The organism is Pseudomonas hormoni, from assembly GCF_018502625.1.
GTDB lineage: Bacteria > Pseudomonadota > Gammaproteobacteria > Pseudomonadales > Pseudomonadaceae > Aquipseudomonas > Aquipseudomonas hormoni.
This window is the reverse complement of the sequence record NZ_CP075566.1, coordinates 5,053,523-5,111,193: the sequence shown is the minus strand read 5'-3', so window position 1 is coordinate 5,111,193 and position 57,671 is coordinate 5,053,523. Positions and strand designations below refer to the sequence as shown.

Genomic DNA, 57,671 nt, shown 5'->3' with positions numbered 1-57,671 from the left:
GGGTTTCACTGCGCTGCCTGGTCTGCACCAGGGAGTTTGATCTCTACGTACGCTTCGTCACGGATCTGACGCAGCCAGGTTTGCAGCTCTTCGTCGTATTTGCGGTTACGCAGTACGGTCATGGCTTGCTGCTCACGGGCCTGGGTCGTGCTGTCAGTGGCGCGACGGCCAAGGACTTCCAGAACGTGCCAGCCATATTGAGTCTGGAACGGCTTGGACAGCTGACCTTGTGGGGTCTTGGCCATCACTTCGCGGAATTCAGGCACCAATGCATTCGGATCGATCCAGTTCAGGTCGCCACCGTTGAGGGCGGAACCCGGATCTTCCGAGAAACTTTTCGCCAGTTCGCCGAAATCTTCGCCCGCTTCGATACGGGTATAGAGCGATTCAGCCAAAGCCTTGGTTTTAGCTTCGTCACGAATCGGACTCGGTTTGACCAGGATATGACGTACGTGCACTTCGTCACGTGTCTGGGTCTCGCCGCCACGCTTGTCGAGGATCTTCAGGATGATGAAGCCGCCCGGCGTGCGCATTGGCTGGGTAACGTCGCCAACCGTCATGGTGCTCAGCATGCGATCGAACGGAGGTGGCAATTGAGCGGCTTTACGCCAGCCCATGTCGCCGCCTTCCAGTGCGGTTTCGCTGGCGGATTTGGCGATTGCCAACTGACCGAAGTCAGCGCCTTGCTTGAGCTGCTGGTAAACCGCGTCTGCCTGTTTGGCTGCATTCTGAATCGCGTCGGAGTTAGCGCTTTCCGGCGTAGGAATCAGGATGTTGGCCAGACGGAATTCTTCGGACAACTGCATTTTGCCAAGGTCAGAGGCGAGGAAGTTCTTCACTTCCTGTTCGGACACCTGGATGCGTTCGGCGACACGGCGTTGACGCACACGGCTGATGACCATTTCGCGGCGAATCTGTTCACGGGCGTCGTCGTAAGACAGACCATCGCGAGTCAGTGCGGCGCGGAATTGTTCAATCGACATGTTATTGCGCTGGGCAATGGTGCCGACAGCCTGGTTCAGCTCTTCATCGGTAATGCGGATGCCGGAGCGTTCGCCGATCTGCAGTTGCAGGTTCTCGACGATCAGACGCTCAAGCACCTGCTGATCCAGCACGCTGGCCGGCGGCGCGGAAGCGCCGCGTTTGGCGATGGTTTGCTGAACTTCATGAACGCGCTGGTCCAGTTGGCTCTGCATGACCACGTCGTTATCGACAATGGCCACCACTTTATCGATGGACTGTACCGCGGCATTCGCCGCAGTACCCAGGAACAGCGCGCCCAGCACTAGCGGGCGCAGACAATCAGAAAGCTTGGTCTTCACGTTCACGATAACCTTGGATGCCTTTGTCGAGGAAGCTCTCTACTTTGGCGCCGGTGAGGCCGCCGAGACCTTTCAGAACGATCTGTAGGAAGATGCCATGGTCGCCTTTCTCGTTTTCAGGGGCGTTCTGACTGAACTCGTCATACGACACCCAGTAACGGTTGATCAGGCGCAGTTTCCAGCAGCAGTTGTCGTACTCGAAACCACCGAAGGCTTCCAGGGTACGGTTTTGGTTGTAGTCATACTGCCAGCGACTGATGGCGTTCCACTGCGGCACGATCGGCCAGATCACCGAGAAGTCGTGCTGCTGGATCTTGTAGTAGTCCTTCACGTAGCCCGGGGTGCCCGGAGTGCCGTAGTCACCGCCGCCCACCGACCATTGACCGGTGTTCTGGTCGTAACGGACCTGGTCATTACGATAGCGATAGCCGGCGTTGATGACCTTGTTCGGGTTGTCCTCAGGCTGGTAGTGGAACATCGCGCTGCCCGAGCGAGGGCTGTGGCTGTCCGGGTCCCAGTTGTAATCGGCGGTCGTGCGCCAATCGCGGTTCCAGCGGTATTCGTATTCCAGCGCGTACGGAGAAACATTGGCCTGGGCATCGTCGCGGGTTTTCGCATCGATACCCGGCAACTGGACTTCGCGATCCTTGAAGTACAAGGCCTGGCCGACGCTGATGCGTTGACGCTCGAAACCGTCTTCTTCGATCCAGCGGTTGGTCACGCCCAGCGACAGTTTGTTCTCGTCGCCGACACGGTCGGAGCCCGAGAAACGGTTGTCGCGGAACAGAGACGCATAGTTGAAGGTGTATTCACCAGTGTCGAAGACCGGGATGTCCTTCTGGTCTTCTTCAGGCACATACAGGTAGAACAGGCGTGGTTCCAGGGTTTGGCGATAGTTTTTGCCGAACCAGGTGGTGTTGCGGTCGAAATACAGGCCGCTGTCGATGCTTGCGATCGGGACGCCACGGTTTTGCGAACTGCTGAACGACTCGCCAAGGGCCGAAGCTCTATTGCGATTCGTCAGGAGATCATTCTTGCCGGTGCTATCAAGATCAAGGTCGTACTGAGTGTATTGATACTTGAGCGATGGCTTCACGAAACCATACGTCCAATCCAAAGGCAGGCTCACGCCTGGCTTGAGGTTCAGACGATTACCGTTGGCACGAGCCAAGCCCGTCACGTTGGTGTCCAGGCGAGGCGACAGGATGCCGTTTTCATCGGAAAACTGACCTGTTTCCAGATCCCGCTCAAACCGTACGATTTCTGTTTCGTAGTCGAAATTCAAGCCATTCGGATGCACAGGCAGCTGACCGTTGAAGGTGAGCTGCGGCAGGCGATCATACGGCGTGATGTTTGAAACGGTTGCGAGCTGATACGCCTGGGCGTTCAAACGAGCGGTGTAGCTGTCGCCACGATAGGTGACGGAACCTTGCTGATTGACGTAATCGTCGGCTTTCACGCCAATCTGATCGGTCTGCAGGTCCTGGAAGTAATACGGATCGCTGATCTTGGTGTAATCGACTTGAGTGAAAACCCGAGAGTCAAGACCACCCTTGTGCTGCCAGTTGTACATGTAGCGGGTTTTTTCGTAGTCGGTCTGCTGACTGCGTTCTGTATCGTCATCATTGAGGTACGCGGCGCCGAACTGACCTTCGCTGGACTTGGTCAGGTAACGGAATTCGCCTTCCATCAACAGGCCGCGCTTGCTCATGTAGCGCGGGTACAACGTGGCATCGTAGTTCGGCGCCAGGTTGAAGTAGTACGGCGTGACGAGCAGGAAGCCGGTATCGCTGCCGGTGCCGATGGTCGGCGGCAGGAAGCCGGACTGACGACGATCGTCGATCGGGAAATAGATGTACGGCGTGTACAGGACCGGAATGTCCTTGACCCGCAGCGTCACGTTGGTCGCGGTACCGAAACCGGTGGCCGGGTTCAAGGTGATGTTGTTGCCCTTGAGCTGCCAGGCGTTGCTGTTCGGTTCGCACGTGGTGTACGTACCATCCTTGAGGCGGATGATCGCGTTCTCGGCACGTTTCGCGTACAGCGCGTTACCGCGGATACGGGATTTGTGCATCACGTATTCGGCGTTGTCGACCTTGGCTTCCCCGGTGTCGAGCTGCACTTCGGCGTGGTCGCCGACGATCAGCGCGCCGTTGTCGCGAATGCGCACGTTGCCGTCCAGTTCGCCACGGCTCTCGGCCTGATAGAGGTTCGCCTCGTCGGCTTCAGCCTGCATGCTGCCCTGACGCAAGACCACGTCGCCCGCGAGGGTAGCGATCTGCTCGTCCTGCTTATAGCGGGAGGCCTTGGCGCCGACAAAGGTCGGAGCGTCACTTTTATTCGTCTTGTCATTCATGCCAGGACGAATCGGTTCGATATAGGAACCAGAGCAGTAAGGACCGGTTTCGGCCAATTGCGCTGCAGTGAGCTTCTCGCGCGGAACCCAGTCGAGGTGACTGTAGTCTTCGCTACGTGACTTGAGACCGCGGCCTTTGGATTCGGTGACCAGCGCAGTCTTGGCGCCGGTGTCTTCGCCGGTGGCGCTCTCGGCCGGGGCTTCACCGGTCGCGGAGACTGCGCTGCCGTCATGGACGGGACGCGGTGGCAATGCAGCCGCCGGCGTCTTTGGCGCACAGTTCCAGGCACCCGAAGCAGAGACTGAGCAGTCATACTGTTCCGCGGCGACCACGAACGAAGTGGCTAGAGGTTGCAGGGCCAGCAGACTGCCGGTGACCAACAACGGAAATTTTTTACGAAACGCGGGGGATTTCAATGCCATCTTATTAGTCCGGGCTTCCTGCGTGCCATCTGCCCGCGGTGTGGGCCGCACGCCTCTCGATGGTCTGAAAAAGATGCTGGATAATAAAGCATGACCCGCTTGACGGCTAGCGCCGTCGGAGACCCTTGCAATGCCTGACCAAGATGTACGTTTGCAACACCTGAAAGTTTGGCTCGATGAGCAGTTGGCGACCCTCTTTGCAGAGCAAGGTTGGGGCGCCGTACCCCCGGCCACGTTGACCGCGGCCAGTAGTGATGCGAGTTTTCGGCGCTATTTCCGCTGGGAAGGCGCAGGCAGAAGTTTCGTCGTAATGGACGCGCCGCCGCCCCAGGAAAACTGCAAACCCTTCGTGGACATCGCTTTTTTGCTGGCGAAATCCGGAATAAATGTGCCGAAAATTTATGCCGAAGACCTAGAACGCGGTTTTCTTTTGCTCAATGACCTGGGCAACAAGACGTATCTGGACGTTATCGACAGCGAAAATGCCGACGATTTGTTCAAGGATGCCCTGCAGGCACTGCTGGCTTTTCAGCAATTGCCGATGGTTGCGCCGCTGCCGAGTTACGACGTGGCGCTGTTGCGTCGCGAGCTGGAATTGTTCCCTGAGTGGTACGTGAAGCGTGAGTTGGGCATCGAGTTCGACGCTGCGCAGCAAATGCTCTGGCAGAACGTGACCGAGCTGTTGATCGACAGTGCGCTGGCGCAGCCCAAAGTGCTGGTGCATCGCGACTACATGCCGCGCAACCTGATGCTCAGCGAGCCGAATCCCGGCGTGCTGGATTTCCAGGATGCAGTCTACGGCCCGGTGACCTACGACGTGACCTGCCTGTTCAAGGACGCGTTCCTGAGCTGGCCCGAGGAGCGTGTGCGCGGCTGGCTTGAAAATTACTGGCAGCAAGCGGGCGCCCTGGACATACCGGTTCAGCCGGACTTCGAAGACTTCCTGCGCGCCAGCGACCTGATGGGCGTGCAGCGTCACCTGAAAGTCATCGGCATCTTCGCGCGCATCTGTCACCGCGACGGCAAGCCGCGTTACCTGGCTGACGTGCCGCGCTTCTTTGCTTATATAGACGCTGTGATCGCCCGCCGCCCTGAACTGGCCGAGCTGGATGTGTTGCTCCTCAGTCTGCGTGCCGGAGCGACTGCATGAAGGCAATGATTCTGGCTGCGGGCAAGGGCGAACGTTTGCGCCCGCTGACCCTGACGACGCCCAAACCGCTGGTTCGTGCCGGCGGCGTGCCGTTGATCGAGTACCACTTGCGTGCGCTGGCCGCCGCCGGGTTTACCGAGATCGTGATCAACCATGCGTGGCTGGGTCAGCAGATCGAAGACTATCTGGGGGATGGCTCGCCGTATGGCGTGAGCATTCAGTATTCGCCGGAAGGTGAGCCACTGGAAACCGGTGGCGGGATTTTCCGCGCGTTGCCGTTGTTGGGTGATGAGGCGTTTGTGGTGGTCAACGGTGATATCTGGACCGACTACGACTTCAGCGTATTGCATCAACCCATCTACGGTCTGGCTCATCTGGTGCTGGCGGATAACCCGAACCACCATCCGGCGGGCGATTTCACCCTGGTCGACGGGCAGGTGCACGATGGCCATCCTGATGCGGCGACCCTGACTTACAGTGGCATCGCGGTGTTGCATCCACAGTTGTTCGACGGCTGCTCGGCCGGCGCTTTCAAGCTTGCACCGCTGTTGCGCAAAGCCATGGCTGACGGGCAGGTGACGGGTGAGCGGCTGCACGGTCGCTGGGTGGATGTCGGCACTCACGAGCGTCTGGCTGAAGTCGAAACGCTGATAGAAGCGAGTCGCTGAGATGCTGTGGCCAGGGACTCTGATTGGAGCCGGAGCAGGCTATGCCATTGCCAGCATTCCGGGGGCCATGCTCGGCGCGTTGTTGGGGCAGGCGCTGGATCGGCGCTTGAAACTGCAGAGCTGGGGGCATTTGCGTGAAGCGCTCGGTGGTCGTCCGGTGCTGCGCAATGATGAGCTGCTGTTCGTGTTGCTGGGGCGGCTGGCCAAGTGTGACGGGCGGGTGGTGGATGGCCACATCCAGCAGGCGCGTCAGGAAATGCAGGCGCTGGAAATGACCGAGTCGGCAAAGCGCCGGGCGATAGCGGCGTTCAACCGCGGCAAGTCGGGACATGACCGGTTGCGCGGCTATCTGCGACGCTTGAGTGCTCAACCCCATGCGGCGGAAGGCGTGTTGCGCGCCTGCTGGCGAATGGTCTGGGCCGATGGCCGCGCCGGTCATGCCGAGCGCGAGCTGATTGCCCAGTGGGGCAAATGGCTCGGCTGGACGTCGTACCAGGTTCAGGCGTTGGCGGCGGACTACGAGCCGTCCAGGCCATCGGTCGTCAGCAGTGCGGTCACTTATCAGGAAGCGATGATGCTGTTGGGCGTGTCCGCCACCACCGAACCGGCGCAGATCAAGCGCGCTTATCGACGTTTGCTGAGTCGCCATCATCCGGACAAGATTGCCGGCAGTGGGGCGACGGCGTTGCAGGTGCGTGAAGCGACTGACAAGACGCGCGAATTGCATAACGCCTATACGTTGATTCGTCAGCGACGGGATTTTCGCTAGCCGGTGAGTTATGTAATCGACAGCGCTGACGCCTTCGCGGGCAAGCCACGCTCCCACAGGTTTTATGTCGTACGCAATTTTTGTGATCGACATAAAACCTGTGGGAGCGTGGCTTGCCCGCGAAGGGAACAACTCGGTCTATTAGTTCGCCTCTGGCTTGGGATTCAACCAACCCCGCACCCGGCGCACCAACTGCTCCTGCTCAGCCTTGCTATCCCCCGGCAATGCCTTGAGCGATACCTGACTGAACGCTGAAGCCTTCAGACGCTTGCTGGCCTGCAAGCGCTCCAGTGCCGCGTTGCGGTCCAGCGGCTTGTCCATGTAGAAGATGTCGGCCGTCGGCAATTTAAGGGTCGGCGTCAATTCAGCCAGTTCCGGCTTCGCCGCAACAGGCGTCTGGGCGGCGACCATCGCGAATTTCTCGACTTGCGAGGGCTGCTTCTCACTCAGGTAACGGGCGGCCCAGTACGCGCCGGTGCCATGGCCGAGCACCACAATGCGGCGAGCGCTCTGTTGTTCGGCGTAGGCAATGGCCGCATCAATGCGTGCGAAGATTCGCTCGGCATCGGCTTTGGCCTGCTCGTCACTGGTTTCGGCGATGGCCTTGTCGGCGACTTCCGCCTCACCGCCAGCCGCTTGCTCGATGGGGGCGGCGGTGGTCGAGTCCTTGCTGCCGACGTCAGGGGCCTTGGGCGTTGGCGCTACTTCGACGGTACGTGGCGCAATGGCATCGCTTTGCAGGTCGGGCAAGGTGATACTCAGGCTGCTCCACTCGGCGTCGGGCAGTTTGCGTCGCAGGGGACTGATTGCTTGCGGCCAGTCAACGGTTTCACCGGCGCCCGGGATGATAATCACCGTGCCTTTGGGATCCGCCGTATTGGCCGGTTTCCACAAGGCCAGAAAGGTATCGCTGCCCGCTTGCAGTTGTTGCTGTTCCTGAGCAGGGATTTTTCGCTCAAGTGCTGTCGCTTCTTCCTGACTACGCTCAAGCAGCGGCTGACGTTCGACCGGTTTTTCGTCTGCGGATTTTTCCGCGGCAGCGGGTGCGGGATCAGCGGCCTGGACGGAAAAGGCGCAAGGCAGGATCAGCGACAGGCACAATGCTGGCAGTGCCAGGCGGTAGACAGGGGGCATCGGATATTCCAGGCCAGAAGTTATTCCGGCAGCCTAATGGGTTGGTCAGTATTTGTCAGTGTGTGAGACTTTGATGAAGCGTTTTCGCTGCCTGTGGGTTATCGGCTGTTTGTGGTTTCCCTTGATGGGCTGGGCGGCGCCTGCGCCACCAGCGCACGTCGCACAATTGTCCGCACGTCAGCAGGAATGGCTGGCGCAGCACGATGAATTGCGCGTCGGGCTGGTGTTGCAAGTGCCCTATGCGCAATACGATCGCCGCTTGCAGCGGTTGTCCGGGGTTAACGTCGAGTTGATGAAGTGGCTGGCCAGGTCGCTCAAGGTCGAGCTGAGCTGGCGCAACTTTCCCGACCTCGCGCAGCTGGAGGCCGCCGCCCGCGAAGGTGAAATCGACATCGCGCCGGGGCTGGTGCAAACCCCCGGTGGCCTGCGCCTGTGGCAGTTTTCCGACCCGTACATGCGGGTGCCGCAACTGGTGGTCAGCGACCAGAAGGCTGCCGGTGGGGTGGAGCTGGAAAAACTCGACAGCCAGACCCGCGTTGCCGTACGCATGCCCAGCGCCACCGCCGATTACCTGCGCGGTAATTATCCGCACCTGAACCTCCAGGGTGTCCCGGTCGAGCGCCAGGCTTTGCAACTGTTGCTGAGTCAGCAGGCCAGTTACGCCGTGGTCGACGAAGCACAATTGGGGCGTCTGTCTGTCGAGCCGGAGTTTGCCGGGTTGGTGGTGGTCGGCGACATCGGTCTGCCACAGCTGCTGCGCGTGGCCACGCGGCGGGACTGGCCGGAACTCGCCGGCATTGTCGAAAGCGCGTTGCGAGCGATCCCGGCCAAGGATCTGGAGCAACTGCACAATCAATGGCTGCAACCCAAATACCCGCGACTGACGGAGTCCCCGGGTTTCTGGCAGAACCTCAGTCTGCTGTTGGCGGTGTTGATGCTGAGCTGCATGGCGATCGTGTTCTGGCAGCGTCGGCAGCAACACAGCCTGGAGCATCGTCTGTTAGCGGCTCGGGAAGACATTGCCTTGCGAGCCGCCAGTGAAGAAGCGTTGCGCCTCACGCAGTTTTCCATCGATCAGAGCACCGTCGGCATTCTCTGGGTCAACTGGGACAGCCATGTGCGCTACGCCAACCGGGCCGCCGAAACGATGCTCGGCTATCCGGCGGGCGGCATCATCGACCGGCCGCTGATCGACTTCGAGCCCGGTCTGCACATGGACCGCTGGCTGAACCTGTGGAAACGCGCCCGCGCCAGCGAAGAAGGCCCGCAAAGTTTCGAAACCAATTGCCTGCGGGCTGATGGCAGCCTTTTGCCGACGGATGTTTCGTTGAGCTTCTTGCGTTTCCGTGATGGCGAATACCTGGTGGTCTACCTCAATGACGTCACCGAGCGCCGTCGCGCCCTGGCCGCGTTGCAGGAAAGCGAGGCGCGCCTGCAAGGGATCGCCGCCAACGTGCCGGGATTGGTCTTTCGCCTGGAACGGGCACCGGTGACGGGACAGATCGACTTTGCCTACATCAGCGAAGGCAGCGAGAGTCTGGTGGGTTACGCGCCGGCGACCCTGGCCCATCGCGACAAAGGTCTGCGCAGCCTGGTGCACCCGGACGACAAGGCCAGCTACCACCGGACGCAGGATCACGCGCTGGACACCGACAGCGACTGGTCGTGGCAGGGGCGGATTCTCACGCGTCAGGGCGAGCAGCGCTGGGCCGAGATCAAAGCCATCACTCGACGCCTCGAAGATGGCGCCTACGTCTGGGACGGCATTGTCTGGGACATCAGCGAGAGCAAACGCATCGAGCTGGAACTGGCCAGCTCCCGTGAGCAGTTGCGTGAGTTGTCGGCGCACCTGGAGAGCGTGCGGGAAGAGGAAAAGGCCCGTATCGCCCGGGAAGTTCACGACGAGCTGGGTCAGATGTTGACTGTGTTGAAGCTGGAAACGTCGATGTGCGAATTGGCCTACGCCCAGCTCGACCCGGGTCTGAACGAACGTTTGAACAGCATGAAGCGCTTGATCGCTCAGTTGTTCCAGCTGGTGCGCGATGTTGCTACGGCGCTGCGCCCACCGATTCTCGATGCCGGCATCGCCTCGGCCATCGAATGGCAGGCCCGGCGTTTCGAGGCGCGCACGCAGATTCCATGTCTGGTGCAGGTGCCGGACAACTTGCCGGTGCTCAGTGATGCCAAGGCTATTGGCTTGTTCCGGATTCTTCAGGAGGCGCTGACCAATGTCATGCGGCATGCCCAGGCGCATACTGTCGAACTGACGTTGTCGCTTGAAGGTGATGAGTTGTGTCTGACGGTCAGCGATGATGGCGTAGGATTCGTCGCCGCTACCGGTAGGTCGACATCCTTTGGGGTTGTCGGCATGCGCGAGCGGGTGTTGATCATGGGCGGGCAGTTGTCGCTTGAAAGTGAGCCGGGGGAGGGCACGACCCTGAGTGTGCGTGTGCCGTTGGATGGGGCCTGAAGAATTTGTGTTGGTTTTACTGACGCCTTCGCGAGCAGGCTCGCTCCCACAAGTACAGTGAGCACCCTGTGGGAGCGAGCCTGCTCGCGATAGATCTTGAATCTGGAGAAGAACGTGATCCGTGTACTGGTAGCCGAAGACCACACCATCGTTCGCGAAGGTATCAAGCAACTGATCGGCCTGGCCAAGGACTTGCTGGTGGTGGGCGAGGCGAGCAATGGCGAGCAGTTGCTCGAGACCTTGCGTCATGTTCCCTGCGAAGTGGTGTTGCTGGATATCTCCATGCCTGGGGTCAATGGCCTGGAAGCGATTCCGCGGATCCGTGCGTTGAACAATCCGCCTGCCATTCTGGTGTTGTCGATGCACGACGAAGCGCAAATGGCTGCACGGGCATTGAAGGTCGGTGCTGCAGGCTACGCGACCAAGGACAGCGACCCGGCGCTGCTGCTGACGGCGATCCGCAAAGTCGCGGCGGGCGGGCGTTACATCGATCCGGAGCTGGCCGACCGTATGGTCTTCGAAGTCGGCCTGACCGATTCGCGGCCGCTGCATTCACTGTTGTCGGAGCGTGAGTTCTCGGTGTTCGAACGTTTGGCCCAGGGCGCCAACGTCAACGACATCGCCCAGCAACTGGCCCTGAGCAGCAAGACTATCAGCACCCACAAGGCGCGGCTGATGCAGAAACTCAACATCACCTCGCTGGCGGAACTGGTGAAGTACGCGATGGAACACAAACTCCTCTAAACCGCACGCAATCCCTGTAGGAGCGAGGCTTGCCCGCGAAGCCTTTAGCGCCAATGAAGACGCCTTCGCGGGCAAGCCTCGCTCCTACAGGGATAACGCGTCGTCATGTCCATTTGCGACATGCCTACAGCACCGCTTTTGCCCATTCCTGCGGCGTGCAGGTTAAAACCGCGGCTGTCCCTATCCATCCCCGCCATCCTTGTAGGGCAATCCCTACCCCCAACCTTCCATCCGGCTGAGGCGATTCTCTCCTGCGCCCCGATTTGCGTGGTCACCAGCGTCCACTAGGCTTAGTCCACAGCAGTCATCAATAACAAAGGTGTGGGTATGAGCCAGGTCGATTCAAACGCAGGGGCCAGCGACATTCTGGTCAGCTTTCGTGGAGTGCAGAAGAGCTACGACGGCGAGAACCTGATCGTCAAAGACCTCAACCTGGACATTCGCAAAGGCGAATTCCTCACCTTGCTCGGGCCGTCCGGCTCGGGCAAGACCACCAGCCTGATGATGCTCGCCGGTTTCGAAACGCCAACCGCCGGCGAAATCCTCCTGGCCGGGCGTGCCATCAACAACGTGCCGCCGCACAAGCGCGACATCGGCATGGTGTTCCAGAACTACGCACTGTTCCCGCACATGACCGTCGCCGAGAACCTCGCGTTTCCGCTGACCGTGCGCGGCTTGAACAAGAGCGATGTCAGCGACAAGGTCAAGAAAGTCCTGAGCATGGTCCAACTCGATGCCTTTGCTCAGCGTTATCCGGCACAACTGTCCGGTGGTCAGCAGCAGCGTGTGGCTTTGGCCCGTGCGTTGGTGTTCGAACCGCAACTGGTATTGATGGACGAGCCCCTCGGCGCACTCGACAAACAACTGCGCGAACACATGCAGATGGAAATCAAACACCTGCACCAGCGCCTCGGCGTGACTGTGGTCTACGTGACCCACGATCAGGGCGAAGCCTTGACCATGTCCGACCGCGTGGCCGTGTTCCATCAGGGCGAAATCCAGCAGATCGCCCCGCCGCGCAGCCTGTATGAAGAACCGAAGAACACCTTCGTCGCCAACTTCATCGGCGAGAACAACCGCCTCAACGGCCGTTTGCACAGCCACACCGGCGACCGTTGCATCGTCGAACTCGGTCGCGGTGAAAAGGTTGAAGCCCTGGCGGTCAACGTCGGCAAGACCGGCGAACCCGTCACGCTGTCGATTCGTCCGGAGCGCGTGAGCCTCAACGGTTCGAGCGAGTCCTGCGTCAACCGCTTCTCAGGGAGGGTGGCGGAATTCATCTATCTGGGCGACCACGTCCGGGTTCGCCTGGAAGTCTGCGGCAAGACCGACTTCTTCGTGAAACAACCGATTGCCGAGCTCGATCCTGCGCTCGCGGTCGGCGACGTGGTACCGCTTGGCTGGCAGGTCGAACACGTTCGCGCGCTCGACCCACTTCTAGAGGCGAACTGATCGCCCCCTGCTTCAACCAACCCTGCACGTGGAGAGAACAATAAATGTTGAGATCCCTGAAATTCACCGCCCTGGTCATGGGCATGATCGGTGCGGCACACGCGATGGCGGCGGGCCCGGACTTGACCGTGGTGTCCTTTGGCGGGGCGAACAAGGCCGCGCAGGTCAAAGCCTTCTACGCACCGTGGGAAGCGGCGGGTAACGGCAAGATCGTCGCCGGCGAATACAACGGCGAGATGGCCAAGGTTAAAGCCATGGTCGACACCAAGAGCGTGTCCTGGGACCTGGTGGAAGTTGAATCGCCAGAATTGTCCCGTGGTTGCGACGAAGACATGTTCGAGCAACTCGACCCGGCGCTGTTCGGCAAGTCCGAAGACTACGTCAAAGGCGCCATCCAGCCTTGCGGCGTGGGTTTCTTCGTGTGGTCGACCGTGCTGGCCTACAACGCCGACAAGCTGAAAACCGCACCGACCAGCTGGGTGGATTTCTGGGACACCAAGAAATTCCCGGGCAAGCGCGGCCTGCGCAAAGGCGCCAAGTACACCCTGGAATTCGCACTGATGGCCGACGGCGTTGCGCCGAAAGACGTCTATAAAGTGCTGGCCGGCAAAGACGGTCAGGACCGCGCATTCAAGAAACTTGATGAGCTGAAACCAAGCATTCAATGGTGGGAAGCCGGCGCGCAACCGCCGCAATACCTCGCTTCCGGTGACGTGGTCATGAGCTCGGCCTACAACGGCCGGATTGCAGCGGTACAGAAAGAAAGCAATCTGAAAGTCGTGTGGAACGGCGGTATCTACGACTTCGACGCTTGGGCGATTCCAAAAGGCCTCGACAAGGCGCGTGCTGAAGCGGCGAAGAAATTCATCGCGTTCTCGGTGGCACCGCAGCAGCAGAAGACCTACTCGGAAAACATCGCCTACGGCCCGGCCAACACCCAAGCCGTACCGTTGCTGGCCAAGGACGTCCTGAAAGACATGCCGACCACCCCGGAAAACATCGCCAATCAGGTGCAGATCGACGTCAGCTTCTGGGCTGACAACGGCGAGCAACTGGAACAGCGCTTCAATTCCTGGGCTGCGAAGTAACCAGAGGGCTCGCCCTCCTGTGAGGGCGGGCTTTTGTGGCGAGGGAGCTTGCTCCCGCTTGAGTGCGCAGCACTCACAAAATTGGATGTTGTTAACAGAATTTTGGGGCTGCTCCGCAGCCCAGCGCGAGCAAGCTCGCTCGCCACAGGTTCGCTCCCACTTCAACGATTGATCAAAGATTTCCGGAGTACGCCATGGCCACCGCCATTCCCCTGAACGCGGGCACTGACCCCACCTTGAAGCAGCGGCTCAAGCACGCCGAGCGGATCAACCGCTGGAAAGCACAAGCCTTGATCGCGCCCCTGGTGCTGTTTCTGTTGCTGGTGTTCCTGGTACCGATCGTGGCGCTGCTCTACAAAAGCGTGGGCAACCCGGAAGTGGTCGGCGGCATGCCGCGCACCGTGGCGGCCATCGCCGGTTGGGACGGCCGCGGCCTGCCCGCTGAACCGGTGTACAAAGCGGCTAGCGAAGACCTCGCTGAAGCGCGCAAGAATCAGACCTTGGGCGACCTGTCCAAGCGCTTGAACATGGAGTTGGCCGGCTACCGCAGCCTGCTGACCAAGACCGCCCGCGCCTTGCCGTTCGCCACTGAACCTGCCTCTTATAAAGAAGCGCTGGAAGGGCTCGACGAACGCTGGGGTGATCCGGCCTATTGGCAAGCAGTACGCCGCAACGTCAGCAGCATCACGCCTTACTACTTGCTGGCGGCGGTCGATCATCGCATCGACGACCTCGGCGAAATCGCCCCGGCCACGCCCGATCAGGCGATTTACCTCGACATCTTCGCCCGCACCTTCTGGATGGGCCTGATCATCACCGCCATTTGCCTGGTGCTCGCCTATCCGTTGGCCTACCTGTTGGCGAACCTGCCGTCGCGGCAAAGCAACCTGTTGATGATCCTGGTGCTGCTGCCGTTCTGGACCTCGATTCTGGTGCGCGTCGCGGCGTGGATCGTCTTGCTGCAATCGGGCGGGCTGATCAACAGCGGCCTGATGGCCATGGGCATCATCGATAAGCCGCTGGAGCTGGTGTTCAACCGCACCGGGGTTTACATCTCGATGGTGCACATCCTGCTGCCGTTCATGATTCTGCCGATCTACAGCGTCATGAAAGGTATCTCGCCGACCTACATGCGCGCCGCGATTTCCCTGGGTTGCCACCCGTTCGCCAGCTTCTGGCGGGTGTACTTCCCGCAGACCTACGCCGGTGTCGGCGCCGGTTGCCTGTTGGTGTTCATCCTCGCCATCGGCTACTACATCACCCCGGCGTTGCTGGGCAGCCCGAACGATCAGATGGTCAGCTATTTCGTCGCCTTCTACACCAACACCAGCATCAACTGGGGCATGGCGACTGCGCTCGGTGGGCTGCTGCTGTTGGCGACCGTGGTGCTTTATCTGATTTACAGCTGGCTGGTGGGCGCCAGTCGCCTGCGCCTGAGCTAAGGGGAGAATGAAATGCTGAGTCCTTATATGTCGCCCGTCGAGCGGGTGTGGTTCTACAGTTTGCGGATTCTCTGCGGCTTGATTCTGCTGTTCCTGATTCTGCCGGTGCTGGTGATCATTCCGCTGTCGTTCAACTCGGGCAGTTTCCTGGTCTATCCGCTGCAAGGTTTTTCGCTTCACTGGTATCAGGACTTCTTCGCGTCGGCGGAATGGATGCGTTCGTTGAAGAACAGCATCATCGTTGCTCCGGCGGCAACCGTGCTGGCGATGATCTTCGGCACGCTGGCGGCGATTGGTCTGACCCGTGGCGACTTCCCGGGCAAGCCGCTGGTGATGGCGCTGGTGATTTCGCCGATGGTGGTGCCGGTGGTGATCATTGGTGTGGCCAGCTATCTGTTCTTCGCCCCGTTGGGCCTGGGCAACAGCTTCTTCTCGCTGATCGTGGTGCATGCGGTGTTGGGTGTGCCGTTCGTGATCATCACGGTGTCGGCGACGTTGCAGGGGTTTAACCAGAACCTGGTGCGTGCGGCTGCCAGCCTCGGGGCTTCGCCGCTGACCGCGTTTCGTCGCGTGACCTTGCCGCTGATTGCGCCCGGCGTGATCTCCGGTGCGCTGTTTGCCTTCGCGACGTCGTTCGATGAAGTGGTGGTGACGCTGTTCCTCGCCGGTCCCGAGCAAGCGACCTTGCCACGGCAGATGTTCAGCGGTATCCGCGAAAACCTCAGCCCGACCATTGCCGCCGCGGCAACGCTGCTGATCGCCTTCTCGGTGATCCTGCTGCTGACCCTGGAATGGCTGCGTGGGCGCAGCGAAAAATTGCGTACAGCCCAAGTCTGATGAGCTTTTGATTTTGTAGGAGCGAAGCTTGCTCGCGAAGAGGCCATAACATTCAGCATCGATGTTGACTGACATGGCCCCTTCGCGAGCAAGCTTCGCTCCTACATTAGATTTATGTTGTTTCCTATGTTTGATCATTCACACCCTGAATAGCAGACAAACCCCAATCCCCAGCTACTATTGTGCCCAGCTCCCCTATCTATAAGAGGCTGCGCACGATGAGTCTTTCCTCTTTCAAAATCGCTCACAAACTGATCACCGGCGCAGGGGCCATCGAGCAACTGGCCGCCGAACTCACGCGCCTGGACATCGACAACCCGCTGATCGTCACCGACGCCGCGCTGGTCAAGTCCGGCACGGTCGAGCTGGCACTCGCGCAGCTGGGGGACCGAAGCTACGAGATTTTCGACCGTGTACTGCCAGACCCGGAAATCGCCATCGTCGAAGACTGCATGCGTGTTTACCGCGAAGGCGGGCATGACGGTCTGATCGGTCTGGGCGGTGGCAGCGCGATCGACATTGCCAAAAGCGTCGCGGCCTACGCCGGTTACCACGGCGACCTGGAAGATCTGTTCGGCATCGACCAGGTGCCGCGCAAAGGCCCACCGCTGATCGCCATCCCGACCACCGCCGGCACCGGTTCGGAAGTGACCAACGTCGCGATCCTTTCCGACAAGGTCGCGCAGCTGAAAAAGGGCATCGTCAGCGACTATCTGTTGCCGGACGTGGCGCTGGTCAGCCCGCAAATGACCCTGACGTGCCCGCGCAGCGTTACCGCCGCCAGTGGCGTCGACGCGCTGGTGCATGCCATCGAGTCTTATTTGTCCCTCAATGCTTCAGCGATTACCGACGCGCTGGCCATCGGCGCGATCAAGTTGATCACCAACGCGCTACCCAAGGCCTACGCCAATCCCTCCAATTTGCAGGCGCGCGAAGACATGGCCACCGCCAGCCTGATGGCGGGCATGGCATTCGGCAATGCCGGCGTCGGCGCGGTGCATGCGTTGGCGTACCCGCTGGGCGGTCGTTTCAACATCGCACACGGCGTCAGTAACGCCTTGTTGCTGCCGTATGTCATGACCTGGAACAAGATGGCCTGCGTCGAGCGCATGCAGGATATTGCCGAAGCCATGGGGGTGAAGACCGCTCATCTGAGCGCCAATGACGCCGCGGACAAAGCCGTCGAAGCGATGACCGCGTTGTGCGCAGCCGTGGAAATCCCTTCGGGCCTGCGCAGTTTCGGCGTTCCCGAGGATGCTATCCCGGCCCTGGCCGTGGAAGCCGCAGGCATTGAGCGCCTGATGCGCAACAATCCGCGCAAATTGAGCGCGATTGATATCGAGAAGATCTATCGAGCTGCTTACTGATCATCGCTGTCACGGTGCGCGCGCCAAAGCATGAGGTATACAATGCGCGCCATCGTGATTTTGCTCAGAAAAGGTGCGTCATGCAGCCCTTCGTAATTGCTCCGTCGATTCTCTCCGCCGACTTCGCCCGCCTGGGTGAAGAAGTGGATAACGTTCTGGCCGCCGGCGCCGACTTCGTGCACTTCGATGTCATGGACAACCACTACGTGCCGAACCTGACCATCGGCCCGATGGTCTGCGCCGCGCTGCGCAAGTACGGCGTGACCGCGCCGATCGACGCGCACCTGATGGTCAGCCCGGTGGACCGCATCGTTGGCGACTTCATCGAGGCCGGTGCGACTTACATCACTTTCCACCCGGAAGCCACGCAGCACGTCGACCGTTCCCTGCAACTGATCCGCGAAGGCGGCTGCAAGTCGGGCCTGGTGTTCAACCCGGCGACCCCGCTGGACGTGCTCAAGTACGTGATGGACAAGGTCGACATGATCCTGCTGATGAGCGTCAACCCGGGCTTCGGCGGGCAGAAATTCATCCCTGGCACCCTCGACAAGCTGCGTGAAGCTCGCGCATTGATCGATGCCTCGGGTCGTGACATTCGCCTGGAAATCGACGGCGGCGTCAACGTGAACAACATCCGTGAAATCGCGGCGGCTGGCGCTGACACCTTCGTGGCCGGCTCGGCGATCTTCAATGCGCCGAACTACCAGGAAGTCATCGAGAAGATGCGTTCCGAACTGGCGCTGGCCCGCCCATGAGCGGCTTTGAGCAGCTGTTCCCGGGGCGTCTGCCACGGCTGGTGATGTTCGATCTGGACGGCACGCTGGTCGATTCGGTCCCTGACCTCGCCGCGGCGGTGGATAACATGCTGCTCAAACTCGGGCGTCAGCCTGTCGGCATCGAATCGGTGCGTGACTGGGTCGGCAACGGCGTGCACATGCTGGTGCGCCGGGCCCTGGCCAATCACATCGACGCCGAGGGTGTCGATGAGGTCGAAGCCGAACATGCCCTGGAATTGTTCAACGGCTTTTATGAGGACGGTCACGATCTGACGGTGGTTTACCCCGGCGTGCGTGACACCCTCAAGTGGCTGAACAAACAAGGCGTGGAAATGGCGCTGATCACCAACAAGCCGGAACGCTTCGTCGCGCCGCTGCTGGATCAGATGAAGATCGGCCGCTATTTCAAATGGATCATCGGCGGCGACACCCTGCCGCAGAAGAAACCCGACCCGGCCGCGCTGTTTTTCGTGATGAAAATGGCCAACATTCCGGCGTCCCAGTCGTTGTTCGTCGGCGATTCGCGCAGTGATGTGCTGGCGGCGAAAGCGGCGGGGGTCAAATGTGTCGCTCTCAGTTACGGCTACAACCATGGTCGGCCGATTGCCGAAGAGTCGCCGGCGCTGGTCATCGACGACCTGCGCAAGCTAATTCCCGGTTGCCTGGATCCGGCCGCTGAGATAACGTTGGCCGACGCTGTTCAACCCCCTTCTGGAAACGCCATCGTGGTGGTCACTCGCAAACTCTGGATGAAAGTCATCAAGGCCCTGGCCCGCTGGCGTTGGCGCGCCTGACTTGTTCCTGGCCGGTATACCGGCGCGTTTGCATACCTGACTGTTAGCACCTCAAGCCACGAGGCTACTCCATGATCCGCGAAGAATTCCTGCGTTTGGCCGCTGCCGGCTATAACCGCATCCCGCTTGCCTGCGAAACCCTGGCCGACTTCGACACGCCGCTGTCGATCTATTTGAAACTGGCTGACGAGCCCAATTCCTATCTGCTTGAATCCGTTCAGGGCGGGGAGAAGTGGGGCCGTTACTCGATCATCGGCCTGCCGTGCCGCACCGTGCTGCGCGTTCATGACCATCACGTCAGCGTGACTCATGACGGCGTCGAGATCGAAAGCCACGAAGCGGAAGATCCACTGGCCTTCGTCGAAGCCTTCAAAGCCCGCTACAACGTACCGACCATCCCCGGCCTGCCGCGTTTCAACGGCGGTCTGGTGGGTTACTTCGGCTACGACTGCGTGCGCTATGTGGAGAAGCGTCTGGGCAAGTGCCCGAACCCGGACCCGTTGGGCGTACCGGACATTTTGCTGATGGTGTCCGATGCGGTGGTGGTGTTCGACAACCTCGCCGGCAAGATGCACGCGATTGTCCTCGCCGACCCGTCGCAGGACGATGCCTTCGAGCAAGGTCAGGCGCGCCTGGAAGAGCTGCTGGAAAAACTCCGCCAGCCCATCACCCCGCGCCGTGGCCTGGATTTCAGCAAGCAACAATCGGCTGATCCGGTGTTCCGTTCCAGTTTCACCCAGGACGATTACGAAAAAGCCGTCGACACCATCAAGGAATACATCCTCGCCGGTGACTGCATGCAGGTCGTGCCGTCCCAGCGCATGTCGATCGACTTCAAGGCTGCGCCGATTGATCTGTACCGGGCGCTGCGCTGCTTCAACCCGACGCCTTACATGTACTTTTTCAACTTCGGCGACTTCCATGTCGTCGGCAGTTCGCCGGAAGTGCTGGTGCGGGTCGAAGACAACCTGATCACCGTGCGCCCGATTGCCGGCACCCGGCCGCGTGGGGCCAACGAAGAAGCGGATCTGGCACTGGAAAAAGACCTGCTGTCCGACGACAAGGAAATCGCCGAACACCTGATGCTCATCGACCTGGGCCGTAACGACACCGGTCGCGTCTCGGAAATCGGTTCTGTGAAGCTCACCGAGAAGATGGTCATCGAGCGTTATTCCAACGTGATGCACATCGTTTCCAACGTCACCGGGCAACTGAAGGCCGGGTTGACGGCGATGGATGCGCTGCGGGCGATCCTGCCGGCGGGCACCTTGTCCGGCGCACCGAAGATTCGCGCCATGGAAATCATCGACGAACTGGAACCGGTCAAGCGTGGCGTCTACGGCGGCGCGGTCGGTTACTTCGCCTGGAACGGCAACATGGACACCGCGATTGCCATTCGCACCGCGGTGATCAAGAACGGCGAGCTGCATGTGCAGGCCGGTGGCGGCATCGTTGCCGACTCGGTGCCGGCGCTGGAATGGGAAGAAACCCTGAACAAGCGTCGCGCCATGTTCCGTGCAGTCGCCCTGGCTGAACAAACCCCGGAAAGCTGACCGATGAACGTGACCCGTATGCCATGTCGCTTTGCCTGACAAAGCGCTGGACGCTGCGGGTCACTCATTCGAAGGCAGTCTTTATAGTCAGTGAATTCAAGAGGTTCTCAAGCCATGTTGCTGATGATCGATAACTACGACTCTTTTACTTACAACGTTGTGCAATACCTCGGTGAGCTTGGCTCCCAGGTCAAAGTCGTGCGCAACGATGAACTCACCATCGCCGAAATCGAAGCCCTCAACCCTGAGCGCATTGTCGTGTCTCCCGGTCCTTGCACCCCGAACGAAGCCGGCGTTTCGATTGATGTGATCAAACACTTTGGCGGCAAATTGCCGATTCTGGGCGTCTGCCTGGGCCATCAGTCCATCGGCCAGGCCTTTGGTGGCGACGTGGTCCGCGCCCGTCAGGTGATGCACGGCAAGACCAGCCCGGTGTTCCACGAGGACAAAGGTGTCTTCGAAGGCCTGAACCATCCGCTGACCGTCACGCGTTATCACTCGCTGATCGTCAAGCGTGAAACCCTGCCGGATTGCCTGGAGCTGACCGCCTGGACCCAGCTTGAAGACGGCTCGGTCGACGAGATCATGGGCCTGCGCCACAAGACGTTGAACATCGAAGGTGTGCAGTTCCACCCTGAGTCTATCCTGACTGAACAGGGCCACGAGTTGTTCGCCAACTTCCTCAAACAAACCGGCGGCACGCGCTAAGGACTTTCCATGAATATCAAGACAGCCCTGAGCCGTATCGTCGATCACCTCGACCTCAGCACCGAAGAAATGCGCGATGTGATGCGCGAGATCATGACCGGGCAGTGCACGGACGCGCAGATCGGCGCGTTCATGATGGCCATGCGCATGAAGAGCGAAAGCATCGACGAGATCGTCGGCGCCGTGTCGGTCATGCGCGAGCTGGCGGACAAGGTCGAACTCAAGACCCTCGACGGCGTGGTCGATGTGGTCGGCACCGGCGGTGACGGGGCCAACATTTTCAACGTTTCGACGGCTTCTTCCTTTGTGGTGGCGGCGGCCGGTTGCACCGTGGCCAAGCACGGTAACCGTGCAGTGTCGGGCAAAAGCGGCAGCGCCGATCTGCTGGAAGCGGCGGGCATCTACCTGAACCTGACCCCGGTTCAGGTGGCACGTTGCATCGACAACGTCGGCATCGGTTTCATGTTTGCCCAGACTCATCACCGTGCCATGAAGTACGCCGCCGGCCCGCGCAAGGATCTTGGTTTGCGTACCTTGTTCAACATGCTCGGCCCGCTTACGAATCCGGCCGGCGTGAAACATCAGGTGGTGGGCGTGTTCAGCCAGGCGCTGTGCCGGCCGTTGGCCGAAGTCTTGCAGCGTTTGGGCAGCAAACACGTGCTGGTGGTGCACTCGAAGGATGGCCTGGACGAGTTCAGTCTGGCCGCGCCGACTTACGTGGCGGAATTGAAGAATGACCAGATCACCGAGTATTGGGTCGAACCCGAAGATTTGGGCATGAAGAGCCAGAGCCTGCACGGCCTGGCGGTGGAAAGCCCGGCCGCTTCGCTCGAGCTGATTCGCGATGCACTTGGCAAGCGCAAGACCGAGAGTGGTCAGAAAGCCGCCGAGATGATCGTGCTCAATGCCGGTGCTGCGCTATACGCCGCCGACCTGGCGACCAGTTTGAAAGAAGGCGTTGCCCTGGCGCACGATGCGCTGCACACAGGCCTCGCTCGGGAAAAACTTGAGGAGTTGGGTGCATTTACCGCGGTATTCAGAGTGGAGAATGAGGGATGAGTGTACCGACGGTTCTGGAAAACATTCTGGCGCGCAAAGTCCAGGAAGTCGCCGAGCGTAGTGCTCGTGTGAGCCTGGCGGAGCTGGAAAGTCTGGCCAAGGCGGCCGATGCACCCCGTGGTTTTGCCAAGGCATTGATCGCGCAGGCCAAGCTGAAACACCCGGCGGTCATTGCAGAAATCAAGAAGGCTTCGCCAAGCAAAGGCGTGATTCGCGAGAACTTCGTTCCGGCGGACATTGCCAGGAGTTACGAGAAGGGCGGGGCGACCTGCCTCTCGGTGCTCACCGATATCGATTACTTCAAGGGCGCCGATGCGTACCTGCAACAGGCCCGGGCGGCGTGCAAACTGCCGGTGATCCGCAAGGATTTCATGATCGATCCATACCAGATCGTCGAAGCCCGTGCGTTGGGCGCTGACTGCGTGCTGTTGATCGTCTCCGCACTGGATGACGTGAAAATGGCCGAACTGGCGGCAGTGGCCAAAAGCGTCGGCCTCGATGTGCTGGTGGAAGTCCACGATGGCGACGAGTTGGAGCGGGCCTTGAAAACCCTCGATACTCCGCTGGTCGGCGTGAACAACCGCAACCTGCACACGTTCGAAGTCAGCCTGGAAACCACCCTCGACCTGTTGCCGCGGATTCCGCGTGACCGTCTGGTCATCACTGAAAGCGGCATTCTCAATCGGGCCGATGTCGAGCTGATGGAAATCAGCGACGTGTATGCATTCCTGGTGGGTGAAGCGTTCATGCGCGCCGAAAGCCCGGGCACCGAACTGCAGCGTCTGTTCTTCCCTGAGCGTGGGACTGCTGTGAGTGGTTCGACACTCGACTGATAACCTGCAGACCGAGTCGACGCCATCGCCGGCAAGCCGGTCTCGCTCCCACAAGGGTTTTGCTAACGGCAAAGATCCAATGTGGGAGCGAGACCGGCTTGCCGGCGATGGCGGCATAAGAAGCACCACAGACTGACCGTCCTATGGAAGACCTTATGACCTCTCCTATTTCCTTGACCATCGAAGCCGGCCTGCAAGCCGAACAGGATTTGCTGGCCTCAGTCTGCAGCGGCGACTCGGAATTCGGTCTGCTGTTCTGGCAGCCAAGTGACAAAGCACTGGTCATGCCACGCCGCTTGAATCGCCTGCCTGGTTTCGACGCCGCCTGCGAAGTATCTGCCGCCGCAGGTTGGCCAGTACTGTTGCGAGAAACCGGCGGCGAACCGGTGCCGCAATCGGCATCAACCATCAACATCGCGCTGGTCTACGCGCCGCCACGCAGCGAGGGCGACCAGAACCGCATCGAAACCGCTTATCGCCGACTCTGCGACCCGATTTGTCAGTTGCTGGATGAACTGGGCGGCGTTTCGTCTCTGGGCGAAGTGGATGGCGCATTCTGCGACGGCCGTTTCAACGTCAACCTCGACGGACGCAAGATGGTCGGCACCGCTCAGCGCTGGCGTCAAAGCAAGGGTGGTTCACGTCCGGTCGGGTTGGTGCATGGTGCTTTGTTGTTGGATGACGAGCGCGAATCGATGGTCGCGGCAGTCAATCGCTTCAACGAGGCGTGCGGTCTGGATCAGCGGGTTCGCGCCGAGAGCCACATCGCCTTGCATGAAAAATTTGCGGCGCCCGATGCACTGGAGCGGCTCGACGCGCTCTATCGCCAGTTGCTGGCGGACATGTTCAAGGTTTAGCGCGTACCGAAGACCACCATGGTCTTGCCTTTGACGTCGACCAGGTTGCGTTCCTCCAGATCCTTGAGGACGCGGCCAACCATCTCCCGGGAACACCCGACAATCCGCCCGATTTCCTGACGAGTCACCTTGATCTGCATGCCATCGGGATGGGTCATGGCGTCGGGCTGTTTGCACAATTCCAGCAAGCAACGCGCAACGCGCCCGGTGACGTCAAAGAACGCCAGGTCGCCGACCTTGCGGGTGGTGTTGCGCAGACGCTGTGCGATTTGTCCGCTCAGAACGTAAAGAATGTCTGGATCTTGCTGGGACAATTCGCGGAATTTTGCATAACTGATTTCCGCGACTTCGCACTCGATCTTGGCGCGCACCCAGGCGCTGCGTTCCTGTTCCAGGCCGGCCTGTTCAAACAGACCCAGCTCACCGAAAAAGTCCCCGGCGTTCAGGTAGGCAATGATCATTTCACGGCCATCGTCATCCTCGATCAGGATGGTGACCGAGCCTTTGATGATGAAGAACAGCGTCTCCGAGCGGTCGCCGGCACAAATGATGTTGCTCTTGGCCGCATAGCGACGACGCTGGCAATGCATCAACAGCTTGTCGACGTTCTTGATTTTGGGTGTAGGGGTAATAGCAACCATGGTTGTATCCCGAAAAGACTGCGCGGTGTGTTTGGTTTTTTTATGAGGCACTGAGGTTGCCGCGAAACTGGCTATGCGCCAGCGAATTGGCGCCAGCTTACCAGACACTTCCTGCAATATTCGAGAATTTACCTACGAAGCAGATGGTTATGTCCTAGGAAGGCGAGCGCTGTCAATCCAGGGCCCTGTGCTAAGCTGGCGACCCTTTTTTAGACAGTGGAGTCTTGGTGATGAAGGCACGCATCCAATGGGCTGGCGAAGCCATGTTCCTCGGCGAATCCGGTAGCGGTCATGTCGTGGTCATGGACGGTCCGCCCGATGCCGGTGGTCGTAATCTGGGTGTCCGGCCGATGGAAATGCTCCTGCTGGGTGTCGGCGGTTGCAGCAATTTCGATGTGGTCAGCATCCTCAAGAAGTCCCGTCAGGCCGTCGAAAGCTGTGAAGCCTTCCTCGAAGCCGAGCGTGCGACCGAGGACCCGAAGGTCTTCACCAAGATCCACATGCACTTCGTGGTCAAGGGCCGCGGGCTGAAAGAAGCCCAGGTCAAACGCGCCATCGAGCTGTCTGCCGAGAAGTATTGCTCGGCGTCGATCATGCTCGGCGCGGCCGGTGTTGCGATTACCCACGACTACGAAATCATCGAACTCGGTTGAATCGACATTCAACTATCATAAAAGCAGTGCAGACTCTGGCGATCCCAAGCTGACGTCTGCATAATGCGCCACTTTTTTCAGGGTAGTGGTCCGTCAGTCGACCGACCGCTTGCCCGAACAGACAACCAAAATCGCCATCGCGAAGAGGTGTTAACCGTCCTACGCAGGTGCGTCGTTCGCATCTGACGGGCATGCTTGATCACGCGGCCCGGGCCGCAATACATAGAGAGTTTTTAACGGTGAAAAGCAAACTCAAGCTCCACGGGTTCAATAACCTGACAAAGACCTTGAGCTTCAACATCTATGACATCTGCTACGCGGAAACCCCGCAAGACCAGCAGGCTTACGTCGAGTACATCAATGAAGAGTACAACGCGAAGCGCCTGACGCAGATCCTCACAGAAGTTGTCGATATCATTGGTGCCAACATCCTGAACATCGCCAGTCAGGACTACGACCCACAGGGCGCCAGCGTCACGATTCTGATTTCGGAAGAGCCGGTGACCCCGACCGACAGCCAGATCGAAGAATCCCCGGGCCCATTGCCCGAGATCATCCTGGCCCACCTCGACAAGAGCCACATCACGGTGCACACCTACCCGGAAATCCATCCGGACGCTGGTATTGCGACCTTCCGTGTGGACATTGACGTGTCTACCTGTGGCGTCATTTCACCGCTGAAAGCGCTCAACTTCCTGATTCACCAGTTCGATTCGGACATCGTGACCGTGGATTATCGTGTGCGCGGTTTCACCCGTGACGTCGAAGGCAACAAGCACTTCATCGATCACGAGATCAACTCGATTCAGAACTACCTCTCCGACGACACCCGCGACGCGTACCAGATGACCGACGTGAACGTGTACCAGGAAAACCTGTTCCACACCAAAATGCTGTTGAAGAACTTCGAGCTGGATAACTACCTGTTCGGCGACGCGACCAATAACCTGTCCCCTGAGCAGCGTGCTCAAGTGACCGACCGTGTGAAACACGAAATGCTCGAAATCTTCTACGCGCGCAACATGCCGACCTAAGACTTCGAACACAAAAAAGGCGACTACCTCACGGCAGTCGCCTTTTTTATGCCTGTCACAAAACACCTTGTGGGAGCGAGCCTGCTCGCGATGGACGTTAACGATAACGCGTGTTTTCTGGATAAACGCGTTGCCCTCAGGTTTATCGCGAGCAAGCTCGCTCCTACAAAAAATCTGAAATCAGATCCGATAAGTACTCTTGGTCATCACCTTGGCCATCAAACTCATCCCGAACTTCACCGGTGCCGGAAAACGAAAGCCCCCTGCCTCCAGCGCACTTTCGGCATGGTGCTCTTCATCAATCCGCATCTGCTCAAGAATCGCCCGGGATTTTTCGTCCTCGGCCGGCAGCTGCTCAAGGTGTTCATTCAGGTGCTTGCACACCTGATGCTCGGTAGCTGCAACAAAACCCAGGCTGACTTTGTCGCTGATCAACCCGGCCACCGCGCCAATGCCGAACGACATGCCGTAGAACAGCGGGTTGAGAATACTGGTGTGGCTGCCCAACTGCTTGATGCGTTGTTCGCACCAGACCAGGTGGTCGATTTCTTCTTCGGCAGCATGTTCCATGGCCGCGCGCACCTGCGGCAGCTTGGCGGTCAGGGCCTGGCCCTGATACAGCGCCTGGGCGCAGACTTCGCCGGTGTGGTTGATACGCATCAAACCGGCAACGTGCCGGGTGTCTTCGTCGCTCATTTGCGTTTCCGGCTGCACGATCGCGGGGGACGGACGGTACGGCTGGCCACTGAAGGGCAGCAGGGTACGCATCGCGGCATCGGCTTGCAGCAGAAGACGGTCAATCGGCGAGTAGTGACGTTGGGTAGTCATGCTGACCTCCGGGAAGAATCTCGGCGGCCAGTTTAACCCAATCGGCCAGGGAAGGTTTGCGCTGGGTCATGTGGATGTCACCGTGATCTGTAGGAGCGAGGCTTGCCCGCGAAAGCGATCTGACAGTCACCATTGATGTCGTCTGATAAACCGCCTTCGCGGGCAAGCCTCGCTCCTACAAAGGAGTGCGGTGCATCAGCCCGGCGGCCAGTGCATCTGGCGCTGACCCAGCACGTGCATATGAATGTGATACACGGTCTGTCCACCCAGTGGATTGCAGTTCATGACGACACGGAAACCTTCTTCGCAGCCCAGTTCCAGCGCCAGACGCTGGGCGGTGAACAGAATATGTCCGGCCAGTGCCTTATCGTCCTCGGTGAGGTCGTTGAGGGTGCGCACCGGCTTCTTCGGGATCACCAGAAAATGCACGGGTGCCTGTGGGGCGATGTCGTGGAAGGCCAGTACCTGGTCGTCCTCGTAAATGATCTTCGCCGGAATTTCCCGGTTGATGATCTTGGTGAACAGAGTATCCACAGCTGTTTTCTCCGTTGTTTGGGCTGGCCTGAGTGTACTCATGGGAGATGCACCAGCCCAGTGTTTTACCGTAGGACAGTTCAGCGCGGGCAGTAAGCCTTGTTGACCATGCCTGCGATTGTCCGGGTCAGCCAGCGCGAGCCGAGCCGTGGCAGGAAGGCGAACCAGCGGTTCAGGCGACCCGGAATGATAATGGCGCGATTTTTATCCAGCGCCCTCACGGTATAGAGCGCGACTTCCTCAGGACTCATCACCAGTTTGCTGTCGACCAGCTTGTCGGTGTCCAGTTGTGCGGTGCGGAAGAAGGCCGTGCGGGTCGGGCCGGGACAAAGCACCGAGACCTTGACCGCGCATTTCTTCAATTCAACGCGCAGTCCTTCGGAAAAGTGCAGTACATACGCCTTGCTGGCGTAGTAAGTGCTCATCCAGGGGCCGGGATGGAAGGCCGCGATCGAGGCGACATTCAAGATCTGCCCGCCACCCTGCAACGCCATGCTGTTGCCGATGGCGTGACACAGGCGGGTGAGCGCGAGGATGTTCACTTCGATCAGATCTTGTTCGGTCATCCAGTCCTGCGCCAGGAAGGGGCCGCAGGTACCGATGCCGGCGCAGTTCACCAGCAAGTCGATTTGCCGGTCACCTTCCTCCAGTTCCAGCAAAAACCCGGAAAGGCGCAGTGGCTCGCCGAGGTCGCAGGCGCGAAACAATACTTCCACACCAAAGCGTTGAGTCAGTTCAATCGCAATACTTTCCAGCTGATCACGCTGTCGGGCCACCAGAATCAGGCTGCGGCCACGGCGGGCCAGCGCTTCGGCCATCGCCAGGCCGATGCCGCTGGAAGCGCCAGTGATCAGAGCGTAACGGGTCATGCAGTTCTCCATCGCAACAGCTCCGCGCCGGCGACGCAGGTGTCACGGGCGGGGAGCGCTGTTCATTCTTTCGCAGAGTCTACAGGGGCCGGGGCTTCTTCGGCTTCCTCGTCTGCGGAATCGGGGGCTGCTTCGGCCTCTGCAGCAGGCTCGACTTCCACTTCGTCGGTGGTTACCGAGCCGCTGTCATAGCTGGTTTCGGCAGCGTTTTCGTACTCTTGCTGGATCGCACTGAAGCCGCCCGCCAACAGACCAATAAAGCCGAGGGCAATCACAACGACCCACAGCGAAGACAACACTTTTACCGCCGTGGTGTTCGGCGGTGGTGGAGGGCCGTAGCGATTGGCGATGTTGGTGCCTGGCACGCACATGATCACGAACGGAAAGAAGCTGCCCACGAACGGCACAAGATTCAGTAACCAGAGCCAGCCGGACCAGCCAATGTCGTGCAGGCGCTGTACGCTGATCTGAATGCTGACGACCGCAATGGCAATGCACAGAAAAAATGCCACCAGGCCTCCGACAATCAGGCCTGCGGTCGAATCACTACTGATCAGGGCGATGGCAAAAATCGCCACTACCGACCCGATGCCGAGCATGACCAGCGTCAGGACCATGGTCCAGGCCAGGTAGCGCAAACGGCCGATGCGTCCTTCTACACCAAAAGGCTTGAGCGTGCCGAACGGCGGCAGGTTTTCACCAACGGTGGCCCGCGGCGGTGCGTAGGGAGACTCGGGGTCTGCGAAGATCGGTTGGCTGCTGGCAGGGGCGTGGTGTTGAACATCGTCCAGGTTCAGTTCAATCGAGGGTTCGGCTTCGATACGGGCATCGATGCCGGTTTTCGTCAGCGCCTGAAGGTAGGTTTGCGCCTCGGTCTGCGACAGGCCTTGCTTGAGCGCAACCGTCTTCCCGGTGAACAGCCGTTCGATGGCCTCCACTTCGCTTTTGTACAACTGCGCCAGATTGAGTTTGGCAGAGGTGATGTCGACTCCCGGCAGCAGAGCGCCGTCGAATACGATCTTGAAACGGTTGTCGCTCATTGCGAGGCATCCTTGTCGCGAGTGTTTGAGTATTTAGAGTGCTGCGAGCACGGAGTGTAAGGCCAGCCGAGGATGGCTGGCCAAATTTTCCTGTCAGCGCGGCCAGCGTTTCGGTAGCTGTGCTGCCAGTTCCAGCGCCTTGCGGTATTCAGCGTCCAGCCGGGCGACCAATTGATCCACGCTCGGCAAATCATCGATCTCTCCGACGCCCTGGCCGGCGGACCACACGGTTTTCCAGGCCTTGGCTTCATCGCTCAATGGCTTGAGCTTGGAGCCGAAATTGACTTCGCCCTTGTTTTGCAACGCCGCCATGTCAAAACCGGCCGCTTCCAGGCTCTGACGCATAAAGCTCGCCGGTACGCCCGACACCGCCGGAGTATGGATGATGTCTGCCGCTCTGGAAGTCAGCAGCATCTCTTTGTAGGCGTCAGGTGCATGACTTTCAGCGGTGCCGATAAATCGCGTACCGAAGTAGGCCAGATCCGCGCCGAGCAATTGCGCAGCCAGAATCTCGTGGCCGTGGTTCAGGCAACCGGCCAGCAGCAGCGTCTTGTCGAAGAATTGGCGGATTTCGGCAATCAGCGAAAACGGGCTCCAGGTGCCCGCGTGTCCGCCGGCACCCGCGGCCACGGCAATCAAGCCATCAACGCCCGCTTCGGCGGCTTTCTCTGCGTGGCGACGGGTCGTCACGTCATGGAAAACCAGGCCTCCATAGCTGTGAACGGCATCGACCAGTTCTTTCACGGCGCCGAGGCTGGTGATCACGATCGGCACCTTGTGCTCGATGCAGATGTCCAGGTCCGCTTGCAGCCTTGGATTGCTGTTGTGGACGATCAGGTTCACCGCGTAAGGCGCCGGGTTCTCCAGTGTCGCCAACCCAGCTTCGATCTCTTCCAGCCAGGACTTGAAGCCGCTGCTCTCACGCTGGTTCAGCGCGGGGAAGCTGCCCACCACGCCATTACGGCAGCAGGCGAGTACCAATTGTGGATTGGAAATCAGGAACATCGGCGCCGCCACGACGGGCAGACGCAAACGTTGTTCGAGCAAAGCGGGCAGCGACATTGGAAGTACCCCGATGAGTGGTGCTGATTGAAGTTAGAACGGCCGAACGACGACCAGAATTACGATAGCCAGCAATATCAGAACCGGTACTTCATTGAACCAGCGATAAAAGACATGGCTGCGGGTGTTCTCGCCACGGGCAAAACGTTTCACCTGCGCGCCGCACATGTGGTGATATCCGATCAGGATTACCACCAGCGTCAACTTGGCGTGAATCCAGGCACCCTGACTGAAGATGGCCGGGTTCAGGCCGATCAGCGCGATGCCGAAAATCAGTGTGGCGATCATCGCCGGCCCCATGATGCCGCGGTACAGCTTGCGCTCCATCAGGCTGAAGCGTTCTTTGCTGACAGTGTCTTCGCTTTGGGCGTGATAGACGAACAGGCGCGGCAAGTAAAACAGGCCGGCAAACCAGCAGACCATGCTGATGATGTGAAGCGCTTTGAGCCACAGATAAAGCATTTTTAGTTATTCCCAGGTTCACGGTGGCAAAGATAGTAGAGGGTAGAGCGTCCGCACGTCACCTTGCCGGTTGTCGCAGGACGATACGGGCCCTATTATCGACGGCTTTCCAGTGGGTTCGTTGAGGGCAGGTTTATGGTCAAGGTCGGTATCGTCGGCGGCACGGGTTACACCGGTGTCGAACTGCTGCGTCTGTTGGCACAGCATCCGCAGGCAGAAGTGGTGGTGATCACTTCCCGATCCGAGGCCGGTCTGGCCGTGGCTGATATGTACCCGAACCTGCGCGGTCATTACGATGGCCTGGCGTTCAGCGTTCCGGACATCAAGACCCTGGGCGCCTGCGACGTGGTGTTCTTCGCCACGCCTCACGGTGTCGCCCACGCGCTGGCCGGTGAACTGCTGGCGGCCGGGACCAAGGTCATCGACCTGTCGGCGGACTTCCGTCTGCAAGACGCTGACGAATGGGCCAAGTGGTACGGCCAGCCTCACGGTGCGCCGGAACTGCTGGATGAAGCGGTCTACGGCTTGCCGGAGGTCAATCGCGAGCAGATCAAAAAGGCTCGCCTGATTGCCGTGCCAGGTTGCTACCCGACCGCTACGCAACTGGGTTTCCTGCCATTGCTCGAAGCTGGCCTGGCCGATACCACTCGCTTGATCGCTGACTGCAAATCCGGCGTGAGCGGTGCCGGTCGTGGCGCTTCCGTAGGTTCGCTGTACTCCGAGACATCGGAAAGCATGAAGGCCTATGCCGTCAAAGGTCACCGTCACTTGCCGGAAATTCGCCAGGGGCTGCGTCGTGCTGCAGGCAAGGACGTCGGGCTGACCTTCGTTCCGCACCTGACCCCGATGATTCGCGGCATTCACTCGACGCTCTACGCGACGGTCGTGGATCGCTCGGTGGATCTGCAGGCGCTGTTTGAAAAGCGTTATGCCAACGAACCGTTCGTTGATGTGATGCCAGCAGGCAGCCACCCGGAAACCCGCAGCGTGCGCGGCGCCAACGTCTGCCGTATCGCCGTGCATCGTCCGCAGGACGGTGATCTGGTGGTGGTGTTGTCGGTGATCGATAACCTGGTCAAAGGCGCGTCAGGTCAGGCAGTGCAGAACCTGAACATCCTGTTTGGGCTGGATGAGCGTCTGGGCCTGTCCCACGCCGGCATGCTGCCGTAAGGCTTTAGAGCCCGCTCAGCAAAAAGGCCCGTCAAACGGGCCTTTTTGCATTTCTGGCCGGCAATCGGGTTTATTGATATACCGTAACAATAGTTGACCGATTTTCTAGGAGAAGCGGATAATGCGCGTCATCACGCATTATGGCGGCGTAACGCCGGGAGATAGTTAGCATGAGCGTCGAATCCTTCACCCCCACGGCTTTGCAATTCACCCACGGTGCCGCGCACAAGGTGAAGAGCCTGGTCGATGAAGAGGGGAATGATCGCTTGAAGCTGCGCGTATTCGTTACGGGCGGCGGTTGTTCAGGTTTTCAGTACGGCTTTACCTTCGATGAAGAAGTGGCTGATGACGACACCATCGTCGAGCGCGAGGGTGTGAGTCTGGTCGTCGATCCGATGAGCTTCCAGTACCTGGCAGGCGCCGAGGTGGATTACCAGGAAGGTCTGGAAGGTTCGCGTTTCGTCATCAAGAACCCGAACGCTACCACCACGTGTGGCTGCGGCTCTTCGTTCTCGATCTGATCGCGCTTACCGCATAAACAAACGCCGCAGGACCTCAGGGGCCTGCGGCGTTTTGCTGTCCGGGATTCTGCTTCAGGCGGGGTAGATGGCGCCGAGTACGCGCAGGCCGCGGGCGCCGGTGACGCTTGGGCGGTTGGCGGCGATGCCTTCGAGGCAGCAGTGGGCCAGCCACGCGAAGGCCATGGCCTCTACCCAGTCGGGGTCAACGCCGTGAGTGGCTGTGCTGCTGACTTTGGCGTCAGGCAGCAGGCTGGCCAGGCGGTTCATCAATGTGGCGTTGTGTGCGCCGCCGCCGCAGACCAGCAACTCCCGGGTATCTGATTGAGCGCTTTGCAGTGATTCGGTGATGGTCAGTGCGGTCAGCTCAAGCAGCGTTGCTTGCACGTCTTCGGCGGCGAAGGCCGGCAGTTTTGACAGGTGCTGTGTCAGCCATGGCAAGTTGAACACTTCACGACCAGTACTTTTCGGGCCTTTAGTCACGAAGAATGGATCGCCGAGTAGCGCTTTCAGCAGGGCAGGTTCGACCTTGCCGCTGGCGGCCCATTGACCGTCGCGATCAAAGTTCTCGCCGCGTTGCTGATGAATCCAGGCGTCCAGCAACACGTTCCCCGGGCCGCAGTCGAAGCCCGCCACAGGTTTGCCGGGCTCGATCAGGCTGAGGTTGCTGAAGCCGCCAACATTCAGTACCGCGCGGTTGCCGGCCTGTTCTTCAAATAGCGTTTCGTGAAACGCTGGAACCAATGGTGCACCTTGCCCGCCAGCCGCAACGTCGCGACTGCGGAAGTCGCTGACCACGGTGATGCCGGTCAATTCGGTCAGCAGGGCAGGGTTGCCGATTTGCACCGTGAAGCCGCGCGCCGGTTCGTGGCGAATGGTCTGGCCGTGGCTGCCAATCGCGCGAATGTCTTCGGGTTTCAGGTTTTGTTGATCAAGAAGGGTATGAATGCCCTGCGCCGCCAGCTTTACCCAGTTCTGCTGCGCAATGGCTGAGCGGGCAATTTCGTCCGGGCCGCTGGAGCACAAGCCAAGCAGCTCAGTGCGCAGGGAGTCAGGCATGGGGATGTAGTGCGTGGCGATCAGCTTGATCGCCGGTGCCACCTCGACCAGCGCGATGTCCAGGCCGTCGAGGCTGGTACCGGACATCACACCTATATAGAGCGTCATGGCTTAGCGCTTGCTCGAAGCCAGTTGGGTGGACTTCTCTTGGTCCATGCGCGCCATCAGCGGCTGACTCTGCGCGAGGAAGCGAGCGCGTTCTGCTTTGGAAATCGGATCGGCCATCGCCACCTTTTGACCCAGCGGATCGACGTGCACACCATTGACCTGGAACTCGTAGTGCAGGTGCGGGCCAGTAGACAGACCAGTGGTGCCGATGTAGCCAATGACTTGACCCTGCTTTACAGAGCTACCGGTCTGGACGCCTTTGGCAAATCCCTGCATGTGGCCATACAGCGTGCGATAGGTGTTGCCGTGTTGAATGATCACGGTATTGCCGTAGCCGCCGCGGCGACCGGCCAACAACACTTTGCCGTCGCCGGCCGCCTTGATTGGCGTGCCGCGAGGAGCTGCGTAATCGACACCTTTGTGGGCGCGGATCTTGTTCAGGATCGGGTGCTTGCGGCCCATGGAAAACTTGGAGCTGATGCGGGCGAAGTCTACCGGCGTGCGAATAAACGCCTTGCGCATGCTGTTGCCGTCAGCGGTGTAGTAGCTGCTGTTGCCTTGTTTGTTGGTGTAACGCACGGCGGTGTAGGTCTTGCCGCGGTTGGTAAAGCGCGCAGAGAGGATCGGCCCGTTACCGACGGCCTTGCCATTGACGACTTTCTGTTCGTAGATCACGTCGAATTCGTCACCCTGGCGAATATCCTGGGCGAAGTCGACGTCATAGCCAAACACGCTGGCCATATCCATGGTCAGGCTGTGGGACAGGCCGGCGCGAGCGGCGGATTGCGACAGCGAGCTGTTGATCACGCCATGAACGTAGGCAGAACGCACAGTAGGCTTGGCGGTAATTCTGTTGAATGCATAACCCTTGTCATTCTTGGTCAGTGTGATGCTTTCGAGGTCGCTGACCTTGCTATGCAGGTTGATTAGCTGGCCTTCTGGGTTCAGTTCAAACTCGAGTTTCTGGCCATGTTTGAGCTGGCTGAACTGCTTGGCCTGCTTGTCGCTGGCCAGTACTTCATGCACCGACGCGGCTGGAAGACCGACTTTCTCGAACAGGGTAGAGAGCGTGTCGCCTTTGGCGACGATCACTTCCCTGTGATTGGGTGCCTTCTTTTCTTCGACAACCGGCGCAGGTGCGGCCTGAGCGGTTTCCGGGGTGTCTTCGGCGCTGCTTTCGATCTGCGCGAAAGGGGAAGTTGCCGGTTCATTTGTGGCTTGGACCGCGTCGGCAGCGTCTTGATCTTGTGTCAGTTGTTCAGCAGGGCTATCCAGTTCAAGACTCAGGGTCGTCTTTTTGGCTTCTACATCACTGGAAGGAAATACCAGAAGCGCCAGGCTCAGAAGGGCGGCGATGCCACTTGCTGCGAGCAGGTGGGTCTTCGGGTAAAGCGGTGGCGCTTTAGACGATTCTTTGGTCATAGGTAATTTTGACTTTGAAAAAAGATGAATTGGAAAAGATGAATGACATGATGAAGATGAAATAACTGTATAAAATATAACCAAATCATCTCTGAAGCAAGTCCGTGGTCACTCTGCCAGCGGATTGGCGTCATTGCGCCGGCCAAACTTTGTATTTGACGCGTGATCTTGTATGGTTGGTCCCCTTTGAATTCGAGCCTTGCGGGTCTGTTATGAAGTCGGTTGAAGAGCAGCTAGCGCTGATCAAACGTGGTGCGGAAGAACTGTTGGTCGAGTCCGAGCTGATCGAAAAGCTCAAGCGTGGCCAGCCGCTGCGTATTAAGGCAGGCTTCGATCCGACTGCGCCGGATTTGCACCTGGGTCACACCGTGCTTATTAATAAGCTGCGTCAGTTCCAGGAGCTGGGGCATCAGGTGATCTTCCTTATAGGTGACTTCACCGGGATGATCGGTGATCCGAGCGGCAAGAGCGCAACGCGTCCACCGCTTACCCGTGAGCAGGTTCTCGAGAATGCCGAGACCTACAAGACTCAAGTCTTCAAGATTCTTGATCCGGCGAAAACCGAAGTGGCGTTCAACTCCACCTGGATGGACCAGATGGGGCCGGCCGACTTCATACGCCTGACATCGCAGTACACCGTTGCACGCATGCTCGAGCGTGACGACTTCGACAAGCGATACACGACCAATCAGCCAATCGCCATTCACGAGTTCCTCTATCCGCTGGTTCAGGGTTACGACTCGGTCGCCTTGCGCGCGGATGTCGAGTTGGGCGGCACCGACCAGAAGTTCAACCTGCTGATGGGGCGTGAGCTGCAGCGTGGTTACGGGCAGGAGGCTCAGTGCATTCTGACTATGCCATTGCTCGAAGGCTTGGATGGCGTGAAGAAGATGTCCAAATCGTTGGGCAACTACGTCGGCATCCAGGAGGCGCCGGGTGTGATGTACGGCAAGCTGGTTTCCATTCCGGATGCGCTGATGTGGCGTTACTTCGAATTGCTCAGCTTCCGCTCCATGGACGAGATCAATGCATTCCGTGCTGATGTCGAGGCAGGTGCCAATCCGCGTGACATCAAGATCAAGCTGGCCGAAGAGATCGTTGCACGCTTCCATGGTGAAGAGGCTGCAGCCAATGCTCACCGTGCCGCGGGTAACCGCATGAAGGATGGCGAGCTGCCGGATGATTTGCCGGAAATCGAATTGACCGCTACCGAAGATATGCCGATCGCTGCCGTCCTTAATAAGGCCGGTCTCGTGAAGAACTCGGCGGTGGCGCGTGATCTCCTGAATTCTGGCGGTGTTCGTATAGATGGTGAGGTTGTCGATCGCACCTTTATATACGCACTGGGCGCGACCCATGTTTGCCAGGCTGGAAAGAAGGCGTTTGCGCGTATTTCGCTTAAAACCGAATAAAGCTGAAGTTAAGGGTTGACGGCAGATTCTGGAAGTCTATAATTCGCCCCACTTCCGGCGCAGTCGAAACGGAAAACTCCTTGGTAAACAAAGAGTTACGCAGTTTTCGACAGCGAGTTGCTTCAGTTCATCGAGGCCTGGAAGGAGTTGAAAGAGCGGTGTTGTTGGGCTCTTTTGACGGTTCGATCGTCTCGGTCGAAAGCGGAGAAAAAGAGGTGTTGACAGCAGCGAACAACGCTGTAGAATTCGCCTCCCGCTAACGAGAGATCGGAAGCGCAAGTGGTTGAAGTTGCAAAGGAAACTTTGAAAACTTCTGAAAATAACCGCTTGACAGATACAGAGGACGCTGTAGAATGCGCGCCTCGGTTGAGACGAAAGATCTTAACCAACCGCTCTTTAACAACTGAATCAAGCAATTCGTGTGGGTGCTTGTGGAGTCAGACTGATAGTCAACAAGATTATCAGCATCACAAGTTACTCCGCGAGAAATCAAAGATGTAACCAACGATTGCTGAGCCAAGTTTAGGGTTTCTTAAAAACCCAAAGATGTTTGAACTGAAGAGTTTGATCATGGCTCAGATTGAACGCTGGCGGCAGGCCTAACACATGCAAGTCGAGCGGTAGAGAGAAGCTTGCTTCTCTTGAGAGCGGCGGACGGGTGAGTAATGCCTAGGAATCTGCCTGGTAGTGGGGGATAACGCTCGGAAACGGACGCTAATACCGCATACGTCCTACGGGAGAAAGCAGGGGACCTTCGGGCCTTGCGCTATCAGATGAGCCTAGGTCGGATTAGCTAGTTGGTGAGGTAATGGCTCACCAAGGCGACGATCCGTAACTGGTCTGAGAGGATGATCAGTCACACTGGAACTGAGACACGGTCCAGACTCCTACGGGAGGCAGCAGTGGGGAATATTGGACAATGGGCGAAAGCCTGATCCAGCCATGCCGCGTGTGTGAAGAAGGTCTTCGGATTGTAAAGCACTTTAAGTTGGGAGGAAGGGCAGTAAATTAATACTTTGCTGTTTTGACGTTACCGACAGAATAAGCACCGGCTAACTCTGTGCCAGCAGCCGCGGTAATACAGAGGGTGCAAGCGTTAATCGGAATTACTGGGCGTAAAGCGCGCGTAGGTGGTTTGTTAAGTTGGATGTGAAATCCCCGGGCTCAACCTGGGAACTGCATTCAAAACTGACAAGCTAGAGTATGGTAGAGGGTGGTGGAATTTCCTGTGTAGCGGTGAAATGCGTAGATATAGGAAGGAACACCAGTGGCGAAGGCGACCACCTGGACTGATACTGACACTGAGGTGCGAAAGCGTGGGGAGCAAACAGGATTAGATACCCTGGTAGTCCACGCCGTAAACGATGTCAACTAGCCGTTGGGAGCCTTGAGCTCTTAGTGGCGCAGCTAACGCATTAAGTTGACCGCCTGGGGAGTACGGCCGCAAGGTTAAAACTCAAATGAATTGACGGGGGCCCGCACAAGCGGTGGAGCATGTGGTTTAATTCGAAGCAACGCGAAGAACCTTACCAGGCCTTGACATCCAATGAACTTTCCAGAGATGGATTGGTGCCTTCGGGAACATTGAGACAGGTGCTGCATGGCTGTCGTCAGCTCGTGTCGTGAGATGTTGGGTTAAGTCCCGTAACGAGCGCAACCCTTGTCCTTAGTTACCAGCACGTAATGGTGGGCACTCTAAGGAGACTGCCGGTGACAAACCGGAGGAAGGTGGGGATGACGTCAAGTCATCATGGCCCTTACGGCCTGGGCTACACACGTGCTACAATGGTCGGTACAGAGGGTTGCCAAGCCGCGAGGTGGAGCTAATCCCAGAAAACCGATCGTAGTCCGGATCGCAGTCTGCAACTCGACTGCGTGAAGTCGGAATCGCTAGTAATCGCGAATCAGAATGTCGCGGTGAATACGTTCCCGGGCCTTGTACACACCGCCCGTCACACCATGGGAGTGGGTTGCACCAGAAGTAGCTAGTCTAACCTTCGGGAGGACGGTTACCACGGTGTGATTCATGACTGGGGTGAAGTCGTAACAAGGTAGCCGTAGGGGAACCTGCGGCTGGATCACCTCCTTAATCGACGACATCAGCTGCTCCATAAGTTCCCACACGAATTGCTTGATTCATTGAAGAAGACGATAAGAAGCAGCCCGAAATTGGGTCTGTAGCTCAGTTGGTTAGAGCGCACCCCTGATAAGGGTGAGGTCGGCAGTTCGAATCTGCCCAGACCCACCAATTTTTGTGTGGGATCCTGTAGCAATACGGGGCCATAGCTCAGCTGGGAGAGCGCCTGCCTTGCACGCAGGAGGTCAACGGTTCGATCCCGTTTGGCTCCACCACTACTGCTTCTGATTGTATAAAGCTTAGAAATGAGCATTCCATCGTGATGGTGATGAATGTTGATTTCTAGTCTTTGGCTAGATCGTTCTTTAAAAATTTGGGTATGTGATAGAAAGATAGACTGAACGTTACTTTCACTGGTAACGGATCAGGCTAAGGTAAAATTTGTGAGTTTAATCGCGAATTTTCGGCGAATGTCGTCTTCACAGTATAACCAGATTGCTTGGGGTTATATGGTCAAGTGAAGAAGCGCATACGGTGGATGCCTTGGCAGTCAGAGGCGATGAAAGACGTGGTAGCCTGCGAAAAGCTTCGGGGAGTCGGCAAACAGACTTTGATCCGGAGATGTCTGAATGGGGGAACCCACCTAACATAAGTTAGGTATCTTAAGCTGAATACATAGGCTTAAGAAGCGAACCAGGGGAACTGAAACATCTAAGTACCCTGAGGAAAAGAAATCAACCGAGATTCCCTTAGTAGTGGCGAGCGAACGGGGACTAGCCCTTAAGTTGATTTGAGATTAGCGGAACGCTCTGGAAAGTGCGGCCATAGTGGGTGATAGCCCTGTACGCGAAAATCTCTTATCAATGAAATCGAGTAGGACGGAGCACGAGAAACTTTGTCTGAATATGGGGGGACCATCCTCCAAGGCTAAATACTACTGACTGACCGATAGTGAACTAGTACCGTGAGGGAAAGGCGAAAAGAACCCCGGAGAGGGGAGTGAAATAGATCCTGAAACCGTATGCGTACAAGCAGTGGGAGCCCACTTTGTTGGGTGACTGCGTACCTTTTGTATAATGGGTCAGCGACTTATTTTCAGTGGCGAGCTTAACCGAATAGGGGAGGCGTAGCGAAAGCGAGTCTTAATAGGGCGTCTAGTCGCTGGGAATAGACCCGAAACCGGGCGATCTATCCATGGGCAGGTTGAAGGTTGGGTAACACTAACTGGAGGACCGAACCGACTACCGTTGAAAAGTTAGCGGATGACCTGTGGATCGGAGTGAAAGGCTAATCAAGCTCGGAGATAGCTGGTTCTCCTCGAAAGCTATTTAGGTAGCGCCTCATGTATCACTGTAGGGGTAGAGCACTGTTTCGGCTAGGGGGTCATCCCGACTTACCAAACCGATGCAAACTCCGAATACCTACAAGTGCCGAGCATGGGAGACACACGGCGGGTGCTAACGTCCGTCGTGAAAAGGGAAACAACCCAGACCGTCAGCTAAGGTCCCAAAGTTATGGTTAAGTGGGAAACGATGTGGGAAGGCTTAGACAGCTAGGAGGTTGGCTTAGAAGCAGCCACCCTTTAAAGAAAGCGTAATAGCTCACTAGTCGAGTCGGCCTGCGCGGAAGATGTAACGGGGCTCAAACCATACACCGAAGCTACGGGTATCACTTAGGTGATGCGGTAGAGGAGCGTTCTGTAAGCCTGTGAAGGTGAGTTGAGAAGCTTGCTGGAGGTATCAGAAGTGCGAATGCTGACATGAGTAACGACAATGGGTGTGAAAAACACCCACGCCGAAAGACCAAGGTTTCCTGCGCAACGTTAATCGACGCAGGGTTAGTCGGTCCCTAAGGCGAGGCTGAAAAGCGTAGTCGATGGAAAACAGGTTAATATTCCTGTACTTCTGGTTATTGCGATGGAGGGACGGAGAAGGCTAGGCCAGCTTGGCGTTGGTTGTCCAAGTTTAAGGTGGTAGGCTGGAATCTTAGGTAAATCCGGGATTCTAAGGCCGAGAGCTGATGACGAGTGTTCTTTTAGAACACGAAGTGGTTGATGCCATGCTTCCAAGAAAAGCTTCTAAGCTTCAGGTAACCAGGAACCGTACCCCAAACCGACACAGGTGGTTGGGTAGAGAATACCAAGGCGCTTGAGAGAACTCGGGTGAAGGAACTAGGCAAAATGGCACCGTAACTTCGGGAGAAGGTGCGCCGGTGAGGGTGAAGGACTTGCTCCGTAAGCCCATGCCGGTCGAAGATACCAGGCCGCTGCGACTGTTTATTAAAAACACAGCACTCTGCAAACACGAAAGTGGACGTATAGGGTGTGACGCCTGCCCGGTGCCGGAAGGTTAATTGATGGGGTTAGCTAACGCGAAGCTCTTGATCGAAGCCCCGGTAAACGGCGGCCGTAACTATAACGGTCCTAAGGTAGCGAAATTCCTTGTCGGGTAAGTTCCGACCTGCACGAATGGCGTAACGATGGCGGCGCTGTCTCCACCCGAGACTCAGTGAAATTGAAATCGCTGTGAAGATGCAGTGTATCCGCGGCTAGACGGAAAGACCCCGTGAACCTTTACTATAGCTTTGCACTGGACTTTGAATTTGCTTGTGTAGGATAGGTGGGAGGCTTTGAAGCGTGGACGCCAGTTCGCGTGGAGCCAACCTTGAAATACCACCCTGGCAACTTTGAGGTTCTAACTCAGGTCCGTTATCCGGATCGAGGACAGTGTATGGTGGGTAGTTTGACTGGGGCGGTCTCCTCCTAAAGAGTAACGGAGGAGTACGAAGGTGCGCTCAGACCGGTCGGAAATCGGTCGTAGAGTATAAAGGCAAAAGCGCGCTTGACTGCGAGACAGACACGTCGAGCAGGTACGAAAGTAGGTCTTAGTGATCCGGTGGTTCTGTATGGAAGGGCCATCGCTCAACGGATAAAAGGTACTCCGGGGATAACAGGCTGATACCGCCCAAGAGTTCATATCGACGGCGGTGTTTGGCACCTCGATGTCGGCTCATCACATCCTGGGGCTGAAGCCGGTCCCAAGGGTATGGCTGTTCGCCATTTAAAGTGGTACGCGAGCTGGGTTTAGAACGTCGTGAGACAGTTCGGTCCCTATCTGCCGTGGACGTTTGAGATTTGAGAGGGGCTGCTCCTAGTACGAGAGGACCGGAGTGGACGAACCTCTGGTGTTCCGGTTGTCACGCCAGTGGCATTGCCGGGTAGCTATGTTCGGAATAGATAACCGCTGAAAGCATCTAAGCGGGAAACTAGCCTCAAGATGAGATCTCACTGGGACCTTGAGTCCCCTGAAGGGCCGTCGAAGACTACGACGTTGATAGGTTGGGTGTGTAAGCGCTGTGAGGCGTTGAGCTAACCAATACTAATTGCCCGTGAGGCTTGACCATATAACACCCAAGTAATTTGACTACTCGAAAGAGCATCAGATTGCGGTGTGTGAAGACGAAACGAACCGAAAGTTCGAGAAACAAACACACAAACTATCGCATACCCATTCGCTGGAGCGTGAACCGTAAGGTACACGAGCTGGCTACCGAATTTCTTGACGACCATAGAGCATTGGAACCACCTGATCCCATCCCGAACTCAGCAGTGAAACGATGCATCGCCGATGGTAGTGTGGGGTTTCCCCATGTGAGAGTAGGTCATCGTCAAGATTAAATTCCGAAACCCCTATCTGCGTATGCAGGTAGGGGTTTTGTTTTGCCCGCAGGAAAATCTGCCCAAGACGGTTTCTATGCAACAGATCAAGGCGTGGCTATTATGCGGGCCTCATTGTGAGGCGAGACTTGCATGCTGACATTGTTAAAGCTTCTTAAGGATGGCCGATTCCATTCAGGTCAGGCCCTGGGCGCCGCTTTGGGTGTCAGTCGTAGCGCTGTATGGAAACAACTTCAGCTTTTAGAAGCTGAGCTTGGCTTGTCTATTCACAAGGTGCGAGGGCGCGGTTATCAGCTGGCTTCGCCGTTGACACTGCTTGATTCTGTCGCGATAGCAGGGCAGGCGCCTTCTTGTGATTGGCCCATTCTTGTTTTCGATTCAATTGACTCCACTAATGCTGAGGCGTTACGTGCAATTGATCGTGGCCAAACAGCGCCATTCCTTGTGCTCGCCGAGCGGCAGACGTCTGGTCGTGGGCGCCGTGGGCGTAAGTGGGCGAGTCCTTTCGCAGAAAATATCTATTACAGTCTGGTGCTGCGTATTGAGGGTGGCATGCGCCAGCTCGAAGGCTTGAGCCTTGTTGTCGGGCTCGCCGTCATGCAAACCTTGAGGGGGCTGGGTGTTTCGGAAGCGGGTTTGAAGTGGCCGAACGATGTTCTGGTTGGTCAGAAAAAAATCGCGGGAATACTGCTCGAGTTGGTTGGGGATCCGGCTGACGTGTGTCATGTGGTGCTGGGTGTTGGAATTAATGTGAATATGCAGATGACAGATGAGGTTGATCAGCAGTGGACGTCCATGCGGCTCGAGTCGGGGCGGGAATTCGATCGCAATCATCTAGTCGCACAGTTGGGTCAGATGCTCCAGGTCTATTTGGGGCGGCATCAGGTCGACGGATTTCCCGCTATCCAGGCTGAGTGGGAGCAAAATCATCTATGGCAGGGGCGGGCGGTGTCGTTGATCGCTGGTTTTAACCAAATAGATGGTGAAGTGCTGGGTATTGATAGTCAGGGTGCTCTGCGCTTGAAGGTGAGTGGTGTGGAAAAGGTATTTAGTGGTGGTGAGCTCAGCTTGAGGTTGCGTGATGATTCTTGAGCTTGACTGCGGAAACAGTTTCATCAAATGGCGGGTGCTGGAGGCCGAGGCTAGTCAAACGGTCGGTGAGGGGGTTGTCGATTCGAATCTCGCGTTGCTGGAGAGTTTGAATGCGCTCAATGGCCTTGCTCTCAGGTTTTGCCGTTTGGTCAGTGTCAGGACCGCGGATGAAACTGGCGCACTGATTTCCCTGCTGTCAGATGCTTTCGAAGTGTCTGTAGTGTGCGCTGCGCCTGCGCTAGAAATGTCCGGAGTTCGCAACGGTTATGAAGAGTTCGAGCGACTTGGGCTCGATCGCTGGCTGGCGATGCTAGGAGGATTCCATTTGGCATCGGGTGCCTGCCTTGTGCTCGATTTTGGTACTGCTGTCACAGCGGACTTCGTTGCCAGCGATGGGCAGCATCTTGGAGGATTCATCTGTCCGGGAATGCCGTTGATGCGTAACCAGCTGCGTACCCATACCCGTAAAATTCGTTACGGCGATGTGGCTGCCGAGCGTGCCCTGGAGAGTCTTGTCCCTGGCCGGACGACCGTCGAGGCGGTCGAGCGAGGTTGCTCACTGATGCTCAGAGGCTTTGTTCTCACTCAGCTAGAGCTCGCGCGCAGCTATTGGGGTGCGGATTTTTCCGTATTCCTCACCGGTGGGGATGCGGAGCTGGTCTCCGAAATCGTGCCTGAGGCCGAAGTCGTTCCTGATTTGGTGTTCGTAGGGTTGGCGATGGCGTGTCCCTTGTCCTGAGGTTCTTATGCGTTGGTTGTTCCTGCTGCTGCTTGTTCTCAATGTGTTTTATTACATCTGGCATCAACAAGAGGCCCCTCTGCGCGCAAAGGATGTAACTCCTTTGAGCTTGTACCGGGGCAGTCAGCAAGATATTCGCCTGTTGAGCGAGACGACGGATGTTGCTCGCGATAAAGGAAAGCCTGTTCAGGCAGACAGCAATTGTCTTTACCTGGGTGGTTTTCCGCGTCAGGAGGCCGTGCAGCCGCTTGAGCGGCGTCTGACGGGTATGGAAATCAAGTATCAGTCCTTGGCGAAGGATCTTCCTGAATTCGCTGGTTACTGGGTTCGCGTGGCCCCAGAAAGCCGGCGCTGGCTGGATGATGTGCAACTGCAAAACCTTTCCAGAGAATTCAATGAGTTAAAACATAAAATAATGCCGTGCGAGGGGGTTGCACCCGCTGAATAGTTTGCATAGAATGGCGCCCGCTTCGCAGTGAAGACCTTTAAAGGTTAACGGTGCAAAGCGAGGTCAACGCAGCTAACCTCAGGTTTTTAATGAGAAAATGCTTGACAGAAGGCTGGCATGATATAGAATGCCGGCTCGCTTAGGAGGGGTTCCCGAGCGGCCAAAGGGATCAGACTGTAAATCTGACGTCTACGACTTCGAAGGTTCGAATCCTTCCCCCTCCACCATTTTTAGCGAGAGCTGCAAGCCTCGCGGGTATAGTTTAGTGGTAGAACCTCAGCCTTCCAAGCTGATGATGCGGGTTCGATTCCCGCTACCCGCTCCAAGTTTGCAGGTTTTGCGCAGTGTTGCGCTCTTGTAGCTCAGTTGGTAGAGCACACCCTTGGTAAGGGTGAGGTCAGCGGTTCAAATCCGCTCAAGAGCTCCATATAACAAGGCAGATATGAAAATATCTGCCTTTGTTTTAATGGTCTGGTTGTGTTTCGTTGTTCCAGGGGTGGTTTGAACTCCGGTGATGGTGAGGCGCAAAGGCTATTGAGTAAATTGTTGTAATGTCTTTTTTGGGCCGGCATAATGGTCGGCCTGATTTTGTTTTAGGTCAGTAGCTCAATTGGCAGAGCGACGGTCTCCAAAACCGTAGGTTGGGGGTTCGATTCCCTCCTGACCTGCCAGATTCGCTTGGTGGGTCTGGCTTTCTTTTCACAGGATCTTCATAGATGACTCCTAAAGCTGAAGCTCAAGGCTCTCGCTTCGATCTGCTCAAGTGGCTAGTAGTAGTCGCTTTGGTGGTTGTTGGCGTTGTTGGCAATCAGTATTACTCTGCTTCGCCGATCCTGTACCGCGTGCTGGCATTGCTTGTCATTGCTGCTGTGGCTGCCTTTGTAGGCCTGCAGACAGTCAAGGGCAAGTCTTTCTTTGTACTGGTTAAGGAAGCTCGCACTGAGATTCGTAAAGTCGTATGGCCAACTCGCCAAGAAACCACGCAGACCACGTTGATCGTTGTGGCTGTTGTTCTGGTAATGGCGTTGCTGTTGTGGGGGCTTGATTCCCTGCTCGGCTGGCTTGTTTCCTTGATTGTCGGCTAAGGGTGTCCCGTGGCTAAGCGTTGGTACGTTGTGCATGCTTACTCCGGTTACGAGAAGCATGTCATGCGCTCGTTGGTAGAGCGCGTAAAGCTGGCTGGCATGGAAGATGGCTTTGGCGAAATTCTGGTTCCCACTGAAGAAGTGGTTGAAATGCGTAATGGCCAGAAACGCAAAAGCGAGCGCAAGTTCTTCCCAGGTTATGTGCTGGTTCAGATGGACATGAACGAGGGTACTTGGCACTTGGTCAAGGATACTCCTCGGGTGATGGGTTTCATCGGCGGTACTGCTGATAAGCCTGCACCGATTACAGATAAAGAGGCAGAAGCGATTCTGCGTCGTGTTGCTGATGGTAGCGACAAGCCGAAGCCGAAGACGTTGTTCGAGCCAGGCGAGTCGGTGCGTGTCAATGACGGGCCGTTTGCCGACTTTACCGGTACGGTTGAAGAAGTTAACTACGAAAAGAGCCGGATCCAAGTGGCAGTGCTCATTTTCGGTCGCTCTACTCCGGTAGAGCTCGAGTTCAGCCAGGTCGAAAAGGTCTAGCTGGGCAAGCATCCCAACCCCGCAGCCCTAGGCTGTGGGGTTTTGTCGTCACTGGGATAAACGCGCAAGTAACCGGGGAGCCTTTCGAGGCGTTCGAACCCGTAATTGGAGTGCCTCATGGCCAAGAAGATTACCGCTTACATCAAGCTGCAAGTGAAGGCCGCTCAGGCTAACCCAAGCCCACCTGTTGGTCCTGCTCTGGGTCAGCACGGCGTGAACATCATGGAATTCTGCAAGGCTTTCAACGCCCGTACTCAGGGTATTGAGCCAGGTCTGCCGACTCCAGTGATCATCACTGTCTACAGCGACCGTAGCTTCACTTTCGAAACCAAATCCACCCCTGCTTCGGTTCTGCTGAAGAAGGCGGCCGGTCTGACTAGCGGTTCCGCTCGTCCGAACACCGTTAAGGTTGGCACCGTGACTCGTGCTCAGCTGGAAGATATCGCGAAAGTTAAAAACGCGGATCTGACTGCAGCTGATATGGAAGCAGCCGTGCGTACCATCGCCGGTTCTGCTCGTAGCATGGGCCTTAACGTGGAGGGTGTGTAATGGCTAAGTTGACCAAGCGTCAAAAGGCTATCGCCGGCAAAATCGAAGCAGGCAAGTCCTACAACTTTGTAGACGCTGCTGCTCTGCTGGCTGAGCTGTCGACTGTCAAGTTCAGCGAGTCGTTCGACGTTGCTGTGAACCTCGGCGTTGACCCGCGTAAATCCGACCAGGTCGTTCGTAGCGCTACTGTGCTGCCACACGGCACTGGCAAGACTGTTCGCGTTGCTGTGTTCACCCAGGGTCCAGCTGCTGAGGCCGCTCTGGCTGCCGGCGCTGACCGTGTAGGTATGGACGACCTGGCTGCCGAAATGAAAGGCGGCGACCTGAACTATGACGTAGTGATCGCATCCCCGGATGCAATGCGCGTTGTAGGTCAGTTGGGTCAGATCCTCGGTCCACGTGGCCTGATGCCTAACCCTAAAGTCGGCACCGTAACTCCAGACGTAGCCACCGCGGTTAAAAACGCCAAGGCTGGTCAGGTTCGTTATCGCACCGACAAAAACGGCATCATCCACACTTCCGTTGGCAAGATCGGCTTCGATGCCGTCAAGCTGAAGGAAAACGTTGAAGCCCTGATCGCTGATCTGAAGCGTATCAAGCCAGCTTCTTCGAAAGGCATTTATGTCAAGCGCGTTACCCTGAGCACCACTATGGGCCCAGGTCTGGTCATCGACCAAAGCTCGCTCGACGCGTAAGACACAAGTTGGCGCAAGTGATTGCGCCAATTGAAAGATTGGGGTCCCTGCCTGGCGGGGGCTATCCAAGACCGTAGGCGGCGCAAGTCTTAAACCTCAAGCCTACGCAGATGGTGCTCCCGGTTCCTTACCGAATCAGACACCAAAACGACATCTGGCCTCGGTTGGATGAAACGGTAACAAGCAGGAGTTTTTCCCGTGGCAATTAAACTTGAAGACAAGAAGGCCATCGTCGCTGAAGTCAACAAGGCTGCCCAAGTTGCTCTGTCCGCTGTCGTGGCTGATGCCCGTGGCGTAACAGTAGGCGCTATGACCGGACTCCGTAAAGAGGCTCGTGAAGCTGGCGTTTACGTACGTGTTGTACGTAACACCCTGCTCAAGCGCGCCGTTGCTGGCACTCAATATGACGTGCTCAACGACGTGTTCACTGGCCCGACCTTGATTGCATTCTCCAAAGAACATCCGGGCGCTGCTGCTCGTATCTTCAAGGAATTTGCAAAAGGTCAGGATAAGTTCGAGATCAAGGCAGCTGCGTTCGAGGGCAAGTTCCTCGCGGCTAATCAGATCGACGTACTGGCAAGCCTGCCGACCCGTGACGAAGCAATTTCTCAGCTGATGAGCGTGATTCAAGGCGCAACCAGCAAATTGGCTCGTACTCTGGCGGCTCTTCGCGACCAGAAAGAAGCTGCTGCAGCCTAAGGCTGAGCGACTTCTTTCAGCGTTTATTGTTTATTTCGATGGCCGCGTAGGCTGTCACCCCAATACAGGAATTTATAGTCATGTCTCTGACTAACGACCAAATCATCGAAGCAATCGGCGAAAAATCCGTTCTGGAAATCGTTGAGCTGATCAAGGCCATGGAAGAGAAGTTCGGCGTTTCCGCTGCCGCTGCTTCCGCTGGTCCAGCTGCTGTTGCTGCCGTTGTTGAAGAACAAACTGAATTCAACGTCATGCTGACCGAAGCTGGCGAGAAGAAAGTTAACGTGATCAAGGCAGTACGTGAACTGACCGGTCTGGGCCTGAAAGAAGCCAAGGCAGTAGTTGACGGCGCTCCTGGCATCGTTCTGGAAGCCGTATCGAAAGATGCAGCTGACAAAGCAAAAGCCACTCTGGAAGAAGCAGGCGCTAAAGTCGAGCTGAAGTAAGCATCGACTTTGCTCCTCCAGCCCGAGCGTTAAGCGAAAGGCTGATGGCTGGTGGCTCTTGCCACCGGCCTTTTTCCGTTATTGGCAGCCGACTGGGTCGGTGCTGATAACGAGCTGTAACCACCCGATGTGGTGGCGCAAACCATGGGGTTTGCACGATTTTCTGGCTGCTCCCGTCGGGAGGGGCCAAACAAGCAGGTGACCAAGCTGGGGAACGCTGATGGCTTACTCATATACTGAGAAAAAACGTATCCGCAAGGACTTTAGCAAGTTGCCGGACGTCATGGATGTGCCGTACCTCCTGGCCATCCAGCTGGATTCGTATCGTGAATTCTTGCAAGCGGGAGCGACTAAAGATCAGTTCCGCGACGTGGGCCTGCATGCGGCCTTCAAATCCGTTTTCCCGATCATCAGCTACTCCGGCAATGCTGCGCTGGAGTACGTCGGTTATCGCCTGGGCGAACCGGCATTTGATGTCAAAGAATGCGTATTGCGCGGTGTAACTTACGCCGTACCTTTGCGGGTAAAAGTGCGCCTGATCATTTTCGACAAAGAATCGTCGAACAAAGCGATCAAGGACATCAAAGAGCAAGAAGTCTACATGGGTGAAATCCCCCTGATGACTGAGAACGGTACCTTCGTAATCAACGGTACCGAGCGTGTAATCGTTTCCCAGCTGCACCGTTCGCCGGGCGTGTTCTTCGACCACGACCGTGGCAAGACGCACAGCTCCGGCAAACTGCTGTACTCCGCGCGAATCATTCCTTACCGCGGTTCGTGGCTGGACTTCGAGTTCGACCCGAAAGACTGCGTGTTCGTGCGTATCGACCGTCGTCGCAAGCTGCCTGCATCGGTACTGCTGCGCGCGCTCGGCTATACCACTGAAGAAGTGCTCGACGCGTTCTACACCACCAACGTCTTCCACGTGCAAGGTGAAAACCTCAGCCTGGAACTGGTGCCTCAGCGCCTGCGTGGTGAAATTGCTGTCCTGGATATCCTGGATGACAAAGGCAAGGTTATTGTCGAGCAAGGTCGTCGTATCACTGCTCGCCACATCAACCAGCTGGAAAAAGCAGGGATCAAAGAGCTGCAAGTGCCTCTGGACTACGTCCTGGGTCGCACTACCGCCAAGGTCATCGTGCATCCGGCAACCGGCGAAATCCTGGCAGAGTGCAACACCGAGCTGAACACCGAGATCCTGGCGAAAATCGCCAAGGCCGGCGTTGTTCGCATCGAAACTCTGTACACCAACGATATCGACTGCGGTCCGTTCGTCTCCGACACGCTGAAGATCGACTCCACCAGCAACCAATTGGAAGCGCTGGTCGAGATCTATCGCATGATGCGTCCAGGCGAGCCGCCAACCAAAGACGCTGCCGAGACCCTGTTCAACAACCTGTTCTTCAGCCCTGAGCGCTATGATCTGTCTGCGGTCGGCCGGATGAAGTTCAACCGTCGTATCGGTCGTACCGAGATCGAAGGTTCGGGCGTGTTGTGCAAGGAAGACATCGTCGCGGTACTGAAGACTCTTGTCGACATCCGTAACGGTAAAGGCATCGTCGATGACATCGACCACCTGGGTAACCGTCGTGTTCGCTGTGTAGGCGAAATGGCCGAGAACCAGTTCCGCGTTGGCCTGGTACGTGTTGAGCGTGCGGTCAAAGAGCGTCTGTCGATGGCTGAAAGCGAAGGCCTGATGCCGCAAGACCTGATCAACGCCAAGCCAGTGGCTGCGGCGGTGAAAGAGTTCTTCGGTTCCAGCCAGCTGTCCCAGTTCATGGGCCAGAACAACCCGCTGTCCGAGATCACCCACAAGCGTCGTGTGTCTGCACTCGGCCCTGGCGGTCTGACTCGTGAGCGTGCCGGCTTTGAAGTTCGTGACGTACACCCGACTCACTACGGTCGTGTATGCCCGATTGAAACGCCGGAAGGTCCAAACATCGGTCTGATCAACTCCCTGGCCGCCTATGCGCGCACCAATCAGTACGGCTTCCTCGAAAGCCCGTACCGCGTGGTGAAAGACGCTCTGGTCACCGACGAGATCGTGTTCCTGTCCGCCATCGAAGAAGCTGATCACGTGATCGCTCAGGCCTCGGCCACGATGAACGACAAGAAAGTCCTGATCGACGAACTGGTAGCTGTTCGTCACTTGAACGAGTTCACCGTCAAGGCGCCGGAAGACGTCACCTTGATGGACGTATCGCCAAAACAGGTAGTTTCGGTCGCAGCGTCGCTGATCCCGTTCCTCGAGCACGACGACGCCAACCGTGCGTTGATGGGTTCGAACATGCAGCGTCAAGCTGTACCAACCCTGCGCGCTGACAAGCCGCTGGTCGGTACCGGCATGGAGCGTAACGTAGCCCGTGACTCCGGCGTTTGCGTCGTGGCTCGTCGTGGTGGCGTTATCGATTCCGTCGACGCCAGCCGTATCGTGGTTCGTGTTGCTGATGACGAAGTTGAAACCGGCGAAGCTGGTGTCGACATCTACAACCTGACCAAGTACACCCGCTCCAACCAGAACACCTGCATCAACCAGCGTCCGCTGGTGCGTAAAGGTGATCGGGTTCAGCGCAGCGACATCATGGCCGACGGTCCGTCCACCGACATGGGTGAGCTGGCTCTGGGTCAGAACATGCGCATCGCGTTCATGGCATGGAACGGCTTCAACTTCGAAGACTCCATCTGCCTGTCCGAGCGTGTGGTTCAGGAAGATCGCTTCACCACGATCCACATCCAGGAACTGACCTGTGTGGCACGTGACACCAAGCTTGGGCCAGAGGAAATCACTGCAGACATCCCGAACGTGGGTGAAGCTGCACTGAACAAACTGGACGAAGCCGGTATCGTTTACGTAGGTGCTGAAGTAGGCGCAGGCGACATCCTGGTTGGTAAGGTCACTCCGAAAGGCGAGACCCAACTGACGCCGGAAGAAAAACTGCTGCGTGCCATCTTCGGTGAAAAAGCCAGCGACGTTAAAGACACCTCCCTGCGTGTGCCTACCGGCACCAAAGGTACTGTCATCGACGTACAGGTCTTCACCCGCGACGGCGTTGAGCGTGATGCTCGTGCACTGTCGATCGAGAAGACTCAACTCGACGAGATCCGCAAGGACCTGAACGAAGAGTTCCGTATCGTTGAAGGCGCCACTTTCGAACGTCTGCGTTCCGCTCTGGTCGGCCACAAAGCCGAAGGCGGCGCCGGTCTGAAGAAAGGTCAGGAAATCACCGACGAAGTTCTCGACGGTCTTGAGCATGGTCAGTGGTTCAAACTGCGCATGGCTGAAGATGCTCTGAACGAGCAACTCGAGAAGGCTCAGGCCTACATCGTTGATCGCCGCCGTCTGCTGGACGACAAGTTCGAAGACAAGAAGCGCAAACTGCAGCAGGGCGATGACCTGGCTCCAGGCGTGCTGAAAATCGTCAAGGTTTACCTGGCAATCCGTCGCCGCATCCAGCCGGGCGACAAGATGGCCGGTCGTCACGGTAACAAAGGTGTGGTCTCCGTGATCATGCCGGTTGAAGACATGCCGCACGATGCCAATGGCACCCCGGTCGACGTCGTCCTCAACCCGTTGGGCGTACCTTCGCGTATGAACGTTGGTCAGATCCTTGAAACCCACCTCGGCCTCGCGGCTAAAGGTCTGGGTGAGAAGATCAACCGGATGATCGAAGAGCAGCGCAAAGTCGCCGAGCTTCGCAAGTTCCTGCACGAGATCTACAACGAGATCGGCGGTCGTAACGAAGATCTGGATAGCTTCTCCGACCAGGAAATCCTGGATCTGGCGAAGAACCTGCGTGGCGGCGTTCCAATGGCCACTCCAGTGTTCGACGGTGCCAAGGAAAGCGAAATCAAGGCCATGCTGAAACTGGCAGACCTGCCAGAAAGCGGCCAGATGCAGCTGACCGACGGCCGTACCGGCAACAAGTTCGAGCGCCCGGTTACTGTTGGCTACATGTACATGCTGAAGCTGAACCACTTGGTAGACGACAAGATGCACGCTCGTTCTACCGGTTCGTACAGCCTGGTTACCCAGCAGCCGCTGGGTGGTAAGGCGCAGTTCGGTGGTCAGCGTTTCGGGGAGATGGAGGTCTGGGCACTGGAAGCATACGGTGCTGCTTACACTCTGCAAGAAATGCTCACAGTGAAGTCGGACGATGTGAACGGCCGTACCAAGATGTACAAAAACATCGTGGATGGCGATCACCGTATGGAGCCGGGCATGCCCGAGTCCTTCAACGTGTTGATCAAGGAAATTCGTTCCCTCGGCATCGATATCGATCTGGAAACCGAATAACACGTGACGCGAATCGAGAGCGGGGCAGGATTGCCCGCTCTCTGCTCCGCCAGGAGGAAAGGCCTTGAAAGACCTACTGAATTTGCTGAAAAACCAGGGTCAAGTCGAAGAGTTCGACGCCATCCGTATCGGATTGGCATCGCCTGAGATGATCCGTTCGTGGTCGTTCGGTGAAGTTAAAAAGCCGGAAACCATCAACTACCGTACGTTCAAACCTGAGCGTGACGGCCTGTTCTGCGCCAAGATCTTTGGCCCGGTAAAGGATTACGAGTGCCTGTGCGGTAAGTACAAGCGCTTGAAGCACCGTGGCGTCATCTGCGAGAAGTGCGGCGTTGAAGTCGCGCTGGCTAAAGTTCGTCGTGAGCGCATGGCGCACATCGAACTGGCCTCGCCAGTTGCCCACATCTGGTTCCTGAAGTCGCTGCCGTCGCGTATCGGCTTGCTGATGGACATGACCCTGCGTGATATCGAACGCGTTCTCTACTTCGAGAGCTATGTCGTTATCGATCCAGGCATGACCACCCTTGAAAAAGGTCAGCTGCTGAACGACGAGCAGTACTTCGAAGCGCTGGAAGAGTTCGGCGACGATTTCGATGCCCGCATGGGTGCCGAAGCTGTCCGCGAACTGCTGCACGCTATCGACCTGGAGCACGAGATTGGCCGTCTGCGTGAAGAAATTCCGCAAACCAACTCCGAAACCAAAATCAAGAAGCTGTCCAAGCGTCTGAAGTTGATGGAAGCCTTCCAGGGTTCCGGCAACCTTCCAGAATGGATGGTGCTGACCGTTCTGCCGGTTCTGCCGCCAGATCTGCGTCCACTGGTCCCGCTGGATGGCGGTCGCTTCGCGACTTCCGACCTCAACGATCTGTATCGTCGAGTGATCAACCGTAACAACCGCTTGAAGCGTCTGCTCGATCTGTCCGCTCCGGACATCATCGTGCGCAACGAAAAGCGTATGTTGCAGGAAGCTGTCGACGCACTGCTCGACAACGGTCGTCGTGGCCGCGCTATCACCGGTTCCAACAAGCGTCCTCTGAAATCCCTGGCTGACATGATCAAGGGTAAGCAGGGTCGTTTCCGTCAGAACTTGCTCGGTAAGCGTGTTGACTACTCCGGTCGTTCGGTAATTACCGTAGGTCCGACCCTGCGTCTGCACCAGTGCGGTCTGCCGAAGAAAATGGCTCTCGAGCTGTTCAAGCCGTTCATTTTCGGCAAGCTGGAAATGCGTGGTCTCGCTACCACCATCAAAGCTGCCAAGAAGATGGTCGAGCGCGAACTGCCGGAAGTTTGGGACGTTCTCGCTGAAGTCATTCGCGAACACCCGGTTCTCCTCAACCGTGCACCGACCCTTCACCGTCTGGGTATCCAGGCGTTTGAACCGGTACTGATCGAAGGCAAGGCTATCCAGCTGCACCCTCTGGTCTGTGCTGCGTACAACGCCGACTTCGACGGCGACCAAATGGCCGTGCACGTACCGCTGACACTGGAAGCCCAGTTGGAAGCGCGTGCGTTGATGATGTCGACCAACAACATTCTGTCGCCAGCCAACGGTGAGCCAATCATCGTTCCGTCGCAGGACGTTGTATTGGGTCTGTACTACATGACTCGTGAAGCGATCAACGCCAAGGGCGAAGGTCGTGTGTTCGCGGATCTACAGGAAGTTGACCGTGTGTTCCGTGCCGGCGAAGCCGCACTGCACGCCAAAGTCAAAGTGCGGATCAACGAAACCGTAAACGATCGTGACGGTGGCAGCGTCAAGAACACTCGTATCGTCGACACCACTGTCGGCCGTGCGCTGTTGTTCCAGGTTGTTCCACCTGGCCTGTCGTACGACGTCGTCAACCAGCCGATGAAGAAAAAGGCGATCTCCAAGCTGATCAACCAGTGCTACCGCGTGGTTGGTTTGAAAGAGACCGTTATCTTCGCTGACCAGTTGATGTACACCGGTTTTGCTTACTCGACCATCTCCGGCGTTTCCATCGGTGTTAACGACTTCGTTATCCCGGATGAAAAAGCCCGCATCATCAATGCTGCTACTGATGAAGTGAAAGAGATCGAAAGTCAGTACGCTTCCGGCCTGGTAACCCAGGGCGAGAAGTACAACAAAGTGATCGACCTTTGGTCCAAGGCGAACGACGAAGTTTCCAAGGCAATGATGGCCAACCTCTCGAAAGAGAAAGTCATCGACCGTCATGGCGTCGAAGTCGACCAGGAATCCTTCAACTCGATGTACATGATGGCCGACTCGGGCGCACGGGGTTCTGCAGCGCAGATCCGTCAGCTCGCCGGTATGCGTGGCCTGATGGCCAAGCCGGACGGTTCCATCATCGAAACGCCGATTACTGCGAACTTCCGTGAAGGTTTGAGCGTACTTCAGTACTTCATCTCCACTCACGGTGCTCGTAAAGGTCTGGCGGATACCGCGTTGAAAACTGCGAACTCCGGTTACCTGACTCGTCGTCTGGTAGACGTGGCGCAGGATCTGGTTGTGACCGAGATCGATTGCGGCACCGAGCACGGCCTGGTAATGACTCCGCACATTGAAGGCGGTGACGTTGTTGAGCCGCTGGGTGAGCGCGTATTGGGTCGTGTCATCGCCCGTGACGTGTTCAAGCCAGGTACCGAAGAAGTTATCGTTCCTGCCGGCACGCTGGTAGACGAGAAGTGGGTCGAGTTCATCGAGCTGAACAGCATCGACGAAGTGATCGTGCGTTCGCCGATCAGCTGCGAAACCCGCTATGGCATTTGCGCCAAGTGCTACGGCCGTGACCTGGCTCGTGGTCACCAGGTGAACATCGGTGAAGCGGTCGGCGTTATCGCTGCCCAGTCCATCGGTGAGCCGGGTACCCAGCTGACCATGCGTACGTTCCACATCGGTGGTGCGGCTAGCCGGACCTCCGCAGCCGACAGCGTTCAGGTGAAGAATGGCGGTACCGTCCGTCTGCACAACCTGAAGCACGTTGAGCGAGTGGATGGCTGCCTGGTTGCTGTGTCCCGTTCCGGTGAGCTGGCAATCGCTGATGACTTCGGTCGTGAGCGCGAGCGCTACAAGCTGCCGTACGGTGCTGTGATTTCGGTTAAAGAAGGTGACAAGGTCGACGCTGGCGCAATCGTGGCCAAGTGGGATCCGCACACTCACCCGATCGTTACCGAAATGAAAGGTACCGTGACCTACGTGGGCATGGAAGAAGGCATCACGATCAAGCGTCAGACTGACGAATTGACCGGTATGACCAACATTGAAGTACTCGACGCCAAAGACCGTCCAGCTGCCGGTAAAGATATCCGTCCTGCTGTGAAGATGGTTGATGACAACGGCAAGGATCTGTTGCTGCCAGGCACTGACGTTATCGCTCAGTACTTCCTGCCAGCCAACGCCCTGGTCGGTGTTGCGGACGGTGCGAAAATCGCGATCGGTGATGTTATCGCTCGTATTCCGCAAGAGACTTCGAAGACCCGTGACATCACCGGTGGTCTGCCGCGTGTTGCCGACTTGTTCGAAGCCCGTCGTCCGAAAGAAGCCTCGATTCTGGCTGAAGTCAGCGGCACCATCGCATTCGGTAAAGAGACCAAAGGCAAGCGCCGTCTGGTTATCACTCCGAACGACGGTACTGATCCGTACGAAGAGCTGATTCCGAAGTGGCGCCACCTGAACGTCTTCGAAGGCGAACAGGTAAACCGCGGCGAAGTTATCTCCGACGGTCCGAGCGATCCACACGACATCCTGCGTCTGCTGGGTGTAAGTGCGCTGGCCAAGTACATCGTGAACGAGATCCAGGACGTTTATCGTCTGCAAGGCGTGAAGATCAACGACAAGCACATCGAGACCATCCTGCGTCAGATGCTGCGTAAAGTTGAAATCGCTGAATCCGGCGACTCGACTTTCATCAAGGGCGACCAGATGGAGTTGACTCACGTTCTGGTAGAGAACGAGCGTCTGGCTGGCGACGAGAAATTCGTTTCCAAGTTCACTCGCGTGCTGTTGGGTATCACCAAGGCGTCGTTGTCCACCGAATCGTTCATCTCGGCGGCTTCCTTCCAGGAAACCACTCGCGTACTGACCGAAGCGGCGGTAACCGGCAAGCGCGATTATCTGCGCGGCCTGAAAGAAAACGTTGTCGTGGGTCGTCTGATCCCGGCGGGTACCGGTCTGGCTTATCACAGCGAGCGTAAACGCCGTCGTGATGCTGACAAACCGTTGCGCGTAAGCGCCAGTGAAGTGGAAGCTGCACTGACCGAAGCGCTGAACTCGAGCGGTAACTGAGTTCTGCGATAAATGAGCGTAAGGCCCCGGTCGTTCCGTTCATCGAATCAAGACAATTTGTCGAGGTTGGATGAGCGGGAAGGTCGGGGCCTTGCCTTGACTGGGGACAAGATCCTCTTTAGACTCTTGTACCCCTAAATTTGGCGGGAATTCGTTCCTGCCATTTTGCTTTTCTTGCAAGACAATAGCGTCGCAAGACAACAGTGGAGCTAGTAGATGGCAACTATCAACCAGCTGGTACGTCAGCCGCGTAAGCGTATCGTCGAGAAATCCGACGTGCCTGCGCTGCAGAACTGCCCGCAACGTCGTGGCGTATGCACCCGTGTGTATACCACTACGCCGAAAAAACCTAACTCGGCACTGCGTAAAGTATGCCGTGTGCGTCTGACCAACGGTTTCGAGGTTTCCTCGTACATCGGCGGTGAAGGCCACAACCTGCAAGAGCACAGC

At 57.5% G+C, this 57,671-nt stretch carries 47 protein-coding genes, 6 tRNA genes and 3 rRNA genes (2 of these 56 running past the window's edge); 43 read left to right on the top strand and 13 right to left on the bottom strand.

Annotation, left to right across the window (positions count from 1 at the left end; genetic code table 11):
• The 3 genes in view from pdxA to KJF94_RS23845 are tightly spaced (each overlapping or abutting the next) and all read right to left on the bottom strand, a layout consistent with a single transcriptional unit that may run on beyond the window.
• On the bottom strand, positions 1-9 hold the 5' end (the start) of the coding sequence (pdxA, locus tag KJF94_RS23855) for a 4-hydroxythreonine-4-phosphate dehydrogenase PdxA (protein WP_214379229.1). 981 nt of this gene lie to the left of the window's left edge; the window shows 9 of its 990 coding nt (coding positions 1-9); it begins with the start codon at positions 7-9; the stop codon falls past the left edge of the window.
• Positions 6-1,322: a peptidylprolyl isomerase SurA gene (gene surA, locus KJF94_RS23850; RefSeq protein ID WP_214379227.1), complete on the bottom strand. Its 1,317-nt coding sequence runs from the start codon at positions 1,320-1,322 to the stop codon at positions 6-8. Before surA ends, pdxA begins: the two co-directional genes overlap by 4 nt.
• Positions 1,303-4,101 (bottom strand): LPS-assembly protein LptD, encoded by a 2,799-nt coding sequence (locus KJF94_RS23845; protein ID WP_214379225.1) that lies wholly within the window; start codon positions 4,099-4,101, stop codon positions 1,303-1,305. Before KJF94_RS23845 ends, surA begins: the two co-directional genes overlap by 20 nt.
• 130 nt (positions 4,102-4,231) lie before the next feature.
• Between KJF94_RS23845 and KJF94_RS23840 the strand changes: the two genes are divergently transcribed.
• The 3 genes from KJF94_RS23840 to KJF94_RS23830 are packed head-to-tail and all read left to right on the top strand — an operon-like array spanning position 4,232 to position 6,688.
• Positions 4,232-5,251 (top strand): aminoglycoside phosphotransferase family protein, encoded by a 1,020-nt coding sequence (locus KJF94_RS23840; protein WP_214379223.1) that lies wholly within the window; start codon positions 4,232-4,234, stop codon positions 5,249-5,251.
• Positions 5,248-5,919 (top strand): N-acetylmuramate alpha-1-phosphate uridylyltransferase MurU, encoded by a 672-nt coding sequence (murU, locus tag KJF94_RS23835; protein WP_214379221.1) that lies wholly within the window; start codon positions 5,248-5,250, stop codon positions 5,917-5,919. The genes KJF94_RS23840 and murU overlap by 4 nt, the downstream gene beginning before the upstream one ends.
• A gap of 1 nt (position 5,920) precedes the next feature.
• A complete protein-coding gene (locus tag KJF94_RS23830; protein WP_214379219.1) occupies positions 5,921-6,688 on the top strand; it encodes a TerB family tellurite resistance protein in 768 nt (255 codons plus the stop codon).
• A gap of 141 nt (positions 6,689-6,829) precedes the next feature.
• Here KJF94_RS23830 and KJF94_RS23825 read toward each other — a convergent pair whose 3' ends face one another.
• The gene (locus tag KJF94_RS23825; protein ID WP_214379218.1) at positions 6,830-7,822 is read right to left on the bottom strand and encodes an alpha/beta hydrolase family protein; all 993 of its coding nucleotides are present in this window, start codon (positions 7,820-7,822) and stop codon (positions 6,830-6,832) included.
• Between the two features lie 73 nt (positions 7,823-7,895).
• Here KJF94_RS23825 and KJF94_RS23820 point away from each other — a divergent pair, with 73 nt between their 5' ends.
• From KJF94_RS23820 to KJF94_RS23755, 14 genes are all read left to right on the top strand, one after another.
• Positions 7,896-10,292 (top strand): PAS domain-containing sensor histidine kinase, encoded by a 2,397-nt coding sequence (locus tag KJF94_RS23820; RefSeq protein ID WP_214379217.1) that lies wholly within the window; start codon positions 7,896-7,898, stop codon positions 10,290-10,292.
• Positions 10,293-10,406: 114 nt separating this feature from the next.
• Positions 10,407-11,036, top strand: a complete 630-nt coding sequence (locus KJF94_RS23815) for a response regulator (RefSeq protein WP_084318557.1) — start codon at positions 10,407-10,409, stop codon at positions 11,034-11,036.
• 327 nt (positions 11,037-11,363) lie between these two features.
• Positions 11,364-12,488 carry an ABC transporter ATP-binding protein gene (locus KJF94_RS23810; RefSeq protein WP_214379215.1) on the top strand — a complete coding sequence of 375 codons (1,125 nt, stop codon included), beginning with the start codon at positions 11,364-11,366 and terminating at the stop codon, positions 12,486-12,488.
• Between the two features lie 44 nt (positions 12,489-12,532).
• Complete coding sequence (locus tag KJF94_RS23805; protein WP_214379213.1) at positions 12,533-13,576, top strand: ABC transporter substrate-binding protein; 1,044 nt, start codon at positions 12,533-12,535, stop codon at positions 13,574-13,576.
• A gap of 194 nt (positions 13,577-13,770) precedes the next feature.
• The gene (locus KJF94_RS23800) at positions 13,771-15,018 is read left to right on the top strand and encodes an ABC transporter permease (protein WP_214379211.1); all 1,248 of its coding nucleotides are present in this window, start codon (positions 13,771-13,773) and stop codon (positions 15,016-15,018) included.
• Positions 15,019-15,030: 12 nt separating this feature from the next.
• Positions 15,031-15,855: an ABC transporter permease gene (locus KJF94_RS23795; protein ID WP_214379209.1), complete on the top strand. Its 825-nt coding sequence runs from the start codon at positions 15,031-15,033 to the stop codon at positions 15,853-15,855.
• A gap of 218 nt (positions 15,856-16,073) precedes the next feature.
• Positions 16,074-17,222, top strand: a complete 1,149-nt coding sequence (locus tag KJF94_RS23790; RefSeq protein WP_214379207.1) for an iron-containing alcohol dehydrogenase — start codon at positions 16,074-16,076, stop codon at positions 17,220-17,222.
• Positions 17,223-17,302: 80 nt separating this feature from the next.
• A complete protein-coding gene (rpe, locus tag KJF94_RS23785; protein WP_008035979.1) occupies positions 17,303-17,977 on the top strand; it encodes a ribulose-phosphate 3-epimerase in 675 nt (224 codons plus the stop codon).
• Positions 17,974-18,792 (top strand): phosphoglycolate phosphatase, encoded by an 819-nt coding sequence (locus tag KJF94_RS23780; RefSeq protein WP_214379205.1) that lies wholly within the window; start codon positions 17,974-17,976, stop codon positions 18,790-18,792. The genes rpe and KJF94_RS23780 overlap by 4 nt, the downstream gene beginning before the upstream one ends.
• A 71-nt stretch (positions 18,793-18,863) precedes the next feature.
• Complete coding sequence (gene trpE / locus KJF94_RS23775; protein ID WP_214379203.1) at positions 18,864-20,345, top strand: anthranilate synthase component I; 1,482 nt, start codon at positions 18,864-18,866, stop codon at positions 20,343-20,345.
• 114 nt (positions 20,346-20,459) lie between these two features.
• On the top strand, positions 20,460-21,053 hold the full coding sequence (locus KJF94_RS23770; RefSeq protein ID WP_033056198.1) for an aminodeoxychorismate/anthranilate synthase component II: 594 nt from the start codon (positions 20,460-20,462) through the stop codon (positions 21,051-21,053).
• Between the two features lie 9 nt (positions 21,054-21,062).
• Positions 21,063-22,112: an anthranilate phosphoribosyltransferase gene (gene trpD / locus KJF94_RS23765; protein ID WP_214379201.1), complete on the top strand. Its 1,050-nt coding sequence runs from the start codon at positions 21,063-21,065 to the stop codon at positions 22,110-22,112.
• Positions 22,109-22,945 (top strand): indole-3-glycerol phosphate synthase TrpC, encoded by an 837-nt coding sequence (trpC, locus tag KJF94_RS23760; protein WP_214379199.1) that lies wholly within the window; start codon positions 22,109-22,111, stop codon positions 22,943-22,945. Before trpD ends, trpC begins: the two co-directional genes overlap by 4 nt.
• A 155-nt stretch (positions 22,946-23,100) precedes the next feature.
• Positions 23,101-23,802: a lipoate--protein ligase family protein gene (locus tag KJF94_RS23755; RefSeq protein ID WP_214379197.1), complete on the top strand. Its 702-nt coding sequence runs from the start codon at positions 23,101-23,103 to the stop codon at positions 23,800-23,802.
• On the opposite strand, the gene crp is transcribed toward KJF94_RS23755, so the two are convergent.
• Positions 23,799-24,443 carry a cAMP-activated global transcriptional regulator CRP gene (gene crp, locus KJF94_RS23750; protein WP_214379195.1) on the bottom strand — a complete coding sequence of 215 codons (645 nt, stop codon included), beginning with the start codon at positions 24,441-24,443 and terminating at the stop codon, positions 23,799-23,801. The genes KJF94_RS23755 and crp overlap by 4 nt on opposite strands.
• Before the next feature lie 230 nt (positions 24,444-24,673).
• Between crp and KJF94_RS23745 the strand changes: the two genes are divergently transcribed.
• Together KJF94_RS23745 and speD are read left to right on the top strand one after the other, a co-directional pair.
• Positions 24,674-25,096: an OsmC family protein gene (locus KJF94_RS23745; protein WP_007941657.1), complete on the top strand. Its 423-nt coding sequence runs from the start codon at positions 24,674-24,676 to the stop codon at positions 25,094-25,096.
• A 239-nt stretch (positions 25,097-25,335) separates the two neighbouring features.
• The gene (gene speD / locus KJF94_RS23740; protein WP_214379193.1) at positions 25,336-26,130 is read left to right on the top strand and encodes an adenosylmethionine decarboxylase; all 795 of its coding nucleotides are present in this window, start codon (positions 25,336-25,338) and stop codon (positions 26,128-26,130) included.
• A 180-nt stretch (positions 26,131-26,310) separates the two neighbouring features.
• On the opposite strand, the gene coq7 is transcribed toward speD, so the two are convergent.
• The 6 genes from coq7 to hemJ form a co-directional block, all read right to left on the bottom strand.
• The gene (gene coq7 / locus KJF94_RS23735) at positions 26,311-26,958 is read right to left on the bottom strand and encodes a 2-polyprenyl-3-methyl-6-methoxy-1,4-benzoquinone monooxygenase (protein WP_017341092.1); all 648 of its coding nucleotides are present in this window, start codon (positions 26,956-26,958) and stop codon (positions 26,311-26,313) included.
• Positions 26,959-27,153: 195 nt separating this feature from the next.
• Positions 27,154-27,492: a histidine triad nucleotide-binding protein gene (locus KJF94_RS23730; protein ID WP_150800425.1), complete on the bottom strand. Its 339-nt coding sequence runs from the start codon at positions 27,490-27,492 to the stop codon at positions 27,154-27,156.
• Between the two features lie 80 nt (positions 27,493-27,572).
• Complete coding sequence (locus KJF94_RS23725) at positions 27,573-28,361, bottom strand: SDR family NAD(P)-dependent oxidoreductase (RefSeq protein ID WP_214379191.1); 789 nt, start codon at positions 28,359-28,361, stop codon at positions 27,573-27,575.
• A 62-nt stretch (positions 28,362-28,423) separates the two neighbouring features.
• Entirely contained in the window at positions 28,424-29,401 is a 978-nt protein-coding gene (locus KJF94_RS23720; RefSeq protein ID WP_214379189.1) for a DUF805 domain-containing protein, read from the bottom strand.
• A 93-nt stretch (positions 29,402-29,494) separates the two neighbouring features.
• On the bottom strand, positions 29,495-30,463 hold the full coding sequence (locus KJF94_RS23715) for an NAD(P)H-dependent flavin oxidoreductase (RefSeq protein ID WP_214379187.1): 969 nt from the start codon (positions 30,461-30,463) through the stop codon (positions 29,495-29,497).
• Positions 30,464-30,496: 33 nt separating this feature from the next.
• A complete protein-coding gene (hemJ, locus tag KJF94_RS23710; protein ID WP_214379184.1) occupies positions 30,497-30,925 on the bottom strand; it encodes a protoporphyrinogen oxidase HemJ in 429 nt (142 codons plus the stop codon).
• 135 nt (positions 30,926-31,060) lie between these two features.
• Here hemJ and argC point away from each other — a divergent pair, with 135 nt between their 5' ends.
• Both argC and erpA read left to right on the top strand, forming a co-directional pair.
• Positions 31,061-32,095: an N-acetyl-gamma-glutamyl-phosphate reductase gene (argC, locus tag KJF94_RS23705; protein ID WP_084323888.1), complete on the top strand. Its 1,035-nt coding sequence runs from the start codon at positions 31,061-31,063 to the stop codon at positions 32,093-32,095.
• A 170-nt stretch (positions 32,096-32,265) separates the two neighbouring features.
• The gene (gene erpA / locus KJF94_RS23700; RefSeq protein ID WP_007906865.1) at positions 32,266-32,616 is read left to right on the top strand and encodes an iron-sulfur cluster insertion protein ErpA; all 351 of its coding nucleotides are present in this window, start codon (positions 32,266-32,268) and stop codon (positions 32,614-32,616) included.
• Positions 32,617-32,688: 72 nt separating this feature from the next.
• Here erpA and KJF94_RS23695 read toward each other — a convergent pair whose 3' ends face one another.
• Together KJF94_RS23695 and KJF94_RS23690 are read right to left on the bottom strand one after the other, a co-directional pair.
• The gene (locus tag KJF94_RS23695) at positions 32,689-33,780 is read right to left on the bottom strand and encodes an anhydro-N-acetylmuramic acid kinase (RefSeq protein ID WP_214379182.1); all 1,092 of its coding nucleotides are present in this window, start codon (positions 33,778-33,780) and stop codon (positions 32,689-32,691) included.
• 3 nt (positions 33,781-33,783) lie between these two features.
• Positions 33,784-35,202, bottom strand: a complete 1,419-nt coding sequence (locus KJF94_RS23690; protein ID WP_214379180.1) for a peptidoglycan DD-metalloendopeptidase family protein — start codon at positions 35,200-35,202, stop codon at positions 33,784-33,786.
• A gap of 212 nt (positions 35,203-35,414) precedes the next feature.
• Here KJF94_RS23690 and tyrS point away from each other — a divergent pair, with 212 nt between their 5' ends.
• The 22 genes from tyrS to rpsL all read left to right on the top strand — a co-directional run.
• Entirely contained in the window at positions 35,415-36,614 is a 1,200-nt protein-coding gene (gene tyrS / locus KJF94_RS23685; protein ID WP_214379178.1) for a tyrosine--tRNA ligase, read from the top strand.
• Positions 36,615-37,166: 552 nt separating this feature from the next.
• Positions 37,167-38,703 (top strand): 16S ribosomal RNA (locus KJF94_RS23680).
• Positions 38,704-38,785: 82 nt separating this feature from the next.
• A tRNA-Ile gene (locus KJF94_RS23675) sits at positions 38,786-38,862 on the top strand.
• Positions 38,863-38,890: 28 nt separating this feature from the next.
• Positions 38,891-38,966: transfer RNA gene (locus tag KJF94_RS23670), tRNA-Ala, on the top strand.
• Positions 38,967-39,202: 236 nt separating this feature from the next.
• Positions 39,203-42,093 (top strand): 23S ribosomal RNA (locus tag KJF94_RS23665).
• A gap of 154 nt (positions 42,094-42,247) precedes the next feature.
• Positions 42,248-42,363 (top strand): 5S ribosomal RNA (gene rrf / locus KJF94_RS23660).
• Together the 16S, 23S and 5S rRNA genes with 2 tRNA genes alongside form the textbook arrangement of a ribosomal RNA operon.
• A 136-nt stretch (positions 42,364-42,499) precedes the next feature.
• Positions 42,500-43,459: a bifunctional biotin--[acetyl-CoA-carboxylase] ligase/biotin operon repressor BirA gene (gene birA / locus KJF94_RS23655; RefSeq protein WP_214379176.1), complete on the top strand. Its 960-nt coding sequence runs from the start codon at positions 42,500-42,502 to the stop codon at positions 43,457-43,459.
• Positions 43,449-44,198, top strand: a complete 750-nt coding sequence (locus tag KJF94_RS23650; protein ID WP_214379174.1) for a pantothenate kinase — start codon at positions 43,449-43,451, stop codon at positions 44,196-44,198. The genes birA and KJF94_RS23650 overlap by 11 nt, the downstream gene beginning before the upstream one ends.
• 7 nt (positions 44,199-44,205) lie before the next feature.
• Positions 44,206-44,646, top strand: a complete 441-nt coding sequence (locus KJF94_RS23645) for a hypothetical protein (protein WP_214379172.1) — start codon at positions 44,206-44,208, stop codon at positions 44,644-44,646.
• A 142-nt stretch (positions 44,647-44,788) separates the two neighbouring features.
• A tRNA-Tyr gene (locus KJF94_RS23640) sits at positions 44,789-44,873 on the top strand.
• A gap of 24 nt (positions 44,874-44,897) precedes the next feature.
• Positions 44,898-44,971, top strand: a tRNA-Gly gene (locus KJF94_RS23635).
• Between the two features lie 26 nt (positions 44,972-44,997).
• Positions 44,998-45,073: transfer RNA gene (locus KJF94_RS23630), tRNA-Thr, on the top strand.
• Positions 45,074-45,241: 168 nt separating this feature from the next.
• Positions 45,242-45,317, top strand: a tRNA-Trp gene (locus tag KJF94_RS23625).
• A gap of 45 nt (positions 45,318-45,362) precedes the next feature.
• Positions 45,363-45,731, top strand: a complete 369-nt coding sequence (secE, locus tag KJF94_RS23620) for a preprotein translocase subunit SecE (protein ID WP_007896620.1) — start codon at positions 45,363-45,365, stop codon at positions 45,729-45,731.
• A 9-nt stretch (positions 45,732-45,740) separates the two neighbouring features.
• Positions 45,741-46,274, top strand: coding sequence for a transcription termination/antitermination protein NusG (gene nusG, locus KJF94_RS23615; protein ID WP_007896622.1), 534 nt, complete (start codon positions 45,741-45,743; stop codon positions 46,272-46,274).
• Between the two features lie 117 nt (positions 46,275-46,391).
• The gene (gene rplK, locus KJF94_RS23610) at positions 46,392-46,823 is read left to right on the top strand and encodes a 50S ribosomal protein L11 (protein WP_017341076.1); all 432 of its coding nucleotides are present in this window, start codon (positions 46,392-46,394) and stop codon (positions 46,821-46,823) included.
• The gene (rplA, locus tag KJF94_RS23605; protein ID WP_008041297.1) at positions 46,823-47,518 is read left to right on the top strand and encodes a 50S ribosomal protein L1; all 696 of its coding nucleotides are present in this window, start codon (positions 46,823-46,825) and stop codon (positions 47,516-47,518) included. The genes rplK and rplA overlap by 1 nt, the downstream gene beginning before the upstream one ends.
• A gap of 198 nt (positions 47,519-47,716) precedes the next feature.
• Positions 47,717-48,217, top strand: a complete 501-nt coding sequence (gene rplJ, locus KJF94_RS23600) for a 50S ribosomal protein L10 (RefSeq protein ID WP_010467255.1) — start codon at positions 47,717-47,719, stop codon at positions 48,215-48,217.
• An 80-nt stretch (positions 48,218-48,297) separates the two neighbouring features.
• A complete protein-coding gene (gene rplL, locus KJF94_RS23595) occupies positions 48,298-48,663 on the top strand; it encodes a 50S ribosomal protein L7/L12 (protein WP_007896630.1) in 366 nt (121 codons plus the stop codon).
• 220 nt (positions 48,664-48,883) lie between these two features.
• A complete protein-coding gene (rpoB, locus tag KJF94_RS23590) occupies positions 48,884-52,957 on the top strand; it encodes a DNA-directed RNA polymerase subunit beta (RefSeq protein ID WP_214379170.1) in 4,074 nt (1,357 codons plus the stop codon).
• Between the two features lie 64 nt (positions 52,958-53,021).
• Positions 53,022-57,221, top strand: coding sequence for a DNA-directed RNA polymerase subunit beta' (gene rpoC, locus KJF94_RS23585; protein WP_214379168.1), 4,200 nt, complete (start codon positions 53,022-53,024; stop codon positions 57,219-57,221).
• A 216-nt stretch (positions 57,222-57,437) separates the two neighbouring features.
• On the top strand, positions 57,438-57,671 hold the 5' portion of the coding sequence (gene rpsL, locus KJF94_RS23580) for a 30S ribosomal protein S12 (RefSeq protein ID WP_002555494.1). The gene runs 138 nt beyond the window's last position; only the first 234 of its 372 coding nucleotides appear in the window; its start codon is at positions 57,438-57,440; its stop codon lies beyond the right edge, outside the window.

Bases quoted from the DNA above. Each gene is read 5' to 3' on its own strand.
- KJF94_RS23845 (WP_214379225.1), bottom strand. From the start codon at position 4,101: ATGGCATTGAAATCCCCCGCGTTTCGTAAAAAATTTCCGTTGTTGGTC.
- KJF94_RS23840 (WP_214379223.1), top strand. From the start codon at position 4,232: ATGCCTGACCAAGATGTACGTTTGCAACACCTGAAAGTTTGGCTCGAT.
- murU (WP_214379221.1), top strand. From the start codon at position 5,248: ATGAAGGCAATGATTCTGGCTGCGGGCAAGGGCGAACGTTTGCGCCCG.
- KJF94_RS23830 (WP_214379219.1), top strand. From the start codon at position 5,921: ATGCTGTGGCCAGGGACTCTGATTGGAGCCGGAGCAGGCTATGCCATT.
- KJF94_RS23825 (WP_214379218.1), bottom strand. From the start codon at position 7,822: ATGCCCCCTGTCTACCGCCTGGCACTGCCAGCATTGTGCCTGTCGCTG.
- KJF94_RS23820 (WP_214379217.1), top strand. From the start codon at position 7,896: ATGAAGCGTTTTCGCTGCCTGTGGGTTATCGGCTGTTTGTGGTTTCCC.
- KJF94_RS23810 (WP_214379215.1), top strand. From the start codon at position 11,364: ATGAGCCAGGTCGATTCAAACGCAGGGGCCAGCGACATTCTGGTCAGC.
- KJF94_RS23805 (WP_214379213.1), top strand. From the start codon at position 12,533: ATGTTGAGATCCCTGAAATTCACCGCCCTGGTCATGGGCATGATCGGT.
- KJF94_RS23800 (WP_214379211.1), top strand. From the start codon at position 13,771: ATGGCCACCGCCATTCCCCTGAACGCGGGCACTGACCCCACCTTGAAG.
- KJF94_RS23795 (WP_214379209.1), top strand. From the start codon at position 15,031: ATGCTGAGTCCTTATATGTCGCCCGTCGAGCGGGTGTGGTTCTACAGT.
- KJF94_RS23790 (WP_214379207.1), top strand. From the start codon at position 16,074: ATGAGTCTTTCCTCTTTCAAAATCGCTCACAAACTGATCACCGGCGCA.
- rpe (WP_008035979.1), top strand. From the start codon at position 17,303: ATGCAGCCCTTCGTAATTGCTCCGTCGATTCTCTCCGCCGACTTCGCC.
- KJF94_RS23780 (WP_214379205.1), top strand. From the start codon at position 17,974: ATGAGCGGCTTTGAGCAGCTGTTCCCGGGGCGTCTGCCACGGCTGGTG.
- trpE (WP_214379203.1), top strand. From the start codon at position 18,864: ATGATCCGCGAAGAATTCCTGCGTTTGGCCGCTGCCGGCTATAACCGC.
- KJF94_RS23770 (WP_033056198.1), top strand. From the start codon at position 20,460: ATGTTGCTGATGATCGATAACTACGACTCTTTTACTTACAACGTTGTG.
- trpD (WP_214379201.1), top strand. From the start codon at position 21,063: ATGAATATCAAGACAGCCCTGAGCCGTATCGTCGATCACCTCGACCTC.
- trpC (WP_214379199.1), top strand. From the start codon at position 22,109: ATGAGTGTACCGACGGTTCTGGAAAACATTCTGGCGCGCAAAGTCCAG.
- KJF94_RS23755 (WP_214379197.1), top strand. From the start codon at position 23,101: ATGACCTCTCCTATTTCCTTGACCATCGAAGCCGGCCTGCAAGCCGAA.
- crp (WP_214379195.1), bottom strand. From the start codon at position 24,443: ATGGTTGCTATTACCCCTACACCCAAAATCAAGAACGTCGACAAGCTG.
- KJF94_RS23745 (WP_007941657.1), top strand. From the start codon at position 24,674: ATGAAGGCACGCATCCAATGGGCTGGCGAAGCCATGTTCCTCGGCGAA.
- coq7 (WP_017341092.1), bottom strand. From the start codon at position 26,958: ATGACTACCCAACGTCACTACTCGCCGATTGACCGTCTTCTGCTGCAA.
- KJF94_RS23725 (WP_214379191.1), bottom strand. From the start codon at position 28,361: ATGACCCGTTACGCTCTGATCACTGGCGCTTCCAGCGGCATCGGCCTG.
- KJF94_RS23720 (WP_214379189.1), bottom strand. From the start codon at position 29,401: ATGAGCGACAACCGTTTCAAGATCGTATTCGACGGCGCTCTGCTGCCG.
- KJF94_RS23715 (WP_214379187.1), bottom strand. From the start codon at position 30,463: ATGTCGCTGCCCGCTTTGCTCGAACAACGTTTGCGTCTGCCCGTCGTG.
- hemJ (WP_214379184.1), bottom strand. From the start codon at position 30,925: ATGCTTTATCTGTGGCTCAAAGCGCTTCACATCATCAGCATGGTCTGC.
- argC (WP_084323888.1), top strand. From the start codon at position 31,061: ATGGTCAAGGTCGGTATCGTCGGCGGCACGGGTTACACCGGTGTCGAA.
- erpA (WP_007906865.1), top strand. From the start codon at position 32,266: ATGAGCGTCGAATCCTTCACCCCCACGGCTTTGCAATTCACCCACGGT.
- KJF94_RS23695 (WP_214379182.1), bottom strand. From the start codon at position 33,780: ATGACGCTCTATATAGGTGTGATGTCCGGTACCAGCCTCGACGGCCTG.
- KJF94_RS23690 (WP_214379180.1), bottom strand. From the start codon at position 35,202: ATGACCAAAGAATCGTCTAAAGCGCCACCGCTTTACCCGAAGACCCAC.
- tyrS (WP_214379178.1), top strand. From the start codon at position 35,415: ATGAAGTCGGTTGAAGAGCAGCTAGCGCTGATCAAACGTGGTGCGGAA.
- birA (WP_214379176.1), top strand. From the start codon at position 42,500: ATGCTGACATTGTTAAAGCTTCTTAAGGATGGCCGATTCCATTCAGGT.
- KJF94_RS23650 (WP_214379174.1), top strand. From the start codon at position 43,449: ATGATTCTTGAGCTTGACTGCGGAAACAGTTTCATCAAATGGCGGGTG.
- KJF94_RS23645 (WP_214379172.1), top strand. From the start codon at position 44,206: ATGCGTTGGTTGTTCCTGCTGCTGCTTGTTCTCAATGTGTTTTATTAC.
- secE (WP_007896620.1), top strand. From the start codon at position 45,363: ATGACTCCTAAAGCTGAAGCTCAAGGCTCTCGCTTCGATCTGCTCAAG.
- rplK (WP_017341076.1), top strand. From the start codon at position 46,392: ATGGCCAAGAAGATTACCGCTTACATCAAGCTGCAAGTGAAGGCCGCT.
- rplA (WP_008041297.1), top strand. From the start codon at position 46,823: ATGGCTAAGTTGACCAAGCGTCAAAAGGCTATCGCCGGCAAAATCGAA.
- rplL (WP_007896630.1), top strand. From the start codon at position 48,298: ATGTCTCTGACTAACGACCAAATCATCGAAGCAATCGGCGAAAAATCC.
- rpoB (WP_214379170.1), top strand. From the start codon at position 48,884: ATGGCTTACTCATATACTGAGAAAAAACGTATCCGCAAGGACTTTAGC.